This is a genomic window from Pseudomonas sp. Seg1 (genome assembly GCF_018326005.1).
In the GTDB taxonomy this organism is placed as follows: Bacteria; Pseudomonadota; Gammaproteobacteria; order Pseudomonadales; family Pseudomonadaceae; genus Aquipseudomonas.
This window is the reverse complement of sequence record NZ_AP021903.1, coordinates 5,944,601-6,002,271: the sequence shown is the minus strand read 5'-3', so window position 1 is coordinate 6,002,271 and position 57,671 is coordinate 5,944,601. Positions and strand designations below refer to the sequence as shown.

Sequence of the window (57,671 nt, the reverse complement as noted above, 5' to 3'; positions counted from 1 at the left end):
CCACGCCGCCGGCCTTGGGCTTGAGCAGGTGGTTGAACGGTGATTGTTGCTGCGCGCTTTTCACCGCGGTGTAGCGCGTGCCTTCCAGATAGTTGACCACGGTCACCGGCTGGCGCTTGAACAGCTCGCAGGCCTGTCGGGTGATCTCCAGATCCTTGCCCGCCAGCTCCGGGTGCCTGGCCAGGAATGCCTTGGTGTAGCGCTTCATGAACGGGTAATCCAGCGCCCACCACGCCAGCCCCAGAAACGGAACCCAGATCAGCTCCTTCTTGAGGAAGAACTTGAAGAACGGCGTGCGCCGGTTGAGGGTCTGGATCAGCGCCGGAATATCGACCCACGACTGATGGTTGCTGACCACCAGGTACGAGGTGTCACCGCGCAGGTCTGCGCCCCCGCGAATGTCCCATTGGGTGGGGATGCACAGGCGAAAAATCAGCTTGTCGATTTCGGCCCAGGTCTCGGCGATCCACATCACCGCCCACGACGCGTAATCGCGCCAACGCCCGGGCGCCACCAGTTTGAGCAGGGCAAACACCAGCAACGGCCCGATCAGGATCAGGGTGTTGAGCAACAGCAGCAGGGTGACGAAACAGCCGGTGAGCAGGCGGCGCATAAGCAACTCTATGAAGTCGGATGGGCGCGCCATGATAAGTGGCTTCGGGCGACAGGCCAAATCGGGGGTGACGAATGTTTCACTTTTGGCTGGGTATGCTTGGGTCAGATATTGCGCTGAATGTGCTGGCCTCATCGCTGGCAAGCCAGCTCCCACAGGTTTATCGGGTGTCCGCAAGAATTACATTCGTTGAAGATCCTTGTGGGAGCTGGCTTGCCAGCGATGCGGGCTCAGCGGCGAACGAATTGCTTGCTGGCTGTCTAAAATCCCACGTCTGCCGCCCTCATTTTCCAAGGAAGCCCCTTACGTGAAATCCCTCCTTGCACTGTTTGCCCTTGTCGCCCTGCCGGTCATGGCCGCCGAGCCGACCCTGTACGGGCGCTACGAATACATCGCGCTGCCGGAAATCGGCGGTGAAGTGCTCAAGGCCAAGATGGACACCGGTGCGCTGACAGCGTCGCTGTCGGCCAAGGACATCGAAACCTTCACCCGTGATGGCGAAGACTGGGTGCGGTTCCGTCTCGGCACCAAGGACGCCAGCAACAAGGTCTACGAGCACAAGGTCGCGCGAATCAGCAAGATCAAGAGCCGTTCGGATGAAGAAGACGAAGGCGAAAGCACCGAAGTCGCGAAACGGCCAGTGGTCGATCTGGAGCTGTGCCTGGGCGACGTCAAGCGTACCGTGGAGGTCAATCTGACCGACCGCAGCAACTTCAACTATCCGCTGCTGATCGGTGCCAAGGCCTTGCGTGAATTTGGCGCGGCGGTGAACCCGGCGCGGCGCTTCACCGCCGACAAACCGGACTGCTAGCGCCAAGTGGTCTCATTGACGTAAAGGCACGCTTGGGGCACCGTTCGCGCACTTAACCCACGGGCTCGGACGCCATGCCTCATATCCTGATTGTCGAAGACGAAGCGGCGATTGCCGACACGCTGATTTTTGCCTTGCAGGGCGAGGGGTTCACCACCACTTGGGTGAGCCTCGGTGAGGCAGCGCTGGCGCACCAGCGCCAGACGCCGGCCGATCTGATCATTCTCGACATCGGCCTGCCGGACATCAGTGGTTTCGAAACCTGCAAGCAGCTACGCCGTTTCAGCGAAGTGCCGGTGCTGTTCCTTAGCGCCCGCAACGCCGAGATCGACCGCGTAGTGGGCCTGGAGATCGGCGCCGACGACTACGTGGTCAAGCCGTTCAGCCCTCGAGAAGTCGCGGCACGGGTCCGGGCGATCCTCAAGCGCATGGCGCCGCGCCCGCCAATCGAGGCCTCCTCGGCGCTGTTTCGCATTGATCTCGAGCGCGTGCAGATTGCCTATCGCGGCCAGACCCTGAGTCTGACCCGCCACGAATTCCGCCTGTTGCAATGCTTGCTCGACCAACCCGAACGGGTGTTCAGCCGCGAGCAATTGCTCGATGCGCTGGGTGTCGCCGCCGATGCCGGTTACGAGCGCAGCATCGACAGCCACATTAAAAGCGTGCGGGCCAAACTGCGACTGGTGCGCGCCGACGCCGAACCGATCCAGACCCATCGCGGCCTCGGTTACAGCTACAGCCCGGGGCACAGCTGATGTCGTTGGGGCTGAGGATTTTTCTGGTGTATGTGCTGTTTGTCGGCCTGACCGGCTATTTCGTGCTCAACACAGTGATGGAAGAAATCCGCCCCGGCGTGCGCCAGTCCACCGAAGAAACCCTGGTCGATACCGCCAACCTGATGGCGGAAATTCTCCGTGACGATTTCAAGGCAGGCACCCTCAGCGAGAACCGCTGGCCCGAGTTGCTGCGTGCCTATGGCGAACGCCAGCCGCAAGCGACCATCTGGGGTTTGCCGAAAAATCAGGTCAACCATCGCATCTACGTCACCGACGCCAAAGGCATCGTGGTGCTCGATTCCAGCGGCGTGGCGGTCGGTCAGGATTACTCGCGCTGGAACGATGTCTATCTGACCCTGCGCGGCGAATACGGTGCGCGTTCCAGTCGCAGCGACCCGGATGACCCGGCCTCGTCGGTGATGCACGTCGGCGCCCCGATCCGCGATAACGGCCAGATCATCGGTGTGGTCACCGTGGCCAAACCCAACAGCTCGTTGCAGCCCTATGTCGATCGCACCGAACGGCGTTTGCTGTTCTACGGTGCGGGCCTGATCGGCCTCGGCCTGTTGTTCGGCGCCTTGCTGTCGTGGTGGCTGAGTCGCGCGCTGCACCGTTTGACGAGGTATGCCGAGGCTGTCAGCGAAGGTCGGCGCGTTGAAGTGCCGCACTATCGCGGCGGTGAGCTGGAGCAACTGGCTACGGCGGTCGAGCAGATGCGCACGCAATTGGAGGGCAAGGCTTACGTCGAGCGCTACGTGCACACCCTGACCCACGAACTGAAAAGTCCGCTGGCGGCGATTCGCGGCGCGGCGGAGTTGCTGCAAGGTGACATGCCTGCGATTCAGCGACTGCGGTTTGTCGGCAACATCGACAGCGAAAGTGCGCGGATGCAGCAGTTGATCGAGCGCTTGCTGAATCTGGCGCAGGTCGAACAACGGCATGGCCTGGAGGAGCGGGTGGCAGTGCCGCTGGCGGTGTTGGTCGATGAGTTGTTGCAAGCGCAGGCAGCGCGGATTGAAGGCAAACAGTTGCGGATCGAACAGACGATTGCGGCGGATGTGTTGCTGATCGGCGAACCGTTTTTGCTGCGCCAGGCGTTGGGCAATCTGCTGGAGAACGCGCTGGACTTCACCCCGCCGCAGGGGTTGTTACGTTTCAGCGCCGAGCGCGTCGGCGAGCAGATCGAGGTTCGCTTGTTCAATGAAACTGCGCCGATTCCGGATTACGCCTTGCCGCGTTTGACTGAGCGCTTCTACTCATTGCCGCGCCCGGACAGTGGGCGCAAAAGCACGGGATTGGGGCTTAACTTCGTTGAAGAGGTGGTCAAGTTGCATGGTGGGTCGATGAGCATTCGCAATGTTGCAAACGGCGTTGAAGTGGCCCTGCGCTTGCCTTGAAACCGTGTCACGGCCATCGCGGGCAAGCCCGCTCCCACAGGATTTTCTATCGTAAGCCACGATTGTGTACACCTGAATCATTGTGGGAGCGGGCTTGCCCGCGATGGGGTCAGCGCAGTCTCCACACAATCTCCACATTCCCCCCACAAAACCCTCAAACAGCCGAATCAGACTCTGCCTCATCGAAACAGGGAGAGTCCCATGAACAAGAATCTGACCATTAAGCTCGGGGCCATTGCCCTGTTGATCCTGCTGTTACTCATACCGTTAATGATGATCGACGGCGTGATCGACGATCGCCAGCAATTGCGCGACGGCGTGCTGCAGGACATCGCTCGCAGTGCCAGTTACAACCAGCAAGTGAGCGGGCCGGTGATGGTGGTGCCGTATCGCAAGGTGATTCACAACTGGAAGATCAACGACAAAACCAACAAGCGCTACGACGATCCCCGGGAGGAACGCGGGCGTTTGTACTTTCTGCCGGAGCGCTTCGAACTCGATGGCCAGGTGCAGACCGAATTGCGCGCCCGGGGTATTTACGAAGCGCGGTTGTTCCACGCCGATAACCGCATCAACGGTCATTTCTCGCTGCCGGCCCAGTTGGGCATCAAGGAAGATTTCGCCGACTACCAGTTCGACGCGCCGTTTCTCGCGGTCGGCATCAGCGACATTCGCGGCATCGAAAACGCTTTGAAACTGGAGCTCGACGGCCAGCGCCTGGACTTTGTCCCGGGCACCCAGGTCGGCTGGCTCGGCGAAGGTGTACGCGTCACGTTGCCGCTGCTCGACACCAGTAAAGCCACCGAATTGGCGTTCGGTTTTGAACTGCGCCTGCAAGGCACCGGTTCGCTGCAGGTGCTGCCGGTGGGCAAGAGCAGTAGCGTGAGCCTCACCGCCAACTGGCCGCACCCAAGCTTCATCGGCAACTTCCTGCCCGCCAAACGTGAAATCAACGATGCCGGTTTCAGCGCCGAATGGCAGACCACGTTCTTCTCCACCAATTTGCAGGACGCCATGAGCCGTTGCGTGAGCAGCAATGATTGCGAGGCGTTCAACGGCCGCAGCTTTGGCGTGAGCTTCATCGATCCGGTGGATCAGTATCTGAAGAGTGACCGGGCGATCAAATATGCGCTGCTGTTCATCGTCCTGACATTCGCCGGTTTCTTCTTGTTCGAAGTGCTGAAAAGTCTGGCGGTTCACCCGGTGCAGTACGCCTTGGTCGGCGTGGCACTGGCGTTCTTTTACCTGTTGCTGCTGTCGCTGTCAGAGCACATCGGGTTTGCCTTGGCGTATCTGTTGTCGGCCAGTGGCTGCGTGTTGTTGATCGGCTTTTACGTTTGTCATGTGCTGCGCAGCGTGCGCCACGGTTTGAGTTTTTCGGCGGGATTGGCGGCGTTGTATGGCCTGCTCTATGGATTGTTGAGTGCCGAGGATTACGCGCTGTTGATGGGCTCGCTGTTGCTGTTCGGCTTGCTCGGTGTGTTCATGGTGCTGACGCGCAAACTGGACTGGTACGGGATCGGGCAGAAGCCGGCCAAGCCGTTGGAGTTTGATATTGGGGCGGTGCAATGAGCGGGCTGCGTGAGGATCAGCGAGAGGCCGAGGTGTTGGTGACGTTGATCTTTGCGTCACTACCGCCGGAACCGAGGTGGTGCCATCGCCGGCAAGCCAGCTCCCACACTGGATTGATGTCTTGCGCGTATTTGCGATCCGACAAGGATCCTGTGGGAGCTGGCTTGCCAGCGATGAGGCCGGAACAGGCGCCGCCGATTTAAACCTTGGGCATCGTGGCGATCATGGACGGTCGCTGGCTGACTTCAAAGTACCAGTTGGCCAATTGTGGATTGGCGGTCCGCCAGTCCATTTCAGGGAAGCGCAGGTCGAGGTAGCCCAGTGCACAGGCGACGCTGATTGCGGCGACATCGAAGTGACTGGTCAGCTCGGCGATCGCGTCCGTTTCCAGCAGTGCGAGCGCACGGCGGATCTTCTCGCGCTGGGCGTCGAGCCATTCGTTCCAGTGCTTTTCCGGAGCACGCAGCGCCTGCTCGTAACGCACCATTACCGAAGCATCCATGATCCCGTCGGCCATCGAGGCCAGGGTCAGGCGCCGCCAGCGGGCCGAGCCGTCGCGGGGGATCAGCGGGTTGCCGACGTGTTGGTGGTCGAGGTAATCGAGGATCACGCGGCTGTCATGGATGACGTTGCCATCGGCCAGGCGCAGGGCCGGGATCTTGCCCAGCGGGTTGTCAGCGTTAAGGGTCGGATCGGGGCTGACCGGGCTGAGCACGCAGTCTTGTAACGCGACGCGATCCTGCTGACCGGTCTCGTGCAGCAACACCATCACTTTGCGAACGAACGGGGACAGCGAGTTGTGGAACAGGGTCATGCTGGGGGCGGACATTGGCAAACCTCGTGAGCATCGAAGAGCAGGAGGTTAGCCTAGCTACAACCACTGTGGCTGGCGAGGAATTGATGGTGTTCGTGAGATCGCCATCGCTGGCAAGCCAGCTCCCACAGTTTTTGCAGCGACACAAATTTCAGATTCAGCATCAACCCCTGTGGGAGCTGGCTTGCCAGCGATGAGGCCATTACCGACGACAACGAAACTACCTGCGCTGCAGCAATCCCCTGATCGCCAGAATTGCCGGAACACCCAGCCCAACCCAGCTCAACGCATCCCAGATCCCATCCCCCAGCAACGCCGCAAACAACCCTGCCGCACTGAGCAGCGCAATCACCAGCGGCGTGCTGAAGACCTTCCAGAAATTCGACTGACGCGGCTTCATGCAGACGCCTCCGCCGTTTCCAGCGCAGGCTTGGCGGCTTTGCGCCGCACCACCCACAGGTACACGCCACTGCCGAGGACGATGATGGTCAGCACATCCAGCGTCGCCCAGAGAATCTTCATCGGCATGCCGCCGTAGTCGCCGAAGTGCAGCGGCTGCGACATGCCCATGGCGTCCATGTACCACGGTCGTTCGGCCACGGCGGTGACTTGCAGGGTAGTGGCGTCGATCAGCACCGGCGTCAGCAGATGCGAGGTCAGGTGCGTGCCGCCCTTCATGAACACCGAGTAGTGGTGTTCGCTGGAGAACCGTGTGCCGGGAAAGGCAATGAAGTCTGGTTTCATCCCCGGCGCGACTTCGCCGGCGATGTCGAGCAAACGCGTGGCCGGTGCCAGTTGCGTCAGCGGCGGCGCATCGCGGTAGGGCGCAATCAATGTGTTCAACGCATCGTTGCGCCAGGCAGCGATCAGCAGATCGGCGCAGGCGCTGATCACCCCGGTCACGCCGACCACCAACGCCCAGGTCAGGGTGACGACGCCGATCAGGTTGTGCAGGTCCAGCCAGCGCAGGCGTGTGGATTTGCCCTGACGCACGGTGGCGAAGTTCAGGCGGCGCATGAACGGCAGGTACAGCACCGTCCCCGAGACAATCGCCACGACAAACAGCAGTCCCATGAACGCCAGCAGCAATTTGCCCGGCAATCCGGCGAACATGTCGACATGCAGGCGCAGGATAAACAGCATCAGGCCACCGTTGGCCGCAGGGGTTTCCAGCGCTTCACCGGTGCGAGCATCGAGCATGAAGGTGTGCGAAGAGTTCGGCTCGGTGCCGGCGGTTTTCGCCATGATCGTCAGGACGGCATTCGGCTCATCGTCGTCGAAGCCGAAGTACTGCACGACTTCATCCGGGCGATGTTTTTCCGCGGCCTCAACCAGTTGCGCCAGATTCAGACGCGGCGTGTCCGCCGGCATCTCGCGCACTTCAGGAGCATCGCCGAGCAAGTGCTCGATTTCGTGGTGAAAGATCAGCGGCAGACCGGTCAGTGCCAGCATCAGCAAAAACACGGTGCAAACCAGGCTGGTCCAGGTGTGGACGAACGACCAGCGGCGAATTGTTTTACTTTTCATTTCATGACCTTCAAAAACACCGAAGCCGTCCACGGGGGACGGCCTGGTAACAGGGCCTGTTTCAGCTCAGTCGTTTACCACTTGTAAGTAGCGCTGGCGACCACACTGCGCTGGTCGCCGTAGTAGCAGTAGTAACCGTCGCAGGTGGAGATGTAGTCCTTGTCGAACAGGTTGGTGGCGTTGAGCGCCAGCGACGCACCTTTGAGGCTGTTGTCCAGTCGGCCGAGGTCGTAATGCACGGCTGCATCGAACACGGTGTAGGCGTCGGCCTTGCCCAGCCAGGTGTTGGCCTTGTCGCCGTAGGTGTTGCCGGTATAGCGCACGCCGCCGCCGATGCCGAAACCGTCGAGCACGCCGCTGTGCCAGGTGTAGTCGGTCCACAGCGAGGCTTGCTGGTTCGGCATCAGTTGCAGGCGATTGCCCTTGTCGACACCTTTCTGCACTTCGGACTTGGCCAGGGTGTAGGCGGCGATGACTTTCAGGTTATCGGTGACATCCGAAACCGCTTCCAGCTCCAGGCCTTTGACTTTCACTTCGCCGGTCTGGCTGGTGATGGTCACGTTGTTGACGATGTTGTTGACCGCGACGTTCTTCTGGGTCAGGTCATACACGGCTGCGCTGAGCAGGGTTTTGCTGCCCGGTGGCTGGTACTTGATGCCCAGTTCCCATTGTTTGCCTTCGGTCGGCTTGAACGACTCAGTGACGCTGGCATCGGCACCGCTGGTTGGCTGGAAGGATTCGGCATATGACAGGTATGGCACGAAGCCCGAGTCGAACACATAGCTGATCGCCGCGTTACCGCTGAACGCCTTGTCACGCTGGGTGTTGGTGGCGTCGCCCTTGTTGAGGAATCTGGTGCTGGTGTGCACCCAGTCTTCACGACCGCCCAGGGTCAGACGCCACTGGTCCAGCGCCATCTGGTCCTGCACGTAGAGACCGGTCTGGTTGGTTTTCTGGTTGTAGTCGTAGAACGCCGAGGAACGTGGCGGACGCGTAATCGGCTGGCCGTAGATCGGGTTGTTGACGTTGATGTCCGGCGCGCTGCCGAAGATCGAGGTGTAGTTGTCGTTGCTGCGCTGATGGTCGAGACCCAGCAGCAAGGTATGACGGATGTCGCCCGTAGCGAAGTCGGCCTGGAAGTTGTTGTCCACGGCGAATTGGCTGATGTCCTCATCGACATTGGTGGTGCCGCGACCGACATTGCCCTGATCGTCAACGGTGAAGCCGGGAATGGTCGTGTTGTAGCTGTTGACGGTCACGGTCTGGAACGACAGATCGGACTTGGTGTAACGCAGATTCTGTTTGAACTGCCATACATCGTTCAGGCGATGTTCAAAGGCATAACCGAGCGCGTAGTAGGTGCGGTCGTAGAAGTCGTAGTCAGGATCGCCCAGGTTCTTGTGGTGGGAAATCTTGCCGAACGGCATGTCGATCTTGGTGCCCTGGATCGGATAGAACTGACTGGTGACCCCGGTATCGTCGCGGGTGAACTGCGAGAGCAAGGTCAACTTGGTGTCGTCGTCGATGTTCCAGGTCAGGCTCGGTGCAATGTTGTAGCGCTTGTTTTCGATGTGGTCGATCTGCGTGTCGCTGTCGCGCACCACGCCGCTGATGCCATACAGAAATTGCCCGGCGTCATCGATCTTGCCGGTGCTGGCGAAGTTGATCTGGCGGTGGTTGTCGCTGCCGTACTGCAACTGGATTTCGCTGCTGGCTTCGGCGCTTGGACGACGGCTGACCATGTCCAGCAGACCGCCTGGCGGGGTCTGGCCGTAAACCGACGAAGCCGGGCCGCGTAGCAGGGCGAGGCGATCGAGGTTCCAGGTTTCCGGTTTCGGGTTGGCGTAGATGCCTCTTGGCAGTGGCAGGCCGTCGAGAAACTGAGTCGGCTCGAAACCACGCACGCGCAGCCAGTCGATGCGCGTGTCGCTGCCGTAGCTGCTGGCGGTGATGCCGGGCATGTAGCGCACGGCGTCATCGAGGCTGTGCACGCTGCGGTCGTCCATCTGCTGGCGCGTGGCCACGGAGATCGAACGCGGTGCTTCAACCAGCGCGGTGTCGGTTTTGGTGCCGGCGGCGGTGCGGGTGGCGGTGTAGCCTTCGACCGGGCTCCAAGCGGTTTCCAGATTTTCCACACCGATGACCGATGTTTCCGGCAGCGCCATCACGCCTTCCGGCACGGCAACCAAGGTGTAAGTGCCCGTGCTGGCCTGTTCCAGTTGCAGACCGGTGCCTTGCAGGGCCGCGCGCAGAGCGCCGGCCGCATCGTACTGACCGTTGACCGGTGCCGAGGTCTTACCCGCCGCCAGCGAAGGATTCAGCGACAGGGCGAGGCCGCCTTGGCTGGCGATCTGGTTGAGGGTGGTGGCCAAGGGCGCCGCCGGCAGGTTGTAGGCGCGAACGCTGGACGCTTGTTCAACGGCGAGCAACGGGCTGCTGATCAGAGGAGTGCTGAAAGCGATGGCGACGGCCAGCAGACTGGGGCGCAACAAGGTGTCTAGCGAACGGGACATACGGCGGCTCCTGAATGGAAATATTTCTCAATTGCCTGTGTGCCGGATGAAAACCAAAAAGTGATAGGGCTGGATGGAAATAATTTCGATTAACTTGCAGCGGTGCTGCTGATAGACATGGCGAGCCTGGTTTTGTGGAGCTGCTGGCGGCCTCATCGCTGGCAAGCCAGCTCCCACAGGGAGTGCTGTAAACATCAACTTTGTGGGCAGCACTTAATCCTGTGGGAGCTGGCTTGCCAGCGATAGCGACCGCTCAGCCACCCGATCATTCAGGCTTGGAATCAGCCTTGGCCACCGTCACCCAATACGGTGTGTGCTGCTCGATCTGCACTGGCAGGGTTGGCAGCAGGGCGCTCAAGGCTTTGTCGGTGTCATGCAGCGGGAAGCTGCCGGTGATTCGCAAGTCAGCCACTTCCGGCGCAACGCCCAGATGCCCACGACGATAACGACCCAGCTCATGCACCAGATCGCTCAGTCGAGCGTTATCCACCACCAGCATGCCGCGCGTCCAGGCATCGGCGCCGGGCGTGAGGGCGACAATCGAGCCCAGCCCATCACCGCGCAGCAATACTTGCTGGCCTTCGCGCAAAATCTGTTCTTCGGGATTCGCTTGCGTGCGTGCCGCCACCGCTGATTGCAGCACGCTCAGACGCGTACCTTGTTCTTCGCGCTTGACCAGGAACCGCGTGCCCAATGCACGCATGCTGCCTTCGCGGGTTTCGACGATAAATGGCCGTGCATCGCCGTGGCCGGTTTCGACGAGGATCTCGCCTTCCTGCAAGACGATCAGGCGCTGCTTCTCATCGAAGCGCACATCCACGGCACTGTGAGTATTGAGGTTGAGCACGGTGCCGTCGGCCAGGCGTACGGTGCGCTGTTCGCCGGTTGCGGTGCGCTGATCGGCCAGCCAATAGTCCATCGGCAAATAATGCTCGGCGGCAAACAGCCCCATACCGATCACCGCGACAACGCTGGCCAGACCGCTGCCCAGTTTGCGCACGCGCCGGCGGATGCCTTCGCGCGATTGCAGCAGTGCACTGCGGGCCGGGCCTTTGGCCACGCTGAAGCGTTGGTCGAGCATGCCCAATTGACGCCATGCGCGGGCATGTTCTTCATTGGCCGCGTGCCATTTGGCGAATTCCTCGCGCTCCAGCGGGCTGCTCGAATCGAGCGTCAACTGCCAGGCAATCGCCGCATCCAGCACATGCGCCGGCACCGGTCTGGAACTGGCAGGGCTCACGTCGGCTCACCGTACAGCGCGATGTAGCACTGACGAATCCCCTGAGCCAGATACTGGCGCACGCGCGGCACTGAAACGCCAAGTTTCTCGGCGATCTCGGCATGGCTGAGGCCATCGAGGCGGTTATAAAGGAAGGCGGCGCGGGCCTTGGTCGACAGTTTGCCGAGCAGACGGTCGATGGCTTTGAGGTCCTCGAGGATCATTTGCTGTTCCTCCACCGACGGTTGTTCGCCCTCGGGGATCAGCATCAATTCGGTGAGGTAAGCCTGCTCCAGCGCGGCGCGGCGGAAGTAGTCAAACAACAGACCCTTGGCAATCGCCACGAGAAAGGCTCGGGGCTCGCGCGGTGTCAGCAGTTCATCGCGGCCGAGCAGGCGCACGAAGGTGTCCTGGCTCAGGTCTTCGGCCCGCTGCGGACAGGCCACGTTGCGCCGTAGCCACGCCAGCAGCCAACCGCGATGGTCGCGATACATCGCACCGACGAGCTGATTGTGAGGGCTTGGAACTGACGACACCGGACATCACCGATTGGGAAATATTAACTAACGCGAATTGTTCGCGATTCTGGCAGAGGTGGGAATGGTTAGCAATTGGCCACTGGTCAGGTGGCATCAGGGAAACCACGTCATCGCTCTTCGCGAGCAGGCGCGCTCCCACAAGGCATCACATTCCAAATGTGGGAGCGAGCCTGCTCGCGAAGAGGCCAGAACAGCCAACGGAAATCTAAAAGGACGGCGCTTGTTGTCGGCGCTTCCACTGACTCAAGCGCTGCTGCAAATTCAGCGGACTATGAATCTGCTGCCCCCGCGCCCGACTGAACAGAATCAACGCCAATTCCGCCGTGGCCAGCGCATCGGCACTGGCGTTATGCCGTTCGAACACCTCCAGGCGAAACCAGTCGATCCACTCATCCAGCCCGGCCTCGCGAATATTCGCCTGCGGGCACACCAGCGGCGCAATATCCGCGACATCCAGAAACACCTGCTGCAACTTGTGCCCCAGATGCTCCTTCAGCGCGCGCCCGAGCATGTGCTGATCGAACGGCGCATGAAACGCCAGCACCGGGCTGTCGCCGATAAACTCCATGAGGTCCACTAACGCTTCGGCCGGGTCGCTGCCGGCGGCAAGTTCATTCGGCCCCAGGCCATGGATCAACACACTGGGGCTGAGCTTCAGTTCACGACATTGCAAGGTCCGTTCGAACTGCTGACTGAAATCGATCGCAGCGTCCTCGATCACCACGGCGCCGATCGACAACACGCGATCCTTGTTCAGGTTCAGCCCGGTGGTTTCCAGATCCAGTACCACCCAGCGCTGTTCGCGCAGGCTGCAATCGCTCAACTCGCTGATCGCCGGCAACTGCGCCAGGCGGTGTTGCAGATCGGCCGGCACCACCGGGCTGGCCGGACGCAGCCACGAGAACAGGCTCATAGCTGATACCGCAAGGTCAGGCTGCTTTGCAGGCGTTGAGCCTGACGCAGGGATTCGCGCAGGATGCGTCGGTCGAGGTGGTTGAGGCTGTCGGGATCGACACGGTTGGAGTAGGGCAGATTCTCCCGGGTCTGCAGCTGATGTTGCTGCATGCGTGTTTGCTGAATGAAGTGGTAAGCCTCTTCATACGCGGCGCCGTCGAGTGGTTCGATGACTTCTTTATCGACCAGTTGGCGAAAGCGTTCGAGGGTGTTGTTGGCGTCGATGCCGTTGGCCAGCGCCAGCAGGCGCGCGCCATCGACGAATGGGGTCAGACCCTGAACTTTCAAATCCAGCGTGGCTTTCTCGCCGTTCTTGCGCGCCAGTACAAACTCGCGGAAACGCCCGACCGGCGGGCGATTGCGCAGGGCGTTGTCGGCCATCATGCGCTGGAACAGACGGTTGTCGCCGACCTGCTCGAGAATCCCCCGACGCAGTTGCGCGCAACCGCTCTCATCGCCCCAGACCACCCGCAGATCAAAATAGATGCTCGAGCCCAACAGATTCTCCGGAGTCGCCTCGCGGATAAACGCCGCAAAACGCCGCGCCCATTCCGCGCGCGACAAACACAGCTCGGGGTTGCCGGCCATGATGTTGCCCTTGCACAGAGTAAAGCCGCATTGCGCCAGGCTCTGGTTGATCTGCTGCGCGATCGGCAGCAGCTTGCCGCGAATTTCCGCCGCGTGCGCCGCATCGCGAGCGTCGAACAGAATGCCGTTGTCCTGATCGGTGTGCAGCGTTTGCTCGCGCCGACCTTCGCTGCCGAAACACAGCCAACTGAACGGCACGCCGGGGTCGCCTTTTTCGGCGATGGTCAGTTCGATTACCCGGCACACAGTGTGGTCGTTGAGCAGGGTGATGATGTGGGTGATCTGGGTTGAAGAGGCGCCGTGGGCGAGCATGCGCTCGACCAGTTGGCCGATCTCGCCGCGCAGGGACACCAGTTGTTCGACGCGCTGGGCACTGCGGATGGTCCGGGCCAGGTGCACCAGATCGACACGTTGCAGGGAAAACAGATCACGCTCGGACACCACGCCGCACAGGCGCTGATCCTTGACTAGGCAGACGTGAGCGATGTGCCGCTCGGTCATGGCAATCGCCGCGTCGAATGCACTGTGATCCGGCGACAGATAGAACGGCGCACGGGTCATGTGATGTTCGATGGCTTCGCTGAAATCGCCCACGCCTTCAGCCACCATGTGGCGCAGGTCGCGCAGGGTGAAAATCCCCAGCGGCGCCTTGTGTTCATCCACTGCGACGATGCTGCCGACCTGTTGCTCATGCATCAACTTCACCGCGTCACGCAATGGCGTTTCAGGGCTGCACGTCACTGGATGGCGCATGGCCAATTCACCCAGTCGGGTGTTCAGCGAATACTGGGTGCCGAGGGTTTCCACGGCTTTCTGCTGGACTTGCTGGTTGACCTGATCAAGCAGGCTGCTGACCCCGCGCAAAGCAAAGTCGCGAAAGGCGTTGGACAGCGCGAACAGTTTGATGAACGCCGGTTTGTTCAGTTGCAGGCAGAAGGTGTCTTCGCCGGCCAGATGCTCGGTGCGCGTTGCCCGCTCGCCGAGCAGCGCGGCGAGGGGGAAGCATTCGCCGGTGGTGATTTCAAAGGTGGTTTCGGTGCCGGGCTTGGTGATGTGCTGACGTTCACCCACCACGCGGCCCTGTTTGACGATGTAGAAGTGTTCGACCGGGCCATCGGTGGGTTTGATGATGCTCTCGCCCTGAGCGTAAAAGCGCAGCTGGCATTGCTCCACCAGATAGGCGAGGTGGGCGTGTTCCATCTGATTGAAGGGCGGGAAGCGCTGAAGGAATTGCAGGGTGCCCTGAATGTTCTGCAACACCGCGGTTTTCCCTGCCTGGGTGAAGGCGTCCGCTTTACTCATAACCATTACCGCAGTCTTTTTCGAATTGTTGTTGTCGGATCGTTGCAGCCATGGTCGGCCCCGGCGAGCAGGGTGCCCATTGGACGTAAGTCTAGGTTTGCCATGCCGTTGGGCACATTTGGGAAGTGCCCTACAAAATCAGTCGGGAATTCAACCGTCCGGCTATTGGAAAAAAATCCGACGAAGTGCACATTGAAGCTCTGCCTGGCGATGTCTGACGACTGTGCAGGTGATTGATTTGGAAACATAGAGAACGCCATGTCCGACCACGATATTTTGAGCGACGCCGAGCGGGAAGCGCTCAGCGCTGTGATGCTCGAACCCGACCTGCCGCCGCAGCGTGTGCTGATCGTCGATGACGACAAGGACGCTCGGGAGTTGCTCGCGGAGATATTGGCGTTGGACGGTATTCGCTGCATGACCGCCGCCAGCGGCGAAACGGCGCTGAAGATGCTCGAGGAAAAACCTTCGATCGGGCTGGTGATCACTGATTTGCGCATGGGCAATGTCGATGGCCTTGAGCTGATTCGACAGGTGCGCGAATCGGTGCGGGCGGCGCTGCCGATCATCATTGTGTCCGGCGATGCCGATGTGAAAGACGCGATTGCGGCGATGCATTTGAGCGTGGTGGATTTTCTGCTCAAGCCGATTGATACGGGCAAGTTGCTCGGGTTGGTCAAACATGAGTTGGGCATAGAGCCATAGCGCCTGATTTGCCGATCGTTCCCACGCTCTGCGTGGGAATGCCTCAATGGACGCTCTGCGTCCGCTGTTGGGACGCGGAGCGTCCCGGGCTGCATTCCCACGCGGAGCGTGGGAACGATCAACAATCACCTGTAGGAGCTGCCGAAGGCTGCGATCTTTTGATTCTGCTTTCACAAAAAAAAGCCCTGATCCAAAGATCAGGGCTTTTTCATATCCAGCGTCTACGTAGAATTACAGGCCGTTGGCAGCCTTAAACTCGCGACGACGACGGTGCAGCACCGGCTCGGTGTAACCGTTCGGCTGCTTGGTCCCTTCGATCACCAGTTCGACTGCCGCCTGGAAGGCGATGTTGCTGTCGAAGTTCGGCGCCAGCGGACGGTACAGCGGGTCGTTGGCGTTCTGACGGTCCACTACCGGCGCCATGCGCTTGAGGCTTTCCATCACTTGCGCTTCGGTGACCACACCGTGGCGCAGCCAGTTGGCGATGTGCTGGCTGGAGATACGCAGCGTGGCACGGTCTTCCATCAGGCCGACGTCATTGATGTCCGGTACTTTCGAGCAGCCAACGCCCTGGTCGATCCAGCGCACCACATAGCCAAGAATGCCCTGGGAATTGTTGTCCAGTTCGTTCTTGATCTGCTCTGGCGTCCAGTTCGGGTTGACCGCCAGCGGGATGGTCAGAATGTCGTCAACCGAAGCGCGGGCACGTTTGGCCAGCTCGGCCTGACGGGCGAACACGTCGACCTTGTGGTAGTGCAGCGCGTGCAGCGCAGCAGCCGTCGGCGATGGCACCCAGGCGGTGTTGGCACCGGCCAGTGGGTGGGCGATTTTCTGTTCGAGCATCGCTGCCATCAGGTCGGGCATCGCCCACATGCCTTTACCGATTTGCGCGCGACCTTGCAGGCCGGTGCTCAGACCGATATCGACGTTCCAGTTCTCGTAGGCGCCGATCCATTTCTCGGCCTTCATGTCGGCCTTGCGCACCATCGGGCCGGCTTCCATGGAGGTGTGGATTTCGTCGCCGGTGCGGTCGAGGAAACCGGTGTTGATGAACACCACGCGCTCGCTGGCCGCCTTGATGCAGGCCTTGAGGTTGACCGTGGTGCGGCGCTCCTCGTCCATGATCCCGACTTTCAGCGTATTGCGTTTCAGGCCCAGCACATCTTCGATGCGGCCGAACAGCTCGTTGGTGAACGCCGCTTCTTCCGGGCCGTGCATCTTCGGTTTAACGATGTAGACGGAACCGGTGCGGGTGTTCTTGCGCGAGGTGTTGCCGTTGAGGTTGTGCATTGCCGCGAGGCAAGTCACCAGACCGTCGAGGATACCTTCCGGTACTTCGTTGCCGTCTTTGTCGAGGATCGCGTCGATGGTCATCAGGTGACCGACGTTGCGCACGAACAACAGCGAGCGGCCATGCAGGGTCACTTCGCCGCCATTGGGCGTGGTGTAGCTGCGATCCGGGTTCATGGTGCGGGTGAACGTCTGGCCACCCTTGGACACGGATTCCGCCAGGTCGCCCTTCATCAGGCCGAGCCAGTTGCGGTAGATCACCACTTTGTCGTCGGCATCGACGGCAGCCACGGAGTCTTCGCAGTCCATGATGGTGGTCAGGGCCGCTTCCATCAGGACGTCTTTGACGCCGGCGGCGTCGGTCTGGCCGACCGGGGTGCTGGCGTCGATCTGGATTTCGAAATGCAGACCGTTGTGCTTCAGCAGGATGGCGATCGGGGCATTGGCATCGCCCTGGAAACCGATCAGTTGAGCGTCGTCGCGCAGGCCGGTGTTGCTGCCGCCCTTGAGGGTGACCAGCAGTTTGCCGTCAGCGATTTTGTAGGCGGTCGAGTCGACGTGGGAGCCGGCGGCCAATGGCGCGGCCTCGTCGAGGAAGGCCCGGGCGAAGGCGATGACTTTGTCGCCACGCACCTTGTTGTAGCCTTTGCCTTTTTCCGCGCCACCGTCTTCGCTGATCGCGTCGGTGCCGTAGAGGGCGTCGTACAGCGAACCCCAGCGGGCGTTCGAGGCATTGAGAGCGAAACGGGCGTTCATCACCGGCACAACGAGTTGCGGGCCGGCGGTACGGGCGATTTCGTCATCGACGTTTTGCGTCGTTGCCTGGAAATCAGCCGCTTCTGGCAGCAGATAACCGATTTCTTGCAGGAAGATTTTGTAGGCCGCGGCGTCATGGGCCTGGCCGACGCGTTCCTGATGCCAGGCATCAATGCGCGCCTGGAAGTCATCGCGTTTGGCGAGTAGGGCTTTGTTCTTCGGTGCCAGGTCGTGAATGACCTTGTCGGCACCTTCCCAGAATTTTTCGGCGGTGAGGCCGGTACCGGGAATGGCTTCGTTGTTCACGAAGTCGAACAGGACTTTGGCGACCTGCAGGCCACCGACTTGAACGTGTTCAGTCATTGCTTGCCTCACTCTGCTCAGCTATTTCGCTTTTCAGCTCTTCAATTTGACAATGAAGCCTCTGGCCATTTAAACCACAAACCTTCCGACCAGTACATGCCATTGCTGGCGGCTGGGCTGGGACCAATCAACGGCTTGGGGCCTTGCTGACGGGGCTTTCAGGGTTGCGAACATGCCTTGGGCAGACATCGATCCAGCGTTATGTAGTGCGTGCCGAGGCATACTACATGATGAGTTGCGCTTGTGAAAATCAGACTAATAACGTCGTTCTGCGACCTCATGTCGCATTGCGGTCACATCGCGGAACGGGATGTTCTCAAAAAACCATTGGATTGTTCCAGCTAAATATCAAAAGTTGTACACATAAATACTGTCTGCCTGCTATGGCGCAGTTCAGCTGTACAGAATTCTGTGGCGAGGGGATTTATCCCCGATCGGTTGCGCAGCAGCCGTAAACCCTGTCAGCCCGGTTTACCGGTCAGCGCGCAGGGGCGGCTTCGCCACCCATCGGGGGTAAATCCCCTCGCCACAGGTTGCTTGCAAAACCCAGCCCACGTCATCCGCACAAAATGCCGCCCGGGCTGAATCAAACCCCTTGCCTATACTTGCCTTTCTATAACAAAAGTCATGACAAGAGGGCTGCGCCATGGACCATCTCGTACTCACCGTTTTCGCCCCGGACAAGCCCGGGCAGGTCGAGCGCATCGCCCAATGCATCGCCGAGCATGGCGGTAACTGGCTGGAAAGCCGGATGTCGCGGATGGCCGGGCAGTTCGCCGGGATTTTGCGGGTGGGCGTACCGGCAGAGGCTTACGACGAATTAGTCGATGCCTTACAAGCATTGTCGACTCATGGCATTCGTGTGTTGATTGCCGAAAGCGGCATCGAGCAATCCTGTACCTGGAAACCGATTGCGATGGAACTGGTGGGCAATGATCGTCCAGGGATTGTGCGCGATATCACTCGGCTGTTGAGCGAACAGGGCGTGAACCTCGAACGGCTGGTGACGGAAGTGCGGCCGGCACCGATGAGCAGCGAACCGTTGTTCCACGCCGAAGCGATTCTCGCCGTGCCGCTGACCTTGTCCCTCGATGTGTTGCAGTCGCGCCTGGAAACACTGGCCGACGATCTGATGGTCGAACTGGTGTTACGCACAGACGTTTAAGGGCCACACGGGTTATCCAGTTTTAACGTGCACCCGCCTGTGGATAACCTGTAGAGACCAAGCTCCAGGCCACGCCGAACGTGGCTTCGCGTGAGTTGATCAAAAAACCGCCAGCATTCAACAACTTGCACACAAACGGCGGGGATCACGCTGTGGATAACCTTGGGAAGGAACTATGCAGACCACGAGAACTGTGGTCTGCGCAGGGTTGTGCGTTTTTTGATCAACTGCGCCGGCGCAGACTGATCACGGCATCGACGCTGTAAACGGCCAGACCGGCCCAGATGAAGATAAACGCGATCAACGTGCTGGACGACAAGTGCTCACCAAACAGCAGTACCGCTTGCAACAACACCAGCGTTGGCGCGAGGTATTGCAGGAAGCCGATGGTGGTGTAGGGCAGGTGTCGCGTGGCGGCGTTGAAGCACACTAGCGGGATCAACGTCACCGGTCCGGCCGCGACCAGCCACCAGGCTTGCGACGTGGTCCAGAACTCGGGTTGAGCGCTGGTCGCGGTCTGATTGAACAGCAACCACGCGAAGGCAATCGGTACCAGCATCCAGGTTTCCACCACCAGCCCCGGCAAGGCCTTGACCGGTGCCTGCTTGCGGATCAGCCCGTAGAAACCGAAAGTCAGCGCCAGCACCAGCGACACCCACGGCAGACTGCCGACCTGCCACACCTGTTGCGCCACACCCACCGCCGCCAGCCCCACCGCGAGCCACTGCATACGGCGCAGACGCTCGCCAAGAATCAACATCCCCAGCAGCACATTCACCAGCGGGTTGATGTAGTAACCGAGGCTCGCTTCGAGCATGCGTCCGTTGTTCACCGACCACACATAGGTCAGCCAGTTGGCGGCGATCAGCGTGCCGCTCAAGGCCAGAATCGCCAGACGCTTGGGGTTATCCAGTAATTCGCGCAGCCATCCCGGGTGTTTCCACACCATCAGCAGCAGCGCGCCAAACAGCGCTGACCACAACACCCGATGGATGATGATCTCGACGGCCGGCACTTCGGCGATGGCTTTGAAATAGATCGGGAACAGGCCCCAGATGATGTAGGCACTCAGGCCCAGAATGTACCCGCGACGCGGGTTGGCGGCTTGCATGCAGAATCCTTGCTCAGGCAGCTGACAGAGCAGGGATTGTAAGGAAGTTTGTCGACGAATGTCGGAGCAGAATGGTCAGAAATGTGTGAACACAAAAAAACCTGTAGGAGTGAGCCTGCTCGCGATGGCGGTGTGTCAGACAACAGAAATATTGAATGTACCGGCGTCATCGCGAGCAGGCTCAATCCTACAGGGGGAAATTGTCAGAAGAGTTTCAGCGGTTCTTCGTTGAGCGCCGAAAGCTGCTCACGCAACGCCAACACCTGATCGCCCCAATATCGCTCCGTACCAAACCACGGAAAGCTGTGCGGGAACGCCGGGTCATCCCAGCGCCGCGCCAGCCAGGCGCTGTAATGCATCAGGCGTAGTGCGCGCAGCGGCTCGATCAACGCCAGTTCGCGTGGATCGAAATCGTGGAATTCGTTGTAGCCGTCCATCAATTCCGACAACTGCCCCAGACATTCCTGACGATCACCGGCGAGCATCATCCAGATGTCCTGTACCGCCGGGCCCATGCGGCAGTCGTCGAGGTCGACGATGTGGAATATCTCGTCGCGGCACATCATGTTGCCGGGATGGCAGTCGCCGTGCATGCGGATGTTCTGGTGCGGCGTGTTGGCGTAGGCGTCCTCCACACGTTTGAGCAGGTCGCGGGCCACCGATTCGTAGGCCGGCAGCAGGCTTTTCGGAATGAAGTTGCCTTCGAGCAAAGTATTCAGCGAGGCGTGGCCGAAGTTCTGCACGGCGAGGGCTTCACGGTGTTCGAACGGCTTGGTGGCGCCGACCGCGTGAATCCGCCCGAGCAACTGACCGAGGCGATACAGCTGATCAAGATTGCCCGGCTCCGGCGCCCGCCCGCCACGACGGGGGAACAGGGTGAAGCGGAAACCGGCGTGTTCGTGCAGGGTTTCACCGTTGTGGATCAACGGCGCGACCACCGGAATTTCGACGTCGGCCAGTTCGAAGGTGAACTGGTGTTCTTCGAGGATGGCTTCGTTGGTCCAGCGCTGTGGACGGTAGAACTTGGCGATCAGCGGTTCGGAGTCTTCGATGCCGACCTGATAGACGCGGTTTTCGTAGCTGTTGAGCGCCAGAATGCGCGCATCACTGAGAAACCCGATGCTTTCAACGGCATCAAGGACGAGGTCGGGTGTGAGGGTTTCAAACGGGTGGGCCATGCTGACTCCTGCGCGCAGCAGGCTGCCGCGTCCGGCCCAGCATGGTAGCGCAGATGGCAGCCGGAAAGGTGGATGGTGTCTGTGCTGACGCCATCGCTGGCAAGCCAGCTCCCACATTTGGAATGCGATCCCCTGTGGGAGCTGGCTTGCCAGCGATGAGGCCCGATCAGGCGCCGACTACTCCGCCATCCTCACGGGTAATCGCCATCACCGAAGACCGCGGTTTGCCATTCGGCAGATGCTCAGGGAAGGTCGATCCACCGTTCTCACCCGGATGCTGGATCCCGACAAACAGGGTTTTCTGATCCGGCGAGAAGCTGATCCCCGTTACCTCACAACCAATCGGCCCGACCATGAACCGGCGAATCTCGCCGGTCTTGGGATCAGCGCAGAGCATCTGGTTATTGCCCATCCCGGCAAAGTCCCCGGCATTGCTCGAATCGCCGTCAGTCAGAATCCACAAGCGTCCGGCCTTGTCGAAACCCAAACCATCCGGGCTGTTGAACATGTTCTGCGGAGTGATGTTCTTCGAGCCGCCCTTCGGCGTCCCGGCGTGAACGCCCGGGTTACCGGCAACCACGAACAGGTCCCAGGCAAACGTCTTCGAAGCATGATCATCGCGGTCGGTGCGCCAGCGCAGAATTTGCCCGTAGACGTTCTTCTCACGCGGGTTCGGCCCGCCCACCGGTTGACCGTCCTCGCCACGCTTGGCGTTGTTGGTCAGGGTGCAATAAACCTGGCCGTCCTTCGGGCTGACCACAATCCACTCCGGGCGGTCCATGCGCGTGGCGCCGACGACGCTGGCGGCGAGGCGCGCGTGAATCAGCACTTCGGCCTGATCGGCAAAACCGCTGCTGGCGTCGATGCCGTTCTTGCCGTGGGTCAATTCGATCCACTGGCCCTGACCTTTCGGGTGATCGGGGTTGCTGTCGCCGTTATCGAACTTGGCCACGTACAGGGTGCCGTGATCGAGGATGTCGCGGTTGGCCTTGGCGTTGCGGTGATTGATGCGGTCGCGACTGACGAATTTGTAGATGAACTCACCACGCTCGTCATCGCCCATGTACACCACGGCGCGACCGTCGTCGGTCTCGGCCAGGGCGGCGTTTTCATGCTTGAAGCGGCCCAGCGCCGTGCGTTTGACCGGGGTCGATTGCGGATCGAACGGATCGATCTCGACCACCCAGCCGTGACGGTTGAGTTCGTTGGGGTTCTTCGCCATGTCGAAACGCGGGTCGTACGGGTGCCAGTTGATCTCGCGACTGGCGACCGACACGCCATAGCGTTTCTGCGCCGGGTCGAACTGCTGCTGGGCGTTGCTGCTGCCGAAGCAGTCGGTGAAGTTTTCTTCGCAGGTCAGGTAAGTGCCCCACGGGGTTTTACCGTTGGCGCAGTTCTGGAAGGTGCCGAGGACTTTCTTGCCGTGCTTGTCGGCAGCGGTTTTCATCAAGTCGTGGCCGGCCGCCGGGCCGCTGATGCGCAACGGCGAGTTGCCGTGGATGCGGCGGTTGTAGCGCGAACCCTGGACGAACTGCCATTGACCGTTCTTGCGCTGCACCTCGATCACCGACACGCCTTCGCAGGCCAGCGCCTTGCGCACGTCTTCGGCCGATTGCGGCATGCCGCCGTGCGGGTAGAGGTAGCGGTAGTTGGTGTATTCATTGTTAATCGCCATCAAGGCGCGGTTTCGATCATCCGGGAATTCGAACAGGCTCATGCCGTCATTGTTGTCGCCGAACTGCACTTCCTGTGCGGTGGCGGTGCCATTGCCGCTAGGGTCGAAGGCCGGGCCGTTCTTGTGCAGCGGCTGGCCCCAACTGATCAGTACCGAAGACTTGTAGCCTTTGGGCAGCGTGATGACATCGGTGGTCGCAGCGGGAATGCTCTCGAAACCGAGCAGGCGGCTGTTGCCGGCGCTGACGCCGGTGGCCAGTGCGCTGCGGCTCAACAGGCTGCCGCCGAGGAACATCGCTGCACCGCACAGCGCACCCGCGCCGATGAAACCGCGACGGCTGAGGCCGACCATTTTTTCCAGGTCAGTCGATTGGTTTTCTTCTAATAGGCTCACATCAGGCTCCCTGCTTGGTTTTGGCAGACACCTTAATGAGCGTCGATGACGCTTTCGTTGCAGGGCTTGATTAGAGCGGTGTACCGATCAGCACATTGGACGGCGAAAACTGCACCTGCACCGATTGCCCCACGGACAATTTGCGAGTGCGCAAGTCCAGCGGTTCGGCCAGCGCGCAGAGGGTGTGGCCGTTCGGCAGGGAGACGCGGACTTCGCTGGGGCCGTCTTCGGCGTCGAGAATCGCTTCGAGGGTGCCCTTGAGAAGATTGTGTCCAGACGTTGCGGGTTGATCACTGGCGAGCAATTCGAGCCAGCCGGCCTTGATCAGGGCGACCACTTCGGTGCCGGTTTGCAGCTCCAGATGCACGGTGCTGTCGTGGGTGATCTGCGCATCGAGGCACAGGCCTTCGGCCAGCTCGAGACGGATCAGGTCGTTGCGCCCATGAGCTTCGATTGCCACGACTTTGCCGTGTAACTGGTTACGCGCGCTGGTGCGCAGCATCAGGCGCCCGAGCAAATCCAGATCGCTGGCATCTTCCGCCGCTTCGAGTACCTGCGCTTGCAAGGCTTGCAGCTTTTGGTAAAGACGCAGCACTCGTTCGCCCTCATCCGACAACTTCGCGCCACCGCCGCCCTTGCCACCGACCGCGCGTTCAACCAGAGGTTTTTGCGCCAGGTTGTTCAGCTCATCGATGGCGTCCCACGCCGCTTTGTAGCTCAGGCCTGCACTTTTCGCGGCGCGGGTGATCGAGCCTTGTTCGGCGATGTGTTGCAGCAAAGCGATGCGCTGCGGACGGCGGACGATGTGCTGGGACAACAGAGAAGGCATGGACATGGATGGGTGCTTTTGTGCTGTGGCGGTGGGAAGTGAAGTTGGCGGCTTGCGACGCGAGAGTCAAGCCGAGCAGAGATCCCTTGTAGGAGTGAGTCTGCTCGCGATGGCGTTGTCATTGCCAACATCTATGCTGACCTTTCCACCGCTATCGCGAGCAGGCTCACTCCTACAGGGGGATTGTGTTTGGCCTCAGTTTCCGGGTTTCGGGGTCCGGGCCAAGCAGTAGACATCGACCCGAGCGGCGCCTGCATCCCTCAACAGTCGCGCCAGTGCCTGGGCCGTGGCGCCAGTGGTCAGTACGTCATCGATCAACGCGAAGTGCCGACCTTTCACATCCGCGTCGGGCGCGAGTGCGAAGGCGTGACGCAAATTGCGCTTGCGCGCCTTGGCGTCGAGGTCCTGCTGGGCGTTAGTGTCGTGAATCCGCCGAAGCACCTGTTCTTCAAATGGCAGATCGAGCTGTTTGCTCAACCATCGCCCCAACATCGCGGCTTGATTGAACCCGCGTTGACGCAGGCGTTTGCTCGCCAGTGGTACCGGCACCAACACGTCGGGCCTGGGCAAACCCTCATCGAAGCAATGTTGCAGGTATTGCCCGAGAACGTCGGCGAGCAGGTGGCCAAACGGCCATTTCGCGTTGTGTTTAAAACGCGTAATCAGACTGTCTACCGGGAAGCCGTAAAGCCATGGCACGACGACCTGTTCGAATGCCGGCGGCTCTAGCTGGCACTCGCCGCAGGTCAGGCCGGCTGCGGACAGCGGCAGGGCGCAGGTCTGGCAGTGGTCACCGAGCCAAGGCAATTCGGCTTCGCAGGCATCGCAGATTGGCACTTCTGCTTCTGCGGGCTCATCACACAACAAACAGATCTGTATGTTTTTTAAACAGATGTAAACCTGTCCTTCGTATCGTGGTTGACAGCTCATGACTCTTCCTTAAATATGCCGAACATCCGTGTAGCGCCTGTGGGTATTCCGTTTCCCCGGCGCCAGCCAAGCATAACCAAGGAACTACCCATGAGCGCGAGCACCACCGCCACCCTGCGTCACGACTGGTCACTGGCCGAAGTCAAAGCGTTGTTCGTACAGCCATTCAACGACTTGCTGTTCCAGGCGCAAACGGTGCATCGCGCGCATTTCGACGCCAACCGCGTTCAGGTGTCGACCCTGTTGTCGATCAAGACCGGCGCCTGCCCGGAAGACTGCAAATACTGTCCACAGTCCGGTCACTACAACACCGGTCTGGAAAAAGAAAAGTTGATGGAAGTGCAGAAAGTCCTCGAAGAGGCTGCTCGCGCCAAGGCCATTGGTTCGACCCGTTTCTGCATGGGCGCAGCGTGGAAACATCCTTCGGCCAAAGACATGCCGTACGTGCTGAAAATGGTCGAGGGTGTAAAAGCCATGGGCCTGGAAACCTGCATGACCCTAGGTCGTCTCGATCAGGAGCAGACCGAAGCACTGGCCAAGGCCGGGCTCGATTACTACAACCACAACCTCGACACGTCGCCGGAGTTCTACGGCAGCATCATTACCACCCGTACTTACAGCGAGCGCCTGCAGACCCTGGCTTACGTGCGTGAGTCGGGGATGAAGATCTGCTCCGGCGGCATTCTCGGCATGGGTGAGTCGCTGGACGACCGCGCCAACCTGCTGATCCAGTTGGCCAACCTGCCGGAGCACCCGGAGTCGGTGCCAATCAACATGCTGGTGAAAGTCGCCGGTACGCCGCTGGAAAACGCTGAAGACATCGACCCGTTCGATTTCATCCGCATGCTCGCCGTGGCGCGCATCCTCATGCCGCAATCCCATGTACGCCTTTCCGCCGGCCGCGAAGCGATGAACGAGCAGATGCAGGCATTGGCGTTCTTTGCCGGCGCCAACTCGATTTTCTACGGTGACAAGTTGCTGACCACCGCCAACCCGCAGGCCGACAAGGACATGCAGTTGTTCGCGCGCCTGGGCATTCAACCGGAAGCCCGCGAAGAGCACGCCGATGAAGTGCACCAGGCTGCGATCGAGCAGGCGCTGGTGGAGCAGAAGAGCAGCGAGCAGTTCTACAACGCGGCGGTGTAAAAACCTCTTCGGATTCCCCTGAAGAAATGCAAAACCCCTGTGGGAGCGAGCCTGCTCGCGAAGCGGTGCCTCAGTCGACGTTGATGTTGGATGTAAAGGCCTCTTCGCGAGCAGGCTCGCTCCCACAGGGATCTGTGTCACATGAAAGTCGAGGCCTGCATGTCTTTCGATCTCGCCGCACGCCTTGCTGCCCGTCGTGCCGAAAACCTCTACCGCCAGCGCCCACTGCTTGAAAGCCCGCAAGGGCCCGAAGTGGTGGTCGACGGCCAGCCGTTGCTGGCGTTCTGCAACAACGACTATCTGGGCCTGGCCAATCACCCGCAAGTGATCGAAGCCTGGCGCGCCGGTGCCGAGCGCTGGGGCGTGGGCGGTGGCGCTTCACATCTGGTGATCGGCCACAGTGGCCCGCATCACGCACTGGAAGAAGCGCTGGCCGATCTCACCGGGCGCCCGCGTGCGCTGCTGTTTACTACCGGCTACATGGCCAACCTCGGCGCGGTCACGGCGCTGGTCGGGCAGGGCGATACGGTGCTGGAAGACCGTCTCAATCACGCCTCTTTGCTGGATGCTGGCTTGTTGTCCGGCGCCAGATTCAATCGCTATCTGCATAACGATGCGGTGAGTCTGGCCAAGCGTCTTGAGAAAGCCACCGGCAATACGCTGGTGGTCACCGATGGCGTGTTCAGCATGGACGGCGACCTTGCCGACCTGCCGGCACTGGCCCTTGAGGCCAAGGCCAAAGGCGCATGGCTGATGGTCGACGATGCCCACGGCTTCGGCCCGCTGGGCGCCAATGGCGGCGGGATTGTCGAGCATTTCGGTTTGAGCCTGGAGGATGTGCCGGTATTGGTCGGTACCCTCGGCAAGGCGTTCGGCACGGCAGGCGCGTTTGTTGCTGGCAGTGAAGAACTGATTGAAAGCCTGATCCAGTTCGCCCGTCCGTACATTTACACCACCAGCCAACCACCGGCGCTCGCCTGCGCGACACTGAAAAGTCTGGAACTGCTGCGCAGCGAACACTGGCGTCGCGAACATTTGCAGACGCTGATCCGCCAGTTCCGCCATGGTGCCGAACAGATTGGTCTGGAACTGATGGACAGCTTCACGCCGATCCAGCCAATCATGATCGGTGATGCGGGGCGCGCGGTGCGTTTGTCGCAGATGCTGCGTGAACGCGGGCTGATGGTCACGGCGATTCGTCCGCCCACCGTGCCTGCTGGCAGTGCGCGCCTGCGGGTGACTCTGACCGCCGCCCACAGCGAGGCGCAGGTGCAGCTATTGTTAGAAGGACTGGCCGATTGCTTTGCCCAACTGTCGTCGGAGCCAAGCCATGCGTAATCGCCTGATCCTGCTGCCCGGCTGGGGCCTCGGCGTTTCGCCGATGGAACCCTTGGCCGCCGCATTGCAAGGGCTCGACGAGCACCTGAACGTCGATATCGAGCCGTTGCCTGAGCTGGACTCCAGCGACGTGCAGGACTGGCTCGATGTACTTGATGAGCGCATTCCCCAAGATGTCTGGCTCGGTGGCTGGTCGCTCGGCGGCATGCTCGCCTCCGAGTTGGCGGCGCGCCGTGGCGAACGTTGCTGCGGTTTGCTGACACTGGCGAGCAACCCTTCTTTTGTCGCCCACGAACAATGGCCGAGTGCGATGCCCGGCGAGACGTTCGATGGCTTTCTCGCCGGTTGCAATGCTGATCCGCGGCTTACCCTCAAGCGATTTTCCCTGCTGTGTGCCCAAGGTGCCGAGGACCCGCGCGGATTGTCGCGACTGCTGCTTGGCGCTGCGCCGAGCGTTGCGCCGGCCGCGTTGATGGCCGGGCTGGAATTGCTCGCGCAACTGGACACCCGTGAAGCCTTGCAGGCGTTTCGCGGCCCGCAGTTACATCTGTTCGCCGGGCAGGACAGCCTGGTGCCTGCGGAGGCGGCGGGCGAATTGTTCGCGCTGTTGCCGGATATCGAGATTGGTCTGATCGAACAGGCCAGCCATGCGTTTCTTCTGGAGGACCCCCATGGAGTGGCGGGTGCGATCCAGGCTTTTCTACATGAGTGCGGTGATGACTGATTTGTCCCTTGTTGCGCTGCCCGGCGGCTTGCCTGACAAGCGTCAGGTGGCGGCCTCTTTCTCCCGCGCGGCGGCCAGTTATGACAGCGTCGCCGAGTTGCAACGTGATGTCGGTACACAATTGCTGCAACGCTTGCCGGCAGGTTTTTCGCCATCGCGGTGGATGGATCTGGGGTGCGGCACCGGTTACTTCACCCGTGCGTTGGCTGAGCGATTCACCGGGCGGCAGGGGCTGGCGCTGGATATCGCCGAGGGCATGCTTGAACACGCCCGTCCGTTGGGTGGCGCCGAGCATTTCATTGCCGGTGATGCGGAGCGTCTGCCATTGCAGGATGGCACCTGCGATTTGATCTTCTCCAGCCTGGCGGTGCAGTGGTGTGCGGAGTTTGATTCGGTGCTCAGTGAGGCGTTTCGCGTACTGAAACCGGGGGGATTTTCGCGTTTGCTAGTCTTTGTGTCGGAACGTTGTACGAATTGCGTGATAGCTGGCGTCAGGTCGATGGCTTGGTGCACGTCAACCGTTTCCGCGAGTTCGCCCGCTATGAGCAGTTGTGTGCGGCCAGTGGATTGCGCACGGTGAGTCTGGAGAATCAGGCGCATGTGCTGCATTACCCGGATGTGCGCAGTCTGACCCATGAGTTGAAAGCGCTGGGTGCGCACAATCTGAACCCCGGGCGACCGGGCGGGTTGACCGGGCGGGCGCGGATACTTGGCCTGGTCGAGGCATACGAGCGGTTCCGTGAGGCGTCGGGTTTGCCGGCGACTTATCAGGTGGTCTACGCCGTGTTGGAGAAACCTTTATGAGCGCCGCCTATTTCATCACTGGAACTGACACCGACGTCGGCAAGACCACGGTTGCCGCAGGATTGCTGCACGCAGCGCGCTCGGCGGGGTTGAGCACGGCGGCGGGAAAACCGGTCGCCTCCGGTTGTGAGGTGACGCCCAAGGGGTTACGCAATTCCGATGCGCTGGCGCTGTTGGCGGAGTGTTCTTTGTCGTTGAGTTATCAACAGGTCAATCCCGTGGCCTTCGAGCCGGCGATTGCGCCGCATCTGGCTGCGCGCGAAGCCGGCGTGGCGCTGACAGTGCAATCATTGCTGGTACCGATGCGCGAGATTCTCGCGATGAATGCCGATTTCACCCTGATCGAAGGCGCGGGTGGCTGGCGGGTGCCGTTGGCGGATCAGGACAATCTGTCGGATCTGGCCATCGCGCTGAAGCTGCCGGTGATTCTGGTGGTGGGTGTGCGGCTGGGGTGTATCAGCCATGCGTTGCTGACGGCTGAGGCGATTGCGCGTGATGGCCTGCAACTGGCGGGGTGGGTGGCCAACATCATCGATCCGAAGACGTCGCGGCTGGAGGAGAATCTGGCGACGCTGGCCGAGCGGATTCCGGCGCCGTGCCTGGGGCGCGTGCCGAAACTCAAGACATTGAGTGCCGAGGCGGTTGCCGAGCATTTGCAATTGGATCTGCTTGACTAGTTTTCACCCATGAAGCCTGCCTATGGGCAGGCACTGTGCCATTAGTGTTTTTGACGGGTGTTTTTCTGACGCGTCTGGTTCAATGGCACGCATTGATCCTTCCCAAGGATGAGAACTCCCATGGAAATCTCCGGTAACACAGCTTTTTATGCTGGTTTGAGCACTATTCAGACCGGGCAGAACCGTGTCGATCAAGCGGCCAGCCAGATCGCCAACAACACTATTGAACGCTCGGTCAGCAGTCAGTCTTCCGAGGCTCAGATCGATCGCCTGCGTGGCGTCGATCGCAGTCAGCAAATGGACTTGGGCAGTGACATGGTCGAGATGGCCCAGGGCAAGTTTCAAGTGGAACTGGGCGCGAAAGTCGCCAAGGCTTCCGATGAAGTGCTCGGTACGATCATCGACACCTTCGCCTGACATTTCTCGCTTTGTGCATGCCGAACGCCGCGCCTTGTCGCGGCGTTTTTCGTTGTAAGTCCTTCTTCCTCAACTAATCTTTTTCTATCGCCCGTGGCTCCTTCGAGCGCATGGCGGTTTGCTGTGTCCGGCGTTTGAAAGTTGTGAAGACGAACGGCAAAAGATCGACGCTTGACAAGATTTCGGCGTAAACGTATGTTTCAAACAACTGTTTGACCGTCACAACAAATCAACACGGTCGTTCATTCCCGGTTACATCAGCAGAGGTTTATCGCTATGCCTGACTACAAGGCCCCCTTGCGTGATATTCGCTTCGTTCGTGACGAACTGCTCGGCTACGAAGCGCACTATCAGAGCCTTCCGGCTTGCGCAGACGCAACTCCGGACATGGTTGACGCCATTCTCGAAGAAGGCGCCAAGTTTTGTGAGCAGGTATTGGCGCCGCTGAACCGCGTGGGCGACCTCGAAGGTTGCACCTGGAGCGAGTCCGGCGTGAAAACCCCGACTGGCTTTAAAGAGGCTTACAAGCAATTCGTCGAAGGCGGCTGGCCAAGCCTGGCGCACGACGTCGAGCACGGTGGTCAGGGCTTGCCTGAGTCCCTGGGCCTGGCAGTCAGCGAAATGGTTGGCGAAGCCAACTGGTCGTGGGGCATGTACCCAGGCCTGTCGCACGGCGCGATGAACACCATCTCCGAGCACGGCACGTCTGAGCAGCAAGAAGCCTATCTGACCAAACTGGTCTCCGGCGAATGGACCGGCACCATGTGCCTGACCGAACCGCACTGCGGCACCGACCTGGGCATGCTGCGCACCAAGGCCGAACCTCAGGCCGACGGTTCCTACAAAGTCTCTGGCACCAAGATCTTCATCTCGGCCGGTGAACACGACATGGCCGACAACATCGTCCACATCGTGCTGGCTCGCCTGCCGGATGCACCGGCTGGTACCAAAGGTATTTCCCTGTTCATCGTTCCAAAGTTCCTGCCGAACGCTGATGGCACCGTCGGTGCACGCAACGCTGTGACCTGCGGTTCGCTGGAACACAAGATGGGCATCCACGGCAACGCCACTTGCGTGATGAACTTCGACGGCGCCACCGGTTATCTGATCGGCCCGGCGAACAAAGGCCTGAACTGCATGTTCACCTTTATGAACACCGCTCGCCTGGGTACCGCCCTGCAAGGTCTGGCCCACGCCGAAATCGGCTTCCAGGGCGGCCTGAAATATGCTCGCGATCGTCTGCAAATGCGCTCCCTGACTGGCCCGAAAGCGCCGGACAAAGCCGCTGACCCGATCATCGTGCACCCAGACGTACGCCGCATGCTGTTGACCATGAAGGCATTCGCCGAAGGCAACCGTGCGATGGTGTACTTCACCGCCAAACAGGTCGACATCGTCAAGTACGGCGTGGATGAAGAAGAGAAGAAGAAAGCCGACGCACTGCTGGCGTTCATGACGCCGATCGCCAAAGCCTTCATGACCGAAGTCGGCTTCGAAGCCGCCAACCACGGCGTGCAGATCTACGGCGGCCACGGCTTCATCGCCGAGTGGGGCATGGAGCAGAACGTTCGCGACAGCCGCATTTCGATGCTGTACGAAGGCACCACCGGCATCCAGGCACTCGACCTGCTGGGCCGTAAAGTGCTGATGACCCAAGGCGAGGCTCTGAAAGGCTTCACCAAGATCGTCCACAAGTTCTGCCAGAACAACGAAGGCAACGAAGCCGTCAAAGAGTTCGTCGCACCGCTGGCGGCAATCAACAAGGAGTGGGGCGAGCTGACCATGAAGGTCGGTATGGCCGCCATGAAAGATCGCGAAGAAGTCGGCGCGGCCTCTGTGGACTACCTGATGTACTCCGGTTATGCCTGCCTGGCTTACTTCTGGGCCGACATGGCACGTCTGGCTGCCGAAAAACTGGCAGAAGGCACTGGCGACTCAGCGTTCTACACCGCCAAGCTGCAAACCGCGCGCTTCTACTTCCAGCGCATCCTGCCACGTACCCGCACCCACGTGGCCACCATGCTGTCGGGCGCCAACAACCTGATGGACATGAAAGAAGAAGACTTCGCACTGGGCTACTAAGCCTTAACGCGGTCTTTTGAAAAACCGCTGCTCCTTCGGGGGCAGCGGTTTTTTTTTGTGCTGGAGTCTGTCCCCAACACTGGGGGTGATTCCCCAGCAGAAACGGTAGCCGCCAGTGTCTGGCCCACGGATTTATTGATTCAAAATGTTTCTTTGCGGGGTGGCCAATTAATTGCACTGCGCTGATTAACCGGCGCCCATGAGAAATCCTGTGCTGTTTCACGACGCCTCTCGCCCGGCGAACTCACGACAACAACCGTCAGGGTGAAGCACATGAACATCTGTCGACTTGCCTGGTTAACCCTCGCACTTACTGCCTGCGGCGCGATGGCCGCGACACCCGCAGAAGTGGATCCGCCGGTACCCGAAGTCCCCAGCCTGCAATCATTGCGTGGCATGGTGCCGCCCGATCCCTCCGGAACCGAAGGCGGGCGCAAGGTTGACCTGATGACCGACTATGTACTCAACCGCTCCGCCGCGATCCTTCTTGGCAAAGCGCTGTTCTGGGACATGGAAGTCGGCAGTGATGGCGCCACCGCGTGTGCATCCTGCCATTACCACGCTGGCGTCGATCACCGCATCACCAACCAGCTCAATCCCGGCCAGGCGCACACCAACGCCAACGTCGCGTCGATCTTCAATAAACCGTTTGTGGCGTCCGACATTCCCGGTGACGTGGCGTCCTACGCGACCCTGTCCGGCGGCAAGGGCGGGCCGAACTACACGCTGAAAAAAACCGACTTCCCGACCCATGTGCTGAGCAATCCGCTGGAGCGCAACTCACCGATCGTTTATTCGACCGACGACGTGGTCGGCTCACAAGGTGTGTTCGACGCCAATTTCGTCAAACCCAATCAACCGCGCTTCGACAAATGCACCCAGCAGCCGGACGGTATCTTTCAGGTCGGCGGCATCAACGTGCGCCGCAGTACCGGGCGTAATGCGCCGTCGGTGATCAACGCTGCGTTCAACGTGCGCAACTTCTGGGACGGCCGGGCCAACAACGTGTTCAACGGTTTCTCGCCATTTGGCAATCGTGATCCGGACGCCGGGATTTACGTGACCAGCGAGCGCAGCACTGTTGCGACGAAAGTCAGACTGGCGCTCAACGATGCCTCCGCCGCCTCGCAAGCAGTGGGGCCGCCCGGCAGTGCGGTAGAAATGTCCTGCGGCGGCCGCACCTTTGCTGACATTGGCCGGCGTATGCTCGATCAGTTGATGCTTAAACAGCAGCGGATTTCCTCCAGCGACTCCGTACTCGCTTCGGTGTCCGGCGCGCGGCGCCCGACCTATCGCGAATTGATCAAGAACGCCTTCCAGCCACGCCTGTGGAACGCCACGCAAAATGTGCTGGTGGGCGGCGCGCCTTACACACAGATGGAAGCCAACTTCCCGCTGTTCTTCGGGTTAGCGATTCAGCTGTACGAATCGACGTTGATTTCTGATCAGGCACCGATCGATGCATACCTGCAAGGCGACTCAACCGCGATGAGCGCGCAGCAGGTCGAAGGCATGAACCTGTTTCTTGGCAAGGGCAAATGCGTCAACTGCCACGGTGGGCCAGAACTGACCAACGCCGCCAGTCGTCTGCTGATGCATCCGCGTGAGCGCATCGAACGGATGGTCATGGCCGACAATCTGACGACCCTTTATGACAACGGTTTCTACAACACCGGCGTGCGGCCGACCTCTGAAGATCTGGCCCTGGGTGGCGTCGATGCCTGGGGCAATCCATGGTCATTCAGCCGTCAATACAACAAGGTGCTGCAGGGCGGCAACATTCCTGATCCGCTGGATGTCGACGTTTGCACTTTTGAAGCGCCGCTCAGCGCTGCCATCCCGTGCGATGCCACGCTCAAGCCCAATGTCGGGTTCCGCGATTCGGTTGACGGCGCCTTCAAGACCCCGACCTTGCGCAACATTGCATTGACCGGCCCGTATTTCCACAACGGCAGCCGCGCGACGCTCAAGCAAGTCATGGAGTTTTACAACCGTGGTGGTGACCGCCGTGGTGAGGACTCGAACAACACCAGCGGTTTCGAGCATCCGTCGGCGAATCAACACAACACCTCGAACCTCGATCCGGACATGACCAGCCTCAACCTGACTACGGACGAGATCGATGCACTGGTGAAATTCATGGAAGTCGGCCTGACCGACCCGCGTGTAGCGTGGGAACGGGCGCCGTTCGATCACCCGTCGCTGGTGATCCCGCAGGGCCACGTCGGCGATGAAAACGCCGTGACCCAACGTCCGGCGAGTCCGAAGGTCACCACCCGCCAGGCGACGGACGCGTTACTCAATCTCAAGCCGTATGGCGCGGAAGGTCGACGTCCGGAAGAAGGCCCGTTGCTGCCTTTCTACAACGATCTTTGAAGGCCAATTGCACGGCTGGCCATCAGCAATGGTGGCCAGCACGTCAATCAGGGGTAAAAAACTTACTGATTCGCTCAGAAACTCAGGTTTTCTGCCGTTAAAGAGACTGCATGTGATCTGGATCACATTGTGTGTGCTTAACTGGCCACATTGCAGGCACAATGCCATCTCTTTGATATGACGGGTCGGAGCTTTACCCTTGCCGCGTTCTTCCGCTGTACGTTTCAGCCATTTCCTACCTTCACTGCTGTTATTGCTCGCGGGGTTGGCGGCTGCGTACGTCAAAGACCTCAACGTGTTCTTCACGTCTCTGTTTAATGTACTGCCAACGCTGGTGTTGCTGTTGGGCGGCGCTTACTGCGCGGTTTACCGACGTCAGCGCGAACTGTTTCTGATGCTCACGGTTTACATCGCCTACTTTTTGCTCGACACCCAGACCGATTATTACCGCGACAACGGCAAGGTGCGCGAAGACGCCGCCGTGGTTTTTCATCTGGTCTGTCTGCTGCTGCCGCTGCTGTTTGGCCTTTTCGCCGCGTGGCAGGAACGCACGCACCTGTTTCAGGACATGGTCGCGCGGTTCGCCGTGCTGCTTGCCTTCGGCAGTGTCGCGCTGGGGCTTGAGCAAAGTTACCCACAGGCGCTGCTGATGTGGCTTTCGGAGATTCGCTGGCCAGCGCTGCACGGCGCGTGGATGAGTCTGATCCAGCTGTCCTATCCGGTGTTCATCTCGGCGTTTCTGCTGCTGGCCTGGCAATACTGGCGCCATCCGCGTCCGCTGCACGCGGCGCAATTGGTCGGGTTGCTCGGGGTGTTCTGGATGCTGCCGAAAACCTTCATCCTGCCGTTCACTCTGAACATCATGTGCAGCCAGGTCATGTTGATGATCGCCGCCGCCGTGGCGCACGAGGCTTATCAAATGGCCTTCCGCGACGAACTCACCGGTCTGCCGGGGCGTCGCGCACTCAACGAACGCATGCAGCGCTTGGGGCGCAATTATGTGCTGGCGATGAGCGACGTTGACCACTTCAAGAAATTCAACGACACCCATGGCCACGACGTCGGTGACCAGGTATTGCGTCTGGTGGCGAGCAAACTGTCGAAAATCAGTGGTGGCGGTAGGGCGTATCGCTATGGCGGTGAGGAATTCGCCTTGGTGTTCGCGGGCAAAACCCTTGAAGAGTGTATGCCGCACCTGGAAGTGATCCGTGAGTCGATTGCGTCCTACAACATTCAACTGCGCAATCAGGAAAACCGCCCGCAGGATGACCAGCAAGGTCGTCAGCGCCGTGCCGGCTCCGGCGCCTCCAGCGTTTCGGTCACGGTGAGCATCGGCGTCGCCGAACGCGTGGAGCAGCGCAACCCGGAACAAGTGCTGAAATCCGCCGACGAGGCGCTCTACGCCGCTAAAGGCGCGGGGCGCAACTGTGTGATGGCGTACGGGCAAAACCGTCGCGGCGCGGTGCGCATGGACAGCGCTGCGGGTTGAGTGATGACGGCGCATTCAGCGTCTGCACAGTGATTGTCGGGTGTGGTGGCCGGCAGTAGGTTCAAGCAACCTGCTGACGGAGAAGCCACCATGCCTGAGTACAAAGCTCCCCTGCGCGACATGCGCTTTCTGATCGACCACGTATTCGACTTCCACGCCAATTACGCCGCCCTCGGCGCCCATGACGCCAGCCCGGACATGATCAACGCGATCCTCGAAGAGGGCGCGAAGTTCTGCGAGAACGTTCTCGCGCCGCTCAATCGCAGCGGTGACGAAGAGGGCTGCCATTTCGACAACGGGGTGGTGACAACGCCTACAGGCTTCAAGCAAGCATTCGCACAATATGTTGAGGGCGGCTGGCACGGTCTGGCCGCCGACCCGACCTACGGCGGCCAGGGCTTGCCGAGTTCGCTGGGGCTGGTGATCAGTGAGATGGTCGGTTCCAGCAACACCTCCTGGGGTATGTACCCGGGGCTGACCCACGGCGCGATGTCGGCGATCCATGCCCACGGTACCGCCGAGCAGAAAGACACCTATCTGAGCAAACTCACCGCCGGCCAGTGGACCGGCACCATGTGCCTGACCGAAGCCCATTGCGGGACCGATCTGGGCATCATCAAGACCCGCGCCGCGCCTCAGGTTGACGGCAGCTACGCGGTCACCGGCAGCAAGATTTTCATCTCCGCCGGTGAACACGACATGAGCGACAACATCATCCATCTGGTGTTGGCCAAATTGCCCGACGCGCCCGCAGGGACCAAAGGGATTTCGCTGTTTATCGTGCCGAAATTTCTGCCCGATGCAGCGGGTGACGCCGGGACGCGCAACGGCGTTTCCTGCGGTTCGATCGAACACAAGATGGGCATCAAGGCTTCGGCCACTTGCGTGCTGAACTTCGACGGGGCCAAGGGTTTTCTGATCGGCGAGCCGAACAAGGGCCTCAACTGCATGTTCACCATGATGAACCACGCACGGCTCGGCACCGGCATGCAGGGCTTGTGTCTGGGCGAGGCGAGCTTTCAGGGCGCAATCAAATACGCCAATGATCGCTTGCAGATGCGTGCCCTGACCGGTGTCAAAGCCCCGGATAAACCGGCCGATCCGATCATCGTTCACCCGGACGTGCGGCGCATGTTGCTGACCATGAAAGCCTTCAACGAAGGCAACCGCGCGCTGACGTACTTCACCGCGCAGATGCTCGATGTCGCGCACCTGAGCAGCGACGCCGAAGCGCGTCAGGAGGCCGAAGACCTGTTGGCCTTCCTCACGCCGATCTGTAAAGCGTTCATGACCGACACCGGCCTGGAAGTGACTAACCACGGCATGCAGGTGTTTGGCGGCCACGGCTTCATTCGCGAGTGGGGCATGGAACAACTGGTTCGCGATTGTCGGATCGCACCGATTTATGAGGGCACCAACGGCATTCAGGCGCTCGACCTGCTCGGGCGCAAAGTGCTCGGCAGTCAGGGCAAATTGCTGCGTGGTTTCACCAAAATTGTTCACAAGTTCTGCGCGGCCAACGCCGAGCATGCGCAATTGGGCAGTTTCGTCGCGCAGCTCAATGAGCTGAACCAGCAATGGGGCGACCTGACCCTGAGGGTCGGCATGGCAGCGATGAAGAACCCGGACGAAGTCGGCGCGGCGTCGGTGGATTATCTGATGTACAGCGGCTACATCATCCTCGGCTATCTGTGGTTGCGCATGGCGCTGGTGGCACAGGCGCAACTGGACGTGGGGGAGGGTGAGGCGGACTATCTGCGGGGCAAATTGGCGACGTGCGAGTTCTACTTCAAGCGTTTGTTGCCGCGTACGGCTGCGCATCGGGCGGCGATCGAGGCGGGGAGTGAGTGTTTGATGAAGCTGCCTGCCGAACTGTTTGCACTCTGACCCGCTTTCTGTGGCGAGGGAGCGTCCTCCCGCTCGGGTGCGTAGCAGCCGCCAATGGGTGAGCGCTGCGCACTCATGTGGGAGCAAGCTCCCTCGACACAGGTTTCTCTACATCCTTTGATTATCGTTTCAGGTCGGTGACTAAAAATAACAAATCAGTCACCGGTTGACCCTATGTGTCGCAAAAGTTGTTGGGGTACACTCCGGCCTAACGAAAACACCCTTCCACGAATCACCTGTTCAGATTTTGCGAGGTTTGCCATGGCTGACTACAAAGCGCCGCTGCGCGATATGCGCTTCGTCCTCAATGAAGTATTCGAAGTCGCCAAACTCTGGGCCGAGTTGCCGGCGCTGGCCGAGACTGTCGACGCCGAGACCGTTGAAGCGATTCTCGAAGAGGCCGGCAAGGTCACCAGCAAAAGCATCGCGCCACTGAGCCGTGCCGCTGACGAAGAAGGTTGCCACTGGGCGGACGGCGCGGTCACCACGCCGGCCGGTTTCCCACAGGCTTATCAGACTTATGCCGAAGGTGGCTGGGTTGGCGTCGGTGGCGATCCGGCCTACGGCGGCATGGGCATGCCCAAAGCCGTTTCGGCCCAGGTTGAAGAAATGGTCAACTCCGCCAGCCTGTCCTTCGGTCTGTATCCGATGCTGACTGCCGGCGCTTGCCTGTCGATCAACGCCCACGCCAGCGAAGAACTGAAAGCCGCGTATCTGCCGAACATGTATGCCGGCATCTGGGCCGGTTCCATGTGCCTGACCGAGCCGCACGCCGGCACTGACCTGGGCATCATCCGCACCAAGGCCGAGCCTCAGGCCGACGGTTCCTACAAGGTCAGCGGCACCAAGATCTTCATCACCGGTGGTGAACACGACCTTACCGAAAACATCATTCACCTGGTGCTGGCCAAGTTGCCGGACGCTCCGGCGGGACCGAAAGGTATCTCGCTGTTTCTGGTACCGAAGTTCATGGTCAATGCCGATGGCAGCCTCGGCGCGCGCAACCCGGCCAACTGCGGTTCGATCGAACACAAGATGGGCATCCAGGCGTCCGCTACCTGCGTGATGAACTTCGACGAAGCCGTGGGTTATCTGGTCGGTGAGCCGAACAAAGGTTTGGCGGCGATGTTCACCATGATGAACTACGAGCGTCTGGGCGTCGGTATCCAGGGCCTCGCCACTGGCGAGCGCTCCTACCAGAACGCCGTCGAATACGCCCGCGACCGTCTGCAAAGCCGTTCGCCAACTGGCGCGCAGAACAAAGACAAAGTCGCCGACCCGATCATCGTCCATCCGGACGTGCGTCGCATGCTGCTGACCATGAAGGCCTCGAACGAAGGTGGTCGTGCGTTCTCCACCTACGTGGCAATGCAACTCGACACCGCCAAGTTCAGCGAAGACGCGGCGACTCGCAAGCGTGCTGAAGATCTGGTTGCCCTGCTGACGCCGGTAGCCAAGGCGTTCCTGACCGATCTGGGTCTGGAAACCACGGTGCATGGCCAACAGATTTTCGGCGGCCACGGCTACATCCGCGAATGGGGCCAGGAACAACTGGTGCGTGACGTGCGCATCACCCAGATCTACGAAGGCACCAACGGCATTCAGGCGCTGGACCTGGTCGGGCGCAAGATCGTCGGCAGCGGCGGTGCGTTCTACAAGCTGTTCGCCGACGAGATCCGCCATTTCACCGCGACGGCCAGTGCCGACCTGGGCGAATTCACCAAGCCATTGAACGACGCTGTCGACACCCTCGACGAGTTGACGTCGTGGCTGCTGGATCGGGCGAAAAACAACCCGAACGAAATCGGTGCGGCCTCGGTCGAATATCTGCAAGCGTTCGGTTACACGGCGTACGCCTACATGTGGGCACTGATGGCCAAGGCATCATTGGGCAAAGAAGCGCAGGATGATTTCTACGCCAGCAAGCTCGGTACTGCACGCTTCTACTTCGCCCGCCTGTTGCCGCGTATTCACTCGCTGAGCGCGTCGGTGAAGGCCGGCAGCGAGTCGCTGTTCCTGTTGGATGCAGCGCAATTCTGACGATGTAACGTCATGTAAGCATTCTCTTACGTGACGTGCTGCTGTTCTCCCATATGCGCGGATTGGATCCAGAGCTAATCTACATTTCATGGACGTCGCGCAGGAAGCGCAAAGCAACAACACGGACACGTAGGATTCTGCCAGGGTGGCGGAGTGAAATGGATGTCAGGGAAACAGTCTGCAAAGCCCCGCTTCGGCGGGGTTTTCTTTTGCCTGCAGAAAAGTAAGTCACGCCAAGGGATCGAGCGGCGGCTTTGCTTCACGCTCCATCACTTCCTCCAGCAACGTGCGCAACAGCGCCAAAGAGGCTTGTTGGCGCTGCACGTCACGACAGACCAAGCCAACCTTTAACGGCACCCGTGGCTCGCTCAGCGGTTTCCACAGCAGATCTTGATCGTCGTACTCCTTTTGCGAACGCCCCGGCAGCACCGTCGCCAGTTTGGTGTGCGGCAGACTGTCGAGAATCCCCAGCATATTGTTCAACTCGGCTTGCACTTGCGGGCGACGCCCGAGGCTGGTCAGTTGCGCCTGCCAGATCTGGCGGATCTGAAATTCCTCGCCCAACAGCAGCATGGGCAATTCCGCGGCCTGGCGAATCGAGACTTTCTTGAATTCACGCAATGGGTGATCCGCCGGGATGACCAGCGTCAGTTCATCTTCGTAGAGCATCACGCCCTGCAACCCGGGCTGACGGGGCGGCAAGTAGCTGATGCCGATGTCCAATGAACCGTTGAGCAATCGTCGTTCGATTTCCAGCCCCGTCAGTTCGTAGATCTGCACCACCAGATGCGGTTGTGCCTTGCGCACGCGCTCTAGCATTTGCGGCACCAGACTGGTGTGCACGGTCTGCAACACACCGATTGCCAGCGTGCGCAGTGCCTGGCCCTTGAAGTTGCCCAACGCCTCGCGCGCGCGTTGTAAACCGTCGAGCAGTGGCAGCGCATGGTTGTACAGCGTGTGCGCGGCAAGCGTCGGCAGCAGGCGTTTGCTGCTGCGTTCAAAGAGAGTGACGTCGAGGTTCTGTTCGAGCTGACGGATCTGTTGGGAAAGCGCGGGTTGCGAGATCGACAGGCGTTCGGCGGCTCTGCCGACATGCCCTTCTTCGTAGACCGCGACGAAATAACGCAGTTGTTTAAAATCCATAAGTAACACTTATCGAAAATGCTGAGAAATCGAAATGGCCCAAGGCCGTCAGTGAGCCTAGTCTAACCGCATTCACAAGGCTTACAGGGCCAGAAAGCGCGATGATCAGCGTCAGCTTCAAGAGTGTTTGCATAGGCAGTTCAAAAAACCTCCAGCGAGGTTTTGTTCAATGAATCTGTTCAGTTTGCGGCGCCAGACGCCGAGCCTTGACGACCTCACTTTCGAGGCCAACCCTTCAAACATCAGCGAAAACCTCAGCGCTGAGCGGCTGATGCCCAGCGTCGAAAGGCCACAACAGGTGTTCGTTCGCGGCCAAGGCTCGTGGCTGTGGGACAGCAACGACCGCGCTTACCTCGATTTCTCCCAGGCCGGCGGTGCCAACAGCCTCGGCCACAGTCCTTCGGCACTGGTCAAAGCCATCGCCAGTCAGGCCCAGGCGCTGATCAATCCCGGTTTCAATCTGCACAATCGCGGCATGCTCAGCCTCGCCGAGCGCCTGTGCGCCAGCACTTCCAGTGATCAGGCTTACCTGCTCAACAGCGGCAGCGAGGCTTGCGAGGCCGCGATCAAACTGGCACGCAAGTGGGGCCAGCTGCATCGCGGCGGCGCCTCGCGGATTATCGTTGCCAAGCAGGGTTGTCATGGCCGCAGCCTGGCGACGATTTCCGCATCGGACAGTTGCAACCTGCACAATCGATTCGCGCCGTTGCTGCCGGGTTTCGATCTGGTGCCGTTCAACGATTTGCCAGCGCTGCACGCGGCGGTCGATGCACAGACCGTGGCGATCATGCTTGAGCCGATCCAGAGCGACGCTGGTGTCATTCCCGCAACCGAGCATTACCTCAAAGGCGTCGAACGTCTGTGCCGTGAGCTGGGCATTCTGCTGATTCTCGACGAAGTGCAGACCGGCATCGGTCGCTGTGGCACCTTGCTCGCCGAACAATCCTACGGCGTGCGCGCCGATATCGTTGTGCTTGGCAAAGGCCTTGGCGGCGGCGTGCCGCTGGCGGCGCTGCTGGCGCGGGGCAAGGCATGCTGTTTCGACGCGGGCGAACTCGGCGGTACGCATCACGGCAATGCGCTGATGACCGCGGCCGGTCTGGTCGTCCTCGACAGCGTGCAAGACCGAAGCTTTCTCGAACAGGTCAAAGAAAACGGCCAACATCTGCGCGAAGGTTTAGCCCGACTGGCTCACCGTTACGGTCACGGCGAGCTGCGTGGTCAAGGCCTGTTCTATGGACTGACCCTGTCAGACGATTGCGCCGATGCCGTCATCCACGCTGCATTGCATGAAGGCCTGCTGCTCAACGCTCCGCAAGCCAACTGCCTGCGCTTCACCCCGGCCCTGACCGTCAGCAAAACCAACATCGACGAAATGCTCCTGCGCCTGGGCCGGGCGTTCTCGCGAGTGCGCACCGCACAACTGCAATGCCGCAAAGGGATTGCCGTCTGAACTGAACCGTCCTACCCGAATTGAAGAACCGTCTCGCGGTATAACGCACGCCCCACGCCTGATTCTTTTGGCGTGGGGCTTTTTTTTTGGCAATGGATACTGGCGAACAAATGGCGATTGCACTGAACCCTGACGAACGGCGCAGGTCGATTAGCTTGTATGGCTCAAATGAGCCAACCCCCATACAGGAGCTGCCCCATGGATTTCATTCGCATCATCATCGCTATTCTGTTGCCACCACTGGGTGTGTTTCTGCAGGTCGGGTTTGGCGGGGCGTTCTGGTTGAACATTCTGCTGACGTTGTGCGGGTACATCCCGGGGATCGTGCATGCGGTGTACATCATTGCCAAACGCTGAGTACTTCGCTGCCGGATAGATCGCTATCGCTGCAAGCCAGCTACCACAGTGGTGTCGGTCGTACACACATTTTGTGTACACCTAAGAACCTGTGGGAGCTGGCTTGCCAGCGATTGGGGCGACACGGATGCCGATTTTCAATCCCCCAAACCCATCACCCGCCGATAGAACTTCCACTCCTGCTCCAACGCATGCGCCTGATTCACTGCGCGGCGGAAGCCGTGGCGTTCATCGGCGTAGTAATGCGCCTCGACCGGGATGTTGTTCTGTTCCAGTGCCGTGACCATGTCCCGCGTCTGTTGCGGCACGACGACGGCATCCAGTTCGCCCTGAAAGAAAATCACTGGCACGCGAATGTTGCTCGCGTGCAGCAGGGGTGTGCGGGCGGCGTAGCGTTCGGCGTCCTGCTCGGGATCGCCGATCAGCCAGTCCAGGTAATCGCCTTCAAACTTGTGTGTCGCCCGGGCGAGCGCGACCGGATCGCTGACCCCGTAAAGACTGGCGCCGGCGCGAAACACTTGCTGGAACGCCAAAGCGCATAGCGTCGTATAACCGCCGGCGCTGCCGCCACGGATGAACGCCTTATCGCCGTCGATCATGTCGCGTTCGGCCAGATACGCCACCACCGCGCAAGCATCCTCGACGTCTACCTCACCCCAACTCAAGTGCAATGCCTGCCGATATTCCCGGCCATAACCACTGCTGCCGCGATAGTTGAGGTCGGCGACGGCGAAGCCGCGCTGCGTCCAGTACTGGATGCGTGGGTCGAGTATCGGGTAGCACGCTGACGTCGGGCCGCCGTGGATGAACACCACCAGCGGCGGTTTCGCCTCACCGCTCATGGCGGGATAAAAGAACCCATGCGCTTCGCCCGAACCGCTCGGGTAACGCAGGGTTTGCGGGCGGCTGATGCGTTCGGCGGGCAACGGCGCAACCCCGCCGGCCAGCACTTTCACTGCGTGGGTCGTTCGATCAATGGCGATCACTGCCGAAGGATTGATCGGCGAGGCGGCGATGCAATAGATGAAATGCTGATCCAGTGCCAGATGACGAAAGCGGCTGTAGTCGCCGGTGAAGTCTTCGCCATCCAGCGCGAGGCGACCGAAACCGCCCTCGCTCCAACTGGCAAGGTAGGACTCGCCAACCGGTAACCAGGTGCACCCTCCGAGTTGCCAAGGTGCAGGTGCATGGTCGGCCTCGGCACTTGGCAAAAGCTGCAGGCCGTCAGATGTCTCAACCCACGGTTGCCAGAATCCGCCACGATCGGTCAGGCAATACAAACGGCCTTCAGCATCGAAACGCGGCTGTTGAATGGATTCCTCAAGCCGTTCGCCCGCCACGCAACGGGGCGCCGAAAAATCACCTTCAGCCACCATCAAGCGGGTCGATGTCCACGGCTGATGCGGGCGACTCCACTCGATCCACGCTAGACGCTGGCCATCCGGACTTACCGTCGGTGCGGCGTAAAAATCCGCACCTTCGGCCAGCAGATGACGTTTGCCATCCGCCAGATCAATCGCCACCAGCCGATGCGTGTCGTGCTGCTCTTCAACCGCCAATACCTGCCCATCGGCGAAATGCAGATCGCCGTAACGGCACTCACCCGATGTCAGCGCTTCAGGATCGCCATTCAGCGCCTGCCGATACAACTGCTGATCCGCCTCAGCGACGAAAACCACACCGTCAGGCGTCAGACAAAACGCGCCACCGCCATATTCGTACACCCGACTACGCACGCTGAAACCAGTAGGCGTCAGACATTTTGCCGCGCCGTCACGCCAATGCCAGATCCGGCACGTCGCATCTTCGGGGCGATATTCATTCCAGAACAGACCGTTGGCGCCGAGTTGCAGTTCGGCGAAGTCCATGCCGGCGGCGACGGCTTGCGAGGCGCTGAAAGGCTCAGCCCTTGGCGATGAGGCGCGAGTTTCGTTCATTGCGAAAGGCCAGTTGTTCAATGGTTTGAGTGGCGGTCTCGGCTTCTTCGCGGGCCTTGAGGATCACACCGTGATGTTCGGACTTGCTGCATACCGGGTCGGCATTGCTCGCATCACCGGTAAGCATGAAGGCCTGGCAGCGGCAGCCGCCGAAGTCCTTTTCTTTCTCATCACACGAACGGCACGGCTCGGGCATCCAGTCGTAACCGCGAAAGCGGTTGAAGCCGAACGAGTCGTACCAGATGTGCTGCATGCTGTGATCGCGCACGTTGGGAAATTGTACCGGCAGCTGTCGGGCGCCATGACAGGGCAGGGCGGTGCCGTCCGGCGTGACCGTCAGAAAAATGCTGCCCCAGCCGTTCATACAGGCTTTCGGGCGTTCTTCGTAATAGTCCGGGGTGACGAAAATGAGCTTGCACGGATGCCCTTCGGCTTCCAGTTTCGCCCGGTATTCGTTGGTGATGCGTTCGGCGCGCACCAGTTGTTCCTTGGTCGGCAACAGGCCGACACGATTGAGCTGCGCCCAACCGTAAAACTGGCAGGTGGCGAGCTCGACGAAGTCGGCCTCAAGCGCGATGCACAGTTCGATGATGCGGTCGATCTTGTCGATGTTGTGCCGATGGGTGACGAAGTTCAGCACCATCGGATAGCCGTGGGCCTTCACCGCGCGGGCCATTTCCAGCTTCTGCGCGAAGGCCTTTTTCGAGCCGGCGAGCAGGTTGTTCACTTGCTCGTCGCTGGCCTGGAAACTGATCTGAATGTGATCGAGGCCGGCCTTTTTGAAGTCGCTGATTTTCTGCTCGGTCAGACCGATGCCGGAAGTGATCAGGTTGGTGTAGAAGCCCAACTGCCGCGCTTCATGAATCAGCTCGGCGAGGTCCTGACGCACCAGTGGCTCACCGCCGGAAAAGCCCAGTTGCGCCGCGCCCATCTCCCGCGCCTCGCGGAATACCTTGATCCACTGCTCGGTTGTCAGCTCTTTGCCCTGCTCGGCGAAATCCAGTGGATTGGAGCAGTACGGGCATTGCAGCGGGCAGCGATAGGTCAGCTCGGCGAGCAGCCACAGCGGCAGGCCGATTTCCGGTTTGGCCGGGACTTGCACCGATGACTCAGGCAAGTTCGATCCAGTGCTGCGCACGGGCAACCTCCATGAATTGCTCGATGTCGTCACCGAGCTCGGGCACGCCGGGGAACTGTTCGTCGAGTTTGGCGATGATTGCCGCGACGTCCCGTTCACCGTCGATCAAACCGCCAATCAACGCGGCGCTTTCATTGAGCTTGATCATGCCTTCCGGGTACAGGAGCACATGGCCTTTCTGTGCCGGTTCGTACTGGAAGCGGTAGCCGGGACGCCAGGTCGGGGTCTTGCTGCGGTCGAAACTCATAAGGCGATTCCTTTGTGCCAGACCCGTTGATCGGTGACGCTGTGATACGGCGGGCGGTTCAGTTCGTAGGCCATGCTCATGGCATCGAGCATGCTCCAAAGAATGTCCAGTTTGAACTGGAGAATTTCCAGCATGCGCTCCTGGCCTTCGCGCGTCTTGTAGTGCTCAAGCGTGATCGCCAGACCATGCTCGACATCGCGCCGCGCCTGACCGAGGCGGGTGCGGAAATACTCATACCCGGCCGGGTCGATCCACGGGTAATGCTGCGGCCAGCTGTCGAGGCGCGATTGGTGGATCTGCGGCGCGAACAGTTCGGTCAGCGAGCTGCTGGCGGCTTCCTGCCAACTGGCGCGGCGGGCGAAGTTGACGTAAGCATCGACGGCGAAACGTACGCCGGGCAGCACCAGCTCCTGGGAGCGCAGTTGATCCGGATCGAGGCCAACGGCCTGGCCGAGGCGCAGCCAGGCTTCGATACCGCCGTCTTCACCGGGGGCACCGTCGTGGTCGAGCAGGCGCTGAATCCACTCGCGCCGGATCTCGCGATCCGGGCAATTGGCGAGAATGGCTGCGTCTTTCAGGGGGATGTTCACCTGATAGTAGAAGCGGTTGGCGACCCAGCCCTGAATCTGCTCGCGGGTGGCGCGGCCCTGATACATCGCCACGTGATACGGGTGATGGATGTGGTAGTAGGCGCCTTTGGCGCGCAGGGCCGCTTCGAATTCGGCGGGGGACATTGGTTGATCGGTCATTGCGGTTCTCCGGGGAACAACCGTTGGAATCTCTGGTGTCTATTCGGACGTCATCGCTGGCAAGCCAGCTCCCACAGGTTTTGTGTGTGCCACAGATCCAATGTGGGAGCTGGCTTGCCAGCGATGGGGCCCTCAGTTACAGCACGATACTCATGCCGTCATACGCCACTTCAACATCACGTCGGGCCAATTCCGCACGCTCCGGCGAATCCTCATCGAGAATCGGATTGGTGTTGTTGATGTGGATAAGCACCTTGCGCTGCTCGGGAAGCTGTTCCAGCACTTCGAGCATGCCGCCGGGGCCGTTCTGCGCCAGATGGCCCATCTCGCGACCGGTACGGGTGCCGACGCCACGGCGCTGCATCTCATCGTCATCCCACATCGTGCCGTCCACCAGCAGGCAATCACTGCCAGCCATGATGTCCAGCAACGGCGCGTCGACCTTGCCCAGACCCGGTGCGTAGAACAGTTTGCCGCCGGTCTGCAGGTCTTCGACGATCAGGCCGATGTTGTCGCCCGGATGCGGGTCGAAACGGTGCGGCGAGTAGGGCGGTGCAGCGCTGCGCAACGGCAGCGGCGTGAAACGCAGGTTCGGGCACGCCGCCACGGTGAAACTCTGGTCGAGTTCGATGCGGTTCCAGTTCAACCCGCCGTTCCAGTGGGTGAGCATCTTGAACAGGGGGAAACCGGTGCTCAGGTCTTCGTGAACCATGTCCGTGCACCAGACCTGATGCGGGCAGCCTTCGCGCAGACTGAGCAGGCCGGTGGTGTGGTCGATCTGGCTGTCCATCAGGATGATCGCGCTGATACCGGTGTCGCGCAGGGCTCGGCCCGGTTGCATCGGGGCGAAGCTTTGCAGTTGCGCGCGGATGTCCGGCGAGGCGTTGCACAGCACCCAGTTCACACCGTCATCGGAAATCGCGATGGACGATTGGGTGCGGGCCTTGGCATTCAGACTGCCGTCGCGAAAACCTGCGCAGTTGACGCAGTTGCAATTCCACTGCGGAAAACCGCCACCGGCGGCCGAACCCAGAATCTGGACGAACATGAACGCTCCAATCTTTCAACGCTGAAAATAAAACGCCCCGGCGAGCCGAGGCGTTGCACTGCAGTTCTACGTAAGCAGAACTCAGCGGCTGGCGAAGTACATGGTGACTTCGAAGCCGATACGCAGGTCGGTGTAAGCCGGTTTTGTCCAGGACATAAGGTGTCTCCTTCTAGTGGGTGGGATAGCGCTGTCCATAGTTATAGTCCACGGCAGCGCAGGGATGTTCCAAATAGTTAGGCGGCTATGTTACTCAAAATTTCACCGGGAATGCCCGTGAATATTCGAGAAAGCTCCTTGCAGCGTTGGTAACGATCATTTTGCTGCTTGCCAGGGTGCGCCCGGCATCGAGTCGCTGGCGAGGCAGAGCCAGCCGCCTTCGGCGCGATTTAATCGTTGCGCGGCTGCCAGCAATGCCCGGCGATCCAGTTGGCCGATCGCGGCGATCAATTGGGGCAGGTAATCCGACGAGTGGCCGGCAAGTTTTGCCTGCCAGAGCAGTTCGGCGGCGTCTTTGCCGGTCAGATTGCTCTCGTCGAATTGCTCCGCGAGTGACTGACGTAGTTGGTTGAAACCGTGGTCATCGAGGTTTTCGATCAGCGCATGAACACTGTCGAGGAACTGCTGGATATGACCGAGCAACTGAGCCGGTGCAGTGTTCGGCGACTGCACGCCAAACAGCAATCCGCTTTGGCTGTGAATCTGCCGCAGGGCGCTGAATACCGCATAACCCAACTGCAATTCGACCCGCAGGCACTGATAGAACGGCGTCTGGCACAGCTGTGCGAGCAGGCGCCACGCCGCTTCGTCGGCAATTTCGCGACTGGCTGTCGGACAGAACAGCAGCAGGGCGTGTTCACTGGAGCCTGTTTGGATGTGGCTCCACAGGTGTTGAGCATCGATCGCAGGTGTTGCCGGCAATTGATTGTCCGGTGTGCCGGGGATGCGGCTCAGGGCCAGCCCCATCGCCGATTGAGTCTGCGCGCTGAGGCCCAGTGCCAGCCCGTCCCAGCGCGAAGTTGTCCACAGGTGGTTGGCGTCGCCCGACTCGGCGACCGCTGGTAGGCAACGTTGCGGCAACTCCTTGAGCAATTGGCGGATCGCTATCAACGGCGCTTCTGGCGCTGCGCTCGGAGAATCGGCATCAACCTGTGTCAGAGCTTTCAGCGCATGCTCCAGAACACCGGGCATCGGCTCTTGCAGGCCGGTCAGTTTCAGCAGCCATTGAGTGCCGGTGGCACTGAGGGACAACTCGACCCCGGCCTGACGCGCGTCTTCCTGGGTTTCCCGCAGGCTGCGTTGTAGCTTGCCTTGCAGATCGGCACTGGCGGCGGCGTGCAGTTGCCAGCGCAGATAAATCGCGCCCTGATCACTGGCGTCCGGCAGCGCCTGGCTGAACTGCATCGGTGAACGCTCACGCCGGCCGCGCGAACGATCCTGGGCGAACGTGCGCAAGCCACGGTGGGCGCTGGTCTGGCCGCGAATCAAACCGGCGTTGGCCAGCGGTTCGCTGGAGCGCAGGAAAGGGTTGGCTGCCGGCAGATGCCAGTGGCTGCTGAAGTTATCCACAACGCCGATTTCGCGCAGTAGCTGTTTGAGTGCAGCGACAGCGTTTTCGGACAGTTCGCCGTCAAGCTGTTCGCTGTCGAGGCGCGCCAGTTGCAGAGCGGTGCTGATCTGTTGCTGACGAGCAAGCAGATTGGCGTATTCCTCGCGCAGCGCTGTCCAGTCCTGCTGCTTAGCAAAGAAGCTAAGCCAATCCAGCAGTTGTTCGCGAATCGCACTCATGGCTTCGCGGGGGGCAGTGAATTGCAAGTGCAGCAATGCTTGTCCGGCAAAGTGATACAGCGGTGCGGCTTTTAAGTCATCTGCGATGTTTTGTTGCTGCAGATGGGCGAGCAAGCCGCCAGGTTTGGCGTTGTTCAACCAATGGCAAAGAAACCCCAAGGCTTCGGCGGACAAGACAGGCAACGAGTCGAAGGCAAACAGCAGATGACAACGCCGCTCGCCGGCCTGTTGATAACTTTTCACCGCCAGCGGCACCGTCGCTGCCTGGGCAACGTTATCCCCAACCGGCAGCGTCGCCGCGAATTGCTCCGCCAGGGCGCGCAATACCTCAATGCTCTGCGGGCCGACCAGGCTCAAGGTCATTTGCCCGGTGCGATAAAACTGCTGATGGAAGTCTTGCAGCGCTTGCTGAAACGCTGGCTGCTCGACTTGCAGTGTGTCGCGGTTCCCCGCATGAAAACCGCGTAACGGATGGTTCGCAGGTAAACCCTCGTACAAAGCAAACGCCTGCTGCGCCGCAGGATCCTGCGACCACGCGACAAATTCCGCCTCCAGCACTTCGCGTTCGCGCAATTGCTCGTCCGGATTCATACGCGGATGGGCGAGCATGTCTGACAGACGTTCCAGCCCGCCGCTGAACGAGTGTGTTGGCAACTCGAAGAAAAAGTCGGTCATGCGCTCGCGAGTGCTGGCATTTATCTGACCACCATGACTTTGCACGTAGGCCATCAACCCTTCACTTGCAGGAAAAAGGTCGGTGCCAAGAAACAACAAGTGCTCAAGAAAATGCGCCAGCCCCGGCCACGCCAGCGGCACGTCGTGGCTACCGGCAGCCACGCGCAACGCGGCGGCGCTGCGCTTCAGGCCAGGCACGTGACGCAGGGTCACGCGCAAGCCATTGGCCAGGGTTTCAGTGTGAGGGCGGGGGTGAGTCGGCGCAGGCATGGGCACTTCCAGAACAGTGAAGTGCCAATGCTAGCGGATTAGCGCTTGTTCAGCGCGCCGTATAGCTCAGGGCGACGGTCACTGAGGTAGCGATTGGCGGCGCGGGAGTCGATCATCAACTGGCGATCCAGCTCACCGACGATCAGGGCTTCATCGAGACCGGCCTGAGCGATACGGCTGCCGTCCGGTGCGGCGATGCTGCTTTGCCCGCAATAGTGGATGTCGACTTCATGGCCACAGTAGTTCGCGTAGGCCACGTAGCATTGGTTTTCGAAGGCGCGGGCGCGTACCGATACATCGGCGATGAAGTCGAACGGAATCATGTTCGCCGTTGGCACCAGAATCAGCTCGGCGCCATCAAGGGCGAGACGACGGGCATTTTCCGGGAACTCCAGGTCGTAGCAAATCAGGAAACCGAGCTTCCAGCCGTTCAGCTCGACAACCGGAAACTCGCCTTCGCCGGGGCTGAACATCGAACGATCAAGATCACCGAACAGATGCGTCTTGCGGTAATTGCACAGGCGCTCGCCGTTCGCGTCGATCAACTGCACGGCGTTGTAAATCTGCCCGTCGGCAGTGCGCTCGGGATAGCCGTAAAGAATCGCCAGACCAGCAGCCTTGGCGATCCGGCCAATTTGCTGCGCCCATTCACCGTTGTAGACCTCGGCCAGTGTGCTGACCGCTTCGGCGCCAATGTTGTAGCCGGTCATGAACATCTCCGGCAGCACCAAGAGGTCGGCGCCCTTGGCCTCCATCGCCAGTTGATGCAGGCGTTGCAGGTTGGCGGCGGGGTCCAGTGGCAGCGGCGGACATTGGTAAAGGGCTACACGCATCAGGGATTCCTCTTACTCGGGCAGGGCGATAGGGCCGATGTCTTTGAACACATCACCCGGGCCCGGGTTCTCTTTATGTGTAGAACCGCCGAAATGTTTCATGATCCCCCATACCGCGTTGAGCGACGTCTGCACCGCGCCTTCGACCCACGCCGGGGTCCACGACACGTCGTCGCCGGCGATGAAAATCCCGCGCTGCTCGGCCGGCATGTCGTCCTGCATGAAGTGCGCATACATGCGCTGGTTATAGCGATAGTGACCAGGCAGGGCGCCCTTGAACGCGCCGAGGAAGTACGGATCGGCTTCCCACGACACGGTGATCGGATCGCCGATGATCCGCGCGGCGATGTCGACTTTCGGGTAAATCTTCTTCAACGCATTCAGCGCCAGTTCAACGCGTTTTTCCACCGGGTGCGGCAGCATCTTCAACGCGTCGCTCATCCACGAGTACGACAGGCAGATCACGCCCGGCTTGTCGTCGCCGTTGTCGAACAGATAAGTGCCACGAGTCAGGCGGTCGGTGAGGGTCATGCTCATGAGGTCGCGGCCGGTTTCCGGATCCTTGTCCTTCCAGAACGGCCGGTCGACCATCACGAAAGTCTTCGATGACTGCATATAGCGGGTGCGATCGAGCGCCATCCACATCTTCTGCGAGAACAGAGTTTCGTCGCATTCGATCTGGGTGGTCAGCAGCCAGCTCTGGCACGTGGTCAGCACGGCGGCGTATTCGCGGGTGTCGCCGTTGTTGTCGGTGACGGCGAAACGGCCATCCGGTGCGTGAGCGATTTTCTTCACGCCGGAACGCGGCGCGCCACGGTGCAGAGACTTCAGGCTGGTGCCTTGCGGCCAATGCACGCAGCGTTCCGGTGCATGGCGCCAGATGCCTTGTGGCACTTGCTCGACGCCGCCGACCACCAGGTGCTGGTGATCGTCGCAGTTGGTCATCACCACACGGAAGATTTCCAGCATCGAGTTGGGGAAATCCGAGTCCCAGCCGCCGGTACCAAAACCGACCTGACCGAACACTTCGCGGTGATGGAACGACAGCTTGGCAAAGGCTTCGGAGGTGGCGACGAAATCGTAGAACGTGCGGTCGTCCCACAGCGGCACCAAGGTGTTCCACAGCTCTTTGAGGCGTGGCACGTCGCGGTCGCGGATGGCTTGCTGGATATCGGCGAACTGCGAGCCAGCTTCCAGCGCATCCGCCCAGGCGTCAGCCACTTCCTGGAACAGCGCAGGAAGATCCGCCAGTTTCTGTGCGTAATGGGTTTTGCCTTCCAGATCGATCACGGTGCTGCCGGAGGCTGGCGTCAACGGGTTCGGGAAAGGTTTGGTTTCCAGGCCGAGTTTGTCGACGTAGTGATAAAACGCCGTGGAAGACACCGGGAAACGCATGCCACCGAGTTCGGCAACGATGCCGTCGGTGCCATTGAACGCTTGCGAACGCAGACGACCACCGAGTTTGGACGCCTCATAAACCACCGGCTTCAGGCCAAGCTTCATCAGCTCGTAAGCAGCCACCAGCCCTGCGATACCGGCGCCAACGATCGCCACTTCAGCGCCGTGATTGTGCTCGGGAATGCTGCCGAGACCGGCCGGGTGTTCGATCCAGTCGTCGAAGCCGAACGGGAAGTCCGGGCCAAAAATGGTGATTGGCTTCTTACCGTCTGCAGGATGGCGATTGTTCTTGTTCATGGCTGACCTTGCTGGCGACCCGACGCTGGATGCGCGTCTGAGTATAGGAAAAGATGCCAGCCATTTTAGGGAGCGTAGAACACGTTAATAAGACGCAAAGTGTCGTCGTTTTGATAATTAATTGAACAGAGTGACGATATTCGACTTCACTTCGATCATTGTGGGAGCGGGCTTGCCCGGGATGAGGCCCTGAAATTCAACCGAGAAATCTCGGTGAAAATATTCAAACCGGCTGCCCCCGATCAATCTTGCTACTCAAAATGATCGAAGTCGTCGTCTTCTCCACCCCATCCACACTCCCGATCTGATCCAGCAACTGATCCAGCTGCTCCGGCGAATCGGTGCGCAACCACGCCACATAATCAAATTCGCCACTCACCGCACACAATTGCTGCACCTGCGCCATCGCACTCAAGCGACGCAACACTTCCTTGCCGGAACGCGGCTGCACCTTGATCCCGACATACGCCTGCAACCCGCCATCGACCAAACGCTGACCGAGGCGAACGCCATAACCGGTGATGACTTTGGTCTTTTCCAGCCGCGCCAACCGCGAAGTCACGGTGGTACGCGCAATGCCCAACTGCCGAGCGAGCATGGCCACGCTCTCGCGGGCGTTGATCTGCAGGGCAGCGATCAACTGACGGTCGATTTCATCAAGTACGGGCGGGCGGGTGTCTGGCAAGGGAGCGGCTCCATGGGACGCGGATCTTTGGGCGAGCATGTTACAGCTTCAACCCGCAAAATATGGAAGCCCCTTATTGGTCGGGGCTAAACGCAGAAACGAAAAAGCCGCGCAATGCGCGGCTTTCAATTTGGTGGGCCCACACGGACTTGAACCGTGGACCAAAGGATTATGAGTCCTCTGCTCTAACCAACTGAGCTATAGGCCCTCAGTAGGCCGCGGATTATAGCGACGGTTTCTCGGCTGTGCTATCCGAATAATCCGATACGGTTACACGAAGAAATGTTGCGGCGAATTCTTCCGGCGGTAACGGCAGGCTGACGATGTAGCCCTGGATCTGTTCGCAGCCTTCGGCGGCGAGGAATTGTTGTTGCGCCCGGGTTTCCACACCCTCGGCGATCACGGTGAATTGCATGCTCCGGCCCAGTGCAATGATGGCGCGGACAATCGCTGCGTCGTGGGGGTCATCGGGCAGTCCGCGGACGAATGACTGGTCGATTTTGAGGATGTCCAGCGGCAGGCGCTTGAGGTAACTGAGTGAGGAGTAACCTGTGCCGAAGTCGTCGATTGCCAGTTGTACACCGAGGTGCTTGAGTTGGTGCAGCACCGCCAGCGCCTCTTCGGCCTGACTCATGATGAAATTCTCGGTAATTTCCAGTTGCAGTAAATCGGGCCTCAAGCGGTTTTCCTTGAGCAGTTGCTCGATGCGTCCGAGCAGGTTCGGTTGACGCAGTTGGGCACCTGCGAGGTTGACGGACAGCGGCCCAAGGCTGTCGTAGATCTGGCCCCACTCGAACATTTGTCGGCACGCGGTCTCCAGCACCCAATCACCGATCTGCAGGATCATGCCGTTCTCTTCGGCCAGTGGAATGAAGTGCTCTGGCGGCACTTCGCCAAAAGTCGGATGCCGCCAGCGGATCAGCGCTTCGGCGCCGACCAGGCGGTGATCGTCGAGGCTGATTTTCGGTTGGTAGTAGAGGAACAATTCATCGCGTTCGATGGCTCGACGCAGTTCGTGCTCCAGTGCCACGCGTTCGATGGCTTGCGCGGTGAGGTCGCGAGTGTAGCTCTCGACCCGGTTGCGGCCTTTGGCTTTGGAGCGATACATCGCCGCGTCGGCGTTTTTCACCAACGTGGCCACGTCGCAGCCGTCGCGTGGGTAGAGGCTGGTGCCGATGCTGGCACTGATGAAAAACTCGTGCTCGCCGGCCTGGAAGGGGGCCCCGAAACAATTGAGCAGTTTCAGCGCGATGTTATCGGCGTCGCTGGCCTGCTGCAGGCCGGGCAACAGGATGATGAACTCATCACCGCCCAGGCGGGCGACGGTGTCGATGTCGCGCAGTTGTTCTTTCAGGCGCACCGCGATGCCTTTGAGCAGCAAGTCGCCGACCGGGTGACCGAGGCTGTCGTTGATGTGTTTGAAGCGATCAAGATCGAGAAACAGCACGGCACCCTGACCGCCATTTTCCTGCTGACTGTTCAGCGCCATCAACAGGCGGCTTTCGAACAGCGTCCGGTTCGGCAGGCCCGTGAGTGGGTCATGGTGAGCCTGATAATCGAGTTTCGCCTGGGCGTGCTTGAGGCTGGAGATGTCAGCAAACACGGCGACAAAATGCGTGATGAACTTGTCGCGGTTACGCACGGCGCTGATGGTCAGCCAGCTCGGATACAGCTCGCCGTTCTTGCGTCGGTTGGATATCTCGCCTTGCCAGTGACCTTCGTCGGTCAATTGGTGCCACATCGCCGCATAAAACGCGCTGTCGTGCAGGCCCGAGGCGAGCAGGCGTGGGGTGTGGCCGAGGGCTTCGCTTTCCGTGTAGCCGGTGATCTCGGTGAAAGCACGGTTGACGGCGCTGATGTGCTGCTGGGTATCGGTGATCAATACGCCTTCGGCAGTGCTCTCGAATACCGTGGCGGCCTGTTGCAGCTTTTCCTGCATCAGATGACGTTCGGTGATATCGCGGGCGATGGTCAGCATGCAGTCTTCTTCGCCGATCGGTAGCGGCCGGGCGGATACTTCGCAGAGGCGGATCTGCCCGTCGCTACGGCGAATATGGCAGCTGAAATCGCGAACGAAGCCGTCACGGTGCAGCAGGTCGAGCATCTGTTTGCGTTCGTTGAGGTTGACCCAGATCCCCAGGTCCAGCGCCGAGCGGTCGACCGACATGGCGCTGTTGAACCCGGTGATGCGGCTGAAACCTTCGTTGACCTCCAGCAGCAATCCGTCACTCTGGCGCGATAGCAGCAAGCCGTCCGGCGAAGCATGAAAGGCCTTGGCAAACTTCTCTTCCGAGGTTTGCAGTTGCTGTTGGGTTTCCTTGAGCTGAGTGATGTCACGCACCACCACCACCAAGGCTGGCGTGGTATCGAGGTCGAAGGGTTCGGCGGAGATCAGGCCGGTAAACACCTGACCGTTGTTGCGGCGAAAGGGCATCTCCAGGTTGCGGATGCTGCCGGCCTGCAAACGCTGCAACAGGCCCGGACCCACGCCGGGAATGCCCCAGATGTTCAGCTCGGTGGCTGTCTGACCGATGACCTCTTCTGCTTTCAGTCCGATCTGTTCCTCAAAGGCTTCGTTGACCTCCAGCAGGCAGCCGTCGGACAGCCGTGCGATCACCAGAATGTCCGGGCATTGCTGAAAGACCGAGGCGAATTTCTGCTCCGACAGCCGCAACGCTTCTTCGGTGCGCTTGGTTTCGCTGATGTCGATCATCAACCCGCGCATCACCGGTTCATGGCCGTGCTCGATCAGGCTGACGATGTCGCGTACCCACAAGCAGCGACCATCGGCGGTGATCACCCGGTAATCGAGGCTGTGATCGCGTCCCGCCAACACTTCGTGATCACAGAAGCTTTGGGCGCGGGTCAGGTCGGCGGGATGGATGATGTTGCGCCAGAACCCCGGAATCAGCCAATGCGACAGTGGGTAGCCGAGCAGATCTTCGGCATGCGGAGAGACATAGCTGTAGGTGAAGTCGCTCATCCGCGCTTCCCAGGCAATGGCCGACAGGCTCTCTACCAGACCGCGATAGTGATATTCGCTGCTGCGCAGTTCCTGTTCGAGGTCGATACGTCGGGCAATTTCCGAACTCAAGCGCCGGTTGATGCGGATGACCACTGCCAGAATGATCACCAGCAGCAACAGGCCGGGCAGGCCGTAAATCAGCAGATCAGACCAGAATGTCCGATGATCGAGAACGTTGCCCACCCAATGTTCTTGGATGCTGCTGATTTCCTCCGGGGTCATGTCGGCGAGGACTTTGTCCAGAATCCCCGCCAGCACTTTGTTGTCCCGGGGCACGCCCATTGCCAGTTGGTAGCGATACGGGGTTTCGCCGCTGACATACAAGCCGTCGAGTTTCAGTTGGCGCAGACTCCAGACACTGGAAGCAAGGTCGCCCACCACGGCATCCACTTCATCGGTTGCCAATGCCTGTAACGCCGAACTGACGTTAGGCATGGCCACCAGGTTCAGATCCGGGTGATGGGTGCGCAGCAACTCGTGGGGTGCATAGTTTTCCACCACGGCGATCTTCAAACCGTACAGATCTTCGAGTTTGCGCGGTTGGGCGCCACCGACGTGGGCCAGAATGACGATCGGGAAGTCGAGATAGGGACGGGTGAATGACAGGTAGGTCTGGCGTTCCGGAGTAGAC

General features: G+C 60.2%; 45 protein-coding genes, 1 tRNA gene and 1 pseudogene (2 of these 47 running past the window's edge). 19 read left to right on the top strand and 28 right to left on the bottom strand.

The window, feature by feature from the left end:
- Nucleotides 1-613, bottom strand: partial view of a 1-acylglycerol-3-phosphate O-acyltransferase, YihG family gene (gene yihG / locus KI231_RS27020; RefSeq protein WP_213026780.1) — the 5' portion only. The gene continues 275 nt to the left of window position 1, outside the view; 613 of the gene's 888 nt are visible here — the first part of the coding sequence; its start codon is at nucleotides 611-613; its stop codon lies beyond the left edge, outside the window.
- Between the two features lie 307 nt (nucleotides 614-920).
- Here yihG and rloA2 point away from each other — a divergent pair, with 307 nt between their 5' ends.
- From rloA2 to creD, 4 genes are all read left to right on the top strand, one after another.
- Complete coding sequence (rloA2, locus tag KI231_RS27015) at nucleotides 921-1,424, top strand: retropepsin-like aspartic peptidase RloA2 (RefSeq protein WP_053124525.1); 504 nt, start codon at nucleotides 921-923, stop codon at nucleotides 1,422-1,424.
- A gap of 74 nt (nucleotides 1,425-1,498) precedes the next feature.
- The gene (gene creB, locus KI231_RS27010) at nucleotides 1,499-2,179 is read left to right on the top strand and encodes a two-component system response regulator CreB (RefSeq protein ID WP_213026779.1); all 681 of its coding nucleotides are present in this window, start codon (nucleotides 1,499-1,501) and stop codon (nucleotides 2,177-2,179) included.
- Nucleotides 2,179-3,597 carry a two-component system sensor histidine kinase CreC gene (creC, locus tag KI231_RS27005; RefSeq protein WP_213026778.1) on the top strand — a complete coding sequence of 473 codons (1,419 nt, stop codon included), beginning with the start codon at nucleotides 2,179-2,181 and terminating at the stop codon, nucleotides 3,595-3,597. Before creB ends, creC begins: the two co-directional genes overlap by 1 nt.
- A gap of 201 nt (nucleotides 3,598-3,798) precedes the next feature.
- Nucleotides 3,799-5,169, top strand: a complete 1,371-nt coding sequence (gene creD, locus KI231_RS27000) for a cell envelope integrity protein CreD (RefSeq protein ID WP_213026777.1) — start codon at nucleotides 3,799-3,801, stop codon at nucleotides 5,167-5,169.
- A gap of 199 nt (nucleotides 5,170-5,368) precedes the next feature.
- Here creD and KI231_RS26995 read toward each other — a convergent pair whose 3' ends face one another.
- From KI231_RS26995 to KI231_RS26960, 8 genes are all read right to left on the bottom strand, one after another.
- A complete protein-coding gene (locus tag KI231_RS26995) occupies nucleotides 5,369-5,998 on the bottom strand; it encodes a glutathione S-transferase (protein ID WP_213026776.1) in 630 nt (209 codons plus the stop codon).
- Nucleotides 5,999-6,203: 205 nt separating this feature from the next.
- Nucleotides 6,204-6,383 (bottom strand): hypothetical protein, encoded by a 180-nt coding sequence (locus tag KI231_RS26990; RefSeq protein ID WP_213026775.1) that lies wholly within the window; start codon nucleotides 6,381-6,383, stop codon nucleotides 6,204-6,206.
- A complete protein-coding gene (locus KI231_RS26985) occupies nucleotides 6,380-7,510 on the bottom strand; it encodes a PepSY-associated TM helix domain-containing protein (RefSeq protein WP_103304498.1) in 1,131 nt (376 codons plus the stop codon). The genes KI231_RS26990 and KI231_RS26985 overlap by 4 nt, the downstream gene beginning before the upstream one ends.
- 74 nt (nucleotides 7,511-7,584) lie before the next feature.
- The gene (locus KI231_RS26980; RefSeq protein ID WP_213026774.1) at nucleotides 7,585-10,023 is read right to left on the bottom strand and encodes a TonB-dependent siderophore receptor; all 2,439 of its coding nucleotides are present in this window, start codon (nucleotides 10,021-10,023) and stop codon (nucleotides 7,585-7,587) included.
- Between the two features lie 265 nt (nucleotides 10,024-10,288).
- The gene (locus KI231_RS26975) at nucleotides 10,289-11,263 is read right to left on the bottom strand and encodes a FecR domain-containing protein (RefSeq protein WP_213026773.1); all 975 of its coding nucleotides are present in this window, start codon (nucleotides 11,261-11,263) and stop codon (nucleotides 10,289-10,291) included.
- Nucleotides 11,260-11,736: an RNA polymerase sigma factor gene (locus tag KI231_RS26970; protein WP_249412166.1), complete on the bottom strand. Its 477-nt coding sequence runs from the start codon at nucleotides 11,734-11,736 to the stop codon at nucleotides 11,260-11,262. The genes KI231_RS26975 and KI231_RS26970 overlap by 4 nt, the downstream gene beginning before the upstream one ends.
- Nucleotides 11,737-11,986: 250 nt before the next feature.
- Nucleotides 11,987-12,694, bottom strand: a complete 708-nt coding sequence (locus KI231_RS26965) for a 3'-5' exonuclease (protein ID WP_213026771.1) — start codon at nucleotides 12,692-12,694, stop codon at nucleotides 11,987-11,989.
- Complete coding sequence (locus KI231_RS26960; RefSeq protein ID WP_349306212.1) at nucleotides 12,691-14,625, bottom strand: putative nucleotidyltransferase substrate binding domain-containing protein; 1,935 nt, start codon at nucleotides 14,623-14,625, stop codon at nucleotides 12,691-12,693. Before KI231_RS26960 ends, KI231_RS26965 begins: the two co-directional genes overlap by 4 nt.
- Nucleotides 14,626-14,883: 258 nt before the next feature.
- Here KI231_RS26960 and KI231_RS26955 point away from each other — a divergent pair, with 258 nt between their 5' ends.
- Nucleotides 14,884-15,330 (top strand): response regulator, encoded by a 447-nt coding sequence (locus tag KI231_RS26955; RefSeq protein ID WP_103304449.1) that lies wholly within the window; start codon nucleotides 14,884-14,886, stop codon nucleotides 15,328-15,330.
- Nucleotides 15,331-15,561: 231 nt separating this feature from the next.
- On the opposite strand, the gene KI231_RS26950 is transcribed toward KI231_RS26955, so the two are convergent.
- Nucleotides 15,562-17,739 (bottom strand): malate synthase G, encoded by a 2,178-nt coding sequence (locus tag KI231_RS26950; protein WP_213026769.1) that lies wholly within the window; start codon nucleotides 17,737-17,739, stop codon nucleotides 15,562-15,564.
- A gap of 646 nt (nucleotides 17,740-18,385) precedes the next feature.
- Here KI231_RS26950 and KI231_RS26945 point away from each other — a divergent pair.
- Nucleotides 18,386-18,904 carry a glycine cleavage system transcriptional repressor gene (locus KI231_RS26945; RefSeq protein WP_034155036.1) on the top strand — a complete coding sequence of 173 codons (519 nt, stop codon included), beginning with the start codon at nucleotides 18,386-18,388 and terminating at the stop codon, nucleotides 18,902-18,904.
- A gap of 223 nt (nucleotides 18,905-19,127) precedes the next feature.
- Here the strand turns inward: KI231_RS26945 and rarD are convergent, their stop codons facing one another.
- From rarD to KI231_RS26920, 5 genes are all read right to left on the bottom strand, one after another.
- Nucleotides 19,128-20,015: an EamA family transporter RarD gene (gene rarD / locus KI231_RS26940; protein WP_103304445.1), complete on the bottom strand. Its 888-nt coding sequence runs from the start codon at nucleotides 20,013-20,015 to the stop codon at nucleotides 19,128-19,130.
- A 203-nt stretch (nucleotides 20,016-20,218) separates the two neighbouring features.
- Nucleotides 20,219-21,193 carry a serine/threonine protein kinase gene (locus tag KI231_RS26935; RefSeq protein WP_213026768.1) on the bottom strand — a complete coding sequence of 325 codons (975 nt, stop codon included), beginning with the start codon at nucleotides 21,191-21,193 and terminating at the stop codon, nucleotides 20,219-20,221.
- Nucleotides 21,194-21,359: 166 nt separating this feature from the next.
- Nucleotides 21,360-23,261 (bottom strand): PhoX family protein, encoded by a 1,902-nt coding sequence (locus KI231_RS26930; RefSeq protein WP_213026767.1) that lies wholly within the window; start codon nucleotides 23,259-23,261, stop codon nucleotides 21,360-21,362.
- A 70-nt stretch (nucleotides 23,262-23,331) separates the two neighbouring features.
- Complete coding sequence (locus tag KI231_RS26925) at nucleotides 23,332-24,096, bottom strand: TOBE domain-containing protein (protein WP_103304442.1); 765 nt, start codon at nucleotides 24,094-24,096, stop codon at nucleotides 23,332-23,334.
- Between the two features lie 189 nt (nucleotides 24,097-24,285).
- A complete protein-coding gene (locus KI231_RS26920) occupies nucleotides 24,286-25,020 on the bottom strand; it encodes a ComF family protein (protein WP_213026766.1) in 735 nt (244 codons plus the stop codon).
- Between the two features lie 90 nt (nucleotides 25,021-25,110).
- Here KI231_RS26920 and bioB point away from each other — a divergent pair, with 90 nt between their 5' ends.
- From bioB to KI231_RS26865, 11 genes and pseudogenes are all read left to right on the top strand, one after another.
- Nucleotides 25,111-26,166, top strand: a complete 1,056-nt coding sequence (gene bioB / locus KI231_RS26915) for a biotin synthase BioB (protein ID WP_103304440.1) — start codon at nucleotides 25,111-25,113, stop codon at nucleotides 26,164-26,166.
- A 159-nt stretch (nucleotides 26,167-26,325) separates the two neighbouring features.
- Entirely contained in the window at nucleotides 26,326-27,504 is a 1,179-nt protein-coding gene (gene bioF, locus KI231_RS26910) for an 8-amino-7-oxononanoate synthase (RefSeq protein WP_213026765.1), read from the top strand.
- Complete coding sequence (locus KI231_RS26905; RefSeq protein WP_213026764.1) at nucleotides 27,497-28,228, top strand: alpha/beta fold hydrolase; 732 nt, start codon at nucleotides 27,497-27,499, stop codon at nucleotides 28,226-28,228. The genes bioF and KI231_RS26905 overlap by 8 nt, the downstream gene beginning before the upstream one ends.
- Nucleotides 28,221-29,032, top strand: a pseudogene (gene bioC / locus KI231_RS26900) (malonyl-ACP O-methyltransferase BioC). Before KI231_RS26905 ends, bioC begins: the two are co-directional and overlap by 8 nt.
- Nucleotides 29,029-29,709 (top strand): dethiobiotin synthase, encoded by a 681-nt coding sequence (gene bioD, locus KI231_RS26895; RefSeq protein ID WP_213026763.1) that lies wholly within the window; start codon nucleotides 29,029-29,031, stop codon nucleotides 29,707-29,709. The pseudogene bioC and the gene bioD overlap by 4 nt, the downstream one beginning before the upstream one ends.
- 120 nt (nucleotides 29,710-29,829) lie before the next feature.
- Nucleotides 29,830-30,126, top strand: a complete 297-nt coding sequence (locus tag KI231_RS26890; RefSeq protein ID WP_213026762.1) for a pyrroloquinoline quinone biosynthesis protein PqqE — start codon at nucleotides 29,830-29,832, stop codon at nucleotides 30,124-30,126.
- Nucleotides 30,127-30,402: 276 nt separating this feature from the next.
- On the top strand, nucleotides 30,403-32,208 hold the full coding sequence (locus KI231_RS26885) for a phenylacyl-CoA dehydrogenase (protein WP_213026761.1): 1,806 nt from the start codon (nucleotides 30,403-30,405) through the stop codon (nucleotides 32,206-32,208).
- Between the two features lie 273 nt (nucleotides 32,209-32,481).
- Nucleotides 32,482-34,584 carry a cytochrome-c peroxidase gene (locus tag KI231_RS26880; RefSeq protein WP_213026760.1) on the top strand — a complete coding sequence of 701 codons (2,103 nt, stop codon included), beginning with the start codon at nucleotides 32,482-32,484 and terminating at the stop codon, nucleotides 34,582-34,584.
- Nucleotides 34,585-34,783: 199 nt separating this feature from the next.
- The gene (locus KI231_RS26875; RefSeq protein WP_103304433.1) at nucleotides 34,784-36,073 is read left to right on the top strand and encodes a GGDEF domain-containing protein; all 1,290 of its coding nucleotides are present in this window, start codon (nucleotides 34,784-34,786) and stop codon (nucleotides 36,071-36,073) included.
- Nucleotides 36,074-36,163: 90 nt separating this feature from the next.
- Nucleotides 36,164-37,960 (top strand): acyl-CoA dehydrogenase C-terminal domain-containing protein, encoded by a 1,797-nt coding sequence (locus KI231_RS26870; protein WP_213026759.1) that lies wholly within the window; start codon nucleotides 36,164-36,166, stop codon nucleotides 37,958-37,960.
- Nucleotides 37,961-38,221: 261 nt separating this feature from the next.
- Nucleotides 38,222-40,000, top strand: coding sequence for an acyl-CoA dehydrogenase C-terminal domain-containing protein (locus KI231_RS26865; protein ID WP_103304431.1), 1,779 nt, complete (start codon nucleotides 38,222-38,224; stop codon nucleotides 39,998-40,000).
- A gap of 228 nt (nucleotides 40,001-40,228) precedes the next feature.
- Here the strand turns inward: KI231_RS26865 and KI231_RS26860 are convergent, their stop codons facing one another.
- A complete protein-coding gene (locus KI231_RS26860; RefSeq protein WP_103304430.1) occupies nucleotides 40,229-41,143 on the bottom strand; it encodes a LysR family transcriptional regulator in 915 nt (304 codons plus the stop codon).
- Between the two features lie 169 nt (nucleotides 41,144-41,312).
- Here KI231_RS26860 and KI231_RS26855 point away from each other — a divergent pair, with 169 nt between their 5' ends.
- Nucleotides 41,313-42,596 carry an aspartate aminotransferase family protein gene (locus KI231_RS26855; RefSeq protein WP_213026758.1) on the top strand — a complete coding sequence of 428 codons (1,284 nt, stop codon included), beginning with the start codon at nucleotides 41,313-41,315 and terminating at the stop codon, nucleotides 42,594-42,596.
- A 198-nt stretch (nucleotides 42,597-42,794) separates the two neighbouring features.
- Nucleotides 42,795-42,953: a YqaE/Pmp3 family membrane protein gene (locus KI231_RS26850; RefSeq protein WP_003228885.1), complete on the top strand. Its 159-nt coding sequence runs from the start codon at nucleotides 42,795-42,797 to the stop codon at nucleotides 42,951-42,953.
- Nucleotides 42,954-43,090: 137 nt separating this feature from the next.
- Here KI231_RS26850 and KI231_RS26845 read toward each other — a convergent pair whose 3' ends face one another.
- From KI231_RS26845 to KI231_RS26790, 12 genes are all read right to left on the bottom strand, one after another.
- Nucleotides 43,091-44,890 (bottom strand): S9 family peptidase, encoded by a 1,800-nt coding sequence (locus tag KI231_RS26845; protein ID WP_213026757.1) that lies wholly within the window; start codon nucleotides 44,888-44,890, stop codon nucleotides 43,091-43,093.
- Nucleotides 44,856-45,992 (bottom strand): pyrroloquinoline quinone biosynthesis protein PqqE, encoded by a 1,137-nt coding sequence (gene pqqE / locus KI231_RS26840; protein ID WP_371919314.1) that lies wholly within the window; start codon nucleotides 45,990-45,992, stop codon nucleotides 44,856-44,858. The genes KI231_RS26845 and pqqE overlap by 35 nt, the downstream gene beginning before the upstream one ends.
- Before the next feature lie 7 nt (nucleotides 45,993-45,999).
- Nucleotides 46,000-46,275, bottom strand: coding sequence for a pyrroloquinoline quinone biosynthesis peptide chaperone PqqD (gene pqqD, locus KI231_RS26835; RefSeq protein ID WP_103304426.1), 276 nt, complete (start codon nucleotides 46,273-46,275; stop codon nucleotides 46,000-46,002).
- The gene (pqqC, locus tag KI231_RS26830) at nucleotides 46,272-47,024 is read right to left on the bottom strand and encodes a pyrroloquinoline-quinone synthase PqqC (RefSeq protein WP_103304425.1); all 753 of its coding nucleotides are present in this window, start codon (nucleotides 47,022-47,024) and stop codon (nucleotides 46,272-46,274) included. The genes pqqD and pqqC overlap by 4 nt, the downstream gene beginning before the upstream one ends.
- A gap of 136 nt (nucleotides 47,025-47,160) precedes the next feature.
- Nucleotides 47,161-48,072 (bottom strand): pyrroloquinoline quinone biosynthesis protein PqqB, encoded by a 912-nt coding sequence (gene pqqB / locus KI231_RS26825; RefSeq protein ID WP_213026756.1) that lies wholly within the window; start codon nucleotides 48,070-48,072, stop codon nucleotides 47,161-47,163.
- An 81-nt stretch (nucleotides 48,073-48,153) separates the two neighbouring features.
- On the bottom strand, nucleotides 48,154-48,228 hold the full coding sequence (gene pqqA / locus KI231_RS26820) for a pyrroloquinoline quinone precursor peptide PqqA (RefSeq protein WP_003422658.1): 75 nt from the start codon (nucleotides 48,226-48,228) through the stop codon (nucleotides 48,154-48,156).
- 156 nt (nucleotides 48,229-48,384) lie between these two features.
- Nucleotides 48,385-50,802 carry a pyrroloquinoline quinone biosynthesis protein PqqF gene (gene pqqF, locus KI231_RS26815; protein WP_213026755.1) on the bottom strand — a complete coding sequence of 806 codons (2,418 nt, stop codon included), beginning with the start codon at nucleotides 50,800-50,802 and terminating at the stop codon, nucleotides 48,385-48,387.
- A gap of 38 nt (nucleotides 50,803-50,840) precedes the next feature.
- Complete coding sequence (locus tag KI231_RS26810; protein WP_213026754.1) at nucleotides 50,841-51,635, bottom strand: carbon-nitrogen hydrolase family protein; 795 nt, start codon at nucleotides 51,633-51,635, stop codon at nucleotides 50,841-50,843.
- A 12-nt stretch (nucleotides 51,636-51,647) separates the two neighbouring features.
- Complete coding sequence (locus tag KI231_RS26805) at nucleotides 51,648-53,330, bottom strand: flavin monoamine oxidase family protein (RefSeq protein WP_213026753.1); 1,683 nt, start codon at nucleotides 53,328-53,330, stop codon at nucleotides 51,648-51,650.
- Nucleotides 53,331-53,553: 223 nt separating this feature from the next.
- Nucleotides 53,554-54,015, bottom strand: a complete 462-nt coding sequence (locus KI231_RS26800; protein WP_103304420.1) for an Lrp/AsnC family transcriptional regulator — start codon at nucleotides 54,013-54,015, stop codon at nucleotides 53,554-53,556.
- Between the two features lie 131 nt (nucleotides 54,016-54,146).
- A tRNA-Ile gene (locus KI231_RS26795) sits at nucleotides 54,147-54,223 on the bottom strand.
- A gap of 15 nt (nucleotides 54,224-54,238) precedes the next feature.
- Nucleotides 54,239-57,671 carry the 3' portion of a bifunctional diguanylate cyclase/phosphodiesterase gene (locus tag KI231_RS26790; protein WP_103304419.1) on the bottom strand. It continues 314 nt past the right edge of the window, so the window shows 3,433 of its 3,747 coding nt (coding positions 315-3,747); its start codon lies off the right edge, out of view — the gene reads right to left on this strand; it ends in the stop codon at nucleotides 54,239-54,241.

Bases quoted from the DNA above. Each gene is read 5' to 3' on its own strand.
- pqqF (WP_213026755.1), bottom strand. From the start codon at position 50,802: ATGCCTGCGCCGACTCACCCCCGCCCTCACACTGAAACCCTGGCCAAT.
- bioB (WP_103304440.1), top strand. From the start codon at position 25,111: ATGAGCGCGAGCACCACCGCCACCCTGCGTCACGACTGGTCACTGGCC.
- KI231_RS26905 (WP_213026764.1), top strand. From the start codon at position 27,497: ATGCGTAATCGCCTGATCCTGCTGCCCGGCTGGGGCCTCGGCGTTTCG.
- bioF (WP_213026765.1), top strand. From the start codon at position 26,326: ATGTCTTTCGATCTCGCCGCACGCCTTGCTGCCCGTCGTGCCGAAAAC.
- creB (WP_213026779.1), top strand. From the start codon at position 1,499: ATGCCTCATATCCTGATTGTCGAAGACGAAGCGGCGATTGCCGACACG.
- KI231_RS26890 (WP_213026762.1), top strand. From the start codon at position 29,830: ATGGAAATCTCCGGTAACACAGCTTTTTATGCTGGTTTGAGCACTATT.
- creD (WP_213026777.1), top strand. From the start codon at position 3,799: ATGAACAAGAATCTGACCATTAAGCTCGGGGCCATTGCCCTGTTGATC.
- KI231_RS26870 (WP_213026759.1), top strand. From the start codon at position 36,164: ATGCCTGAGTACAAAGCTCCCCTGCGCGACATGCGCTTTCTGATCGAC.
- KI231_RS26950 (WP_213026769.1), bottom strand. From the start codon at position 17,739: ATGACTGAACACGTTCAAGTCGGTGGCCTGCAGGTCGCCAAAGTCCTG.
- KI231_RS26805 (WP_213026753.1), bottom strand. From the start codon at position 53,330: ATGAACAAGAACAATCGCCATCCTGCAGACGGTAAGAAGCCAATCACC.
- rarD (WP_103304445.1), bottom strand. From the start codon at position 20,015: ATGCAAGCCGCCAACCCGCGTCGCGGGTACATTCTGGGCCTGAGTGCC.
- KI231_RS26925 (WP_103304442.1), bottom strand. From the start codon at position 24,096: ATGTCCATGCCTTCTCTGTTGTCCCAGCACATCGTCCGCCGTCCGCAG.
- KI231_RS26885 (WP_213026761.1), top strand. From the start codon at position 30,403: ATGCCTGACTACAAGGCCCCCTTGCGTGATATTCGCTTCGTTCGTGAC.
- KI231_RS26845 (WP_213026757.1), bottom strand. From the start codon at position 44,890: ATGAACGAAACTCGCGCCTCATCGCCAAGGGCTGAGCCTTTCAGCGCC.
- KI231_RS26990 (WP_213026775.1), bottom strand. From the start codon at position 6,383: ATGAAGCCGCGTCAGTCGAATTTCTGGAAGGTCTTCAGCACGCCGCTG.
- KI231_RS26865 (WP_103304431.1), top strand. From the start codon at position 38,222: ATGGCTGACTACAAAGCGCCGCTGCGCGATATGCGCTTCGTCCTCAAT.
- KI231_RS26970 (WP_249412166.1), bottom strand. From the start codon at position 11,736: ATGTATCGCGACCATCGCGGTTGGCTGCTGGCGTGGCTACGGCGCAAC.
- KI231_RS26850 (WP_003228885.1), top strand. From the start codon at position 42,795: ATGGATTTCATTCGCATCATCATCGCTATTCTGTTGCCACCACTGGGT.
- KI231_RS26810 (WP_213026754.1), bottom strand. From the start codon at position 51,635: ATGCGTGTAGCCCTTTACCAATGTCCGCCGCTGCCACTGGACCCCGCC.
- KI231_RS26860 (WP_103304430.1), bottom strand. From the start codon at position 41,143: ATGGATTTTAAACAACTGCGTTATTTCGTCGCGGTCTACGAAGAAGGG.
- KI231_RS26920 (WP_213026766.1), bottom strand. From the start codon at position 25,020: ATGAGCTGTCAACCACGATACGAAGGACAGGTTTACATCTGTTTAAAA.
- KI231_RS26955 (WP_103304449.1), top strand. From the start codon at position 14,884: ATGTCCGACCACGATATTTTGAGCGACGCCGAGCGGGAAGCGCTCAGC.
- pqqD (WP_103304426.1), bottom strand. From the start codon at position 46,275: ATGAGTTTCGACCGCAGCAAGACCCCGACCTGGCGTCCCGGCTACCGC.
- bioD (WP_213026763.1), top strand. From the start codon at position 29,029: ATGAGCGCCGCCTATTTCATCACTGGAACTGACACCGACGTCGGCAAG.
- KI231_RS26985 (WP_103304498.1), bottom strand. From the start codon at position 7,510: ATGAAAAGTAAAACAATTCGCCGCTGGTCGTTCGTCCACACCTGGACC.
- KI231_RS26980 (WP_213026774.1), bottom strand. From the start codon at position 10,023: ATGTCCCGTTCGCTAGACACCTTGTTGCGCCCCAGTCTGCTGGCCGTC.
- KI231_RS26880 (WP_213026760.1), top strand. From the start codon at position 32,482: ATGAACATCTGTCGACTTGCCTGGTTAACCCTCGCACTTACTGCCTGC.
- KI231_RS26855 (WP_213026758.1), top strand. From the start codon at position 41,313: ATGAATCTGTTCAGTTTGCGGCGCCAGACGCCGAGCCTTGACGACCTC.
- KI231_RS26935 (WP_213026768.1), bottom strand. From the start codon at position 21,193: ATGGCCCACCCGTTTGAAACCCTCACACCCGACCTCGTCCTTGATGCC.
- pqqC (WP_103304425.1), bottom strand. From the start codon at position 47,024: ATGACCGATCAACCAATGTCCCCCGCCGAATTCGAAGCGGCCCTGCGC.
- creC (WP_213026778.1), top strand. From the start codon at position 2,179: ATGTCGTTGGGGCTGAGGATTTTTCTGGTGTATGTGCTGTTTGTCGGC.
- KI231_RS26945 (WP_034155036.1), top strand. From the start codon at position 18,386: ATGGACCATCTCGTACTCACCGTTTTCGCCCCGGACAAGCCCGGGCAG.
- KI231_RS26965 (WP_213026771.1), bottom strand. From the start codon at position 12,694: ATGAGCCTGTTCTCGTGGCTGCGTCCGGCCAGCCCGGTGGTGCCGGCC.
- KI231_RS26995 (WP_213026776.1), bottom strand. From the start codon at position 5,998: ATGTCCGCCCCCAGCATGACCCTGTTCCACAACTCGCTGTCCCCGTTC.
- pqqB (WP_213026756.1), bottom strand. From the start codon at position 48,072: ATGTTCGTCCAGATTCTGGGTTCGGCCGCCGGTGGCGGTTTTCCGCAG.
- KI231_RS26960 (WP_349306212.1), bottom strand. From the start codon at position 14,625: ATGAGTAAAGCGGACGCCTTCACCCAGGCAGGGAAAACCGCGGTGTTG.